The sequence below is a fragment of the Flavobacterium sp. Sd200 genome (genome assembly GCF_009826935.1).
In the GTDB taxonomy this organism is placed as follows: Bacteria; Bacteroidota; Bacteroidia; order Flavobacteriales; family Flavobacteriaceae; genus Flavobacterium.
Genome location: NZ_WUMN01000003.1, coordinates 346,029 through 403,699, shown reverse-complemented (window position 1 = coordinate 403,699; position 57,671 = coordinate 346,029). Strand labels below are relative to the sequence as shown.

The 57,671-nt window shown below is 43.6% G+C and carries 50 protein-coding genes and 3 tRNA genes (2 of these 53 cut by a window edge); 27 read left to right on the top strand and 26 right to left on the bottom strand.

Translation table 11 applies throughout. The features are described from left to right. The 6 genes from kdpA to GR160_RS10960 all read left to right on the top strand — a co-directional run. Positions 1-1,507: the 3' portion of a potassium-transporting ATPase subunit KdpA gene (gene kdpA / locus GR160_RS10985; protein ID WP_160749914.1), read on the top strand. 194 nt of this gene lie to the left of the window's left edge; the window shows 1,507 of its 1,701 coding nt (coding positions 195-1,701); the start codon falls outside the window, past its left edge; it ends in the stop codon at positions 1,505-1,507. Between the two features lie 12 nt (positions 1,508-1,519). Then, positions 1,520-3,559 carry a potassium-transporting ATPase subunit KdpB gene (gene kdpB, locus GR160_RS10980; RefSeq protein WP_160749913.1) on the top strand — a complete coding sequence of 680 codons (2,040 nt, stop codon included), beginning with the start codon at positions 1,520-1,522 and terminating at the stop codon, positions 3,557-3,559. Positions 3,560-3,780: 221 nt separating this feature from the next. Beyond that, complete coding sequence (locus GR160_RS10975) at positions 3,781-4,338, top strand: K(+)-transporting ATPase subunit C (RefSeq protein ID WP_160749912.1); 558 nt, start codon at positions 3,781-3,783, stop codon at positions 4,336-4,338. Positions 4,339-4,633: 295 nt separating this feature from the next. Continuing rightward, positions 4,634-5,956, top strand: a complete 1,323-nt coding sequence (locus GR160_RS10970; RefSeq protein WP_160749911.1) for an outer membrane beta-barrel protein — start codon at positions 4,634-4,636, stop codon at positions 5,954-5,956. After that, on the top strand, positions 5,956-7,083 hold the full coding sequence (locus GR160_RS10965; RefSeq protein ID WP_160749910.1) for a sensor protein KdpD: 1,128 nt from the start codon (positions 5,956-5,958) through the stop codon (positions 7,081-7,083). The genes GR160_RS10970 and GR160_RS10965 overlap by 1 nt, the downstream gene beginning before the upstream one ends. Before the next feature lie 2 nt (positions 7,084-7,085). Further along, complete coding sequence (locus GR160_RS10960) at positions 7,086-8,804, top strand: ATP-binding protein (RefSeq protein ID WP_160749909.1); 1,719 nt, start codon at positions 7,086-7,088, stop codon at positions 8,802-8,804. 181 nt (positions 8,805-8,985) lie between these two features. Here the strand turns inward: GR160_RS10960 and GR160_RS19320 are convergent, their stop codons facing one another. Beyond that, positions 8,986-9,936 (bottom strand): FKBP-type peptidyl-prolyl cis-trans isomerase, encoded by a 951-nt coding sequence (locus tag GR160_RS19320; protein WP_202390774.1) that lies wholly within the window; start codon positions 9,934-9,936, stop codon positions 8,986-8,988. 79 nt (positions 9,937-10,015) lie between these two features. On the opposite strand from GR160_RS19320, the gene GR160_RS10955 reads away from it, so the two are divergent. Both GR160_RS10955 and GR160_RS10950 read left to right on the top strand, forming a co-directional pair. Continuing rightward, on the top strand, positions 10,016-10,417 hold the full coding sequence (locus GR160_RS10955; RefSeq protein WP_160749908.1) for an RNA-binding S4 domain-containing protein: 402 nt from the start codon (positions 10,016-10,018) through the stop codon (positions 10,415-10,417). 31 nt (positions 10,418-10,448) lie between these two features. Continuing rightward, a complete protein-coding gene (locus tag GR160_RS10950) occupies positions 10,449-10,943 on the top strand; it encodes a phosphoribosyltransferase family protein (RefSeq protein ID WP_160749907.1) in 495 nt (164 codons plus the stop codon). Here the strand turns inward: GR160_RS10950 and GR160_RS10945 are convergent. Next, positions 10,940-11,455 (bottom strand): shikimate kinase, encoded by a 516-nt coding sequence (locus tag GR160_RS10945; RefSeq protein ID WP_160749906.1) that lies wholly within the window; start codon positions 11,453-11,455, stop codon positions 10,940-10,942. The two genes, GR160_RS10950 and GR160_RS10945, sit on opposite strands and share 4 nt — an antisense overlap. A gap of 130 nt (positions 11,456-11,585) precedes the next feature. Here GR160_RS10945 and GR160_RS10940 point away from each other — a divergent pair. From GR160_RS10940 to GR160_RS10920, 5 genes are all read left to right on the top strand, one after another. Then, positions 11,586-11,658 (top strand) — tRNA-Lys (locus GR160_RS10940). Positions 11,659-11,691: 33 nt separating this feature from the next. Further along, positions 11,692-11,764, top strand: a tRNA-Lys gene (locus tag GR160_RS10935). A gap of 54 nt (positions 11,765-11,818) precedes the next feature. Further along, positions 11,819-11,900 (top strand) — tRNA-Leu (locus tag GR160_RS10930). A 283-nt stretch (positions 11,901-12,183) separates the two neighbouring features. Then, complete coding sequence (locus tag GR160_RS10925; protein WP_160749905.1) at positions 12,184-13,494, top strand: site-specific integrase; 1,311 nt, start codon at positions 12,184-12,186, stop codon at positions 13,492-13,494. 1,042 nt (positions 13,495-14,536) lie between these two features. After that, the gene (locus GR160_RS10920; RefSeq protein ID WP_160749904.1) at positions 14,537-18,520 is read left to right on the top strand and encodes an Ig-like domain-containing protein; all 3,984 of its coding nucleotides are present in this window, start codon (positions 14,537-14,539) and stop codon (positions 18,518-18,520) included. A gap of 237 nt (positions 18,521-18,757) precedes the next feature. Here GR160_RS10920 and GR160_RS10915 read toward each other — a convergent pair whose 3' ends face one another. The 18 genes from GR160_RS10915 to GR160_RS10830 all read right to left on the bottom strand — a co-directional run bounded on the left by GR160_RS10915 (position 18,758) and on the right by GR160_RS10830 (position 33,565). Further along, positions 18,758-19,042, bottom strand: a complete 285-nt coding sequence (locus GR160_RS10915) for a hypothetical protein (RefSeq protein ID WP_160749903.1) — start codon at positions 19,040-19,042, stop codon at positions 18,758-18,760. Next, positions 19,029-19,319 (bottom strand): helix-turn-helix domain-containing protein, encoded by a 291-nt coding sequence (locus tag GR160_RS10910; protein WP_160749902.1) that lies wholly within the window; start codon positions 19,317-19,319, stop codon positions 19,029-19,031. Before GR160_RS10910 ends, GR160_RS10915 begins: the two co-directional genes overlap by 14 nt. 330 nt (positions 19,320-19,649) lie before the next feature. Further along, positions 19,650-20,789, bottom strand: a complete 1,140-nt coding sequence (locus GR160_RS10905) for a hypothetical protein (RefSeq protein WP_160749901.1) — start codon at positions 20,787-20,789, stop codon at positions 19,650-19,652. 22 nt (positions 20,790-20,811) lie between these two features. Further along, positions 20,812-21,627, bottom strand: a complete 816-nt coding sequence (gene traN / locus GR160_RS10900) for a conjugative transposon protein TraN (protein WP_160749900.1) — start codon at positions 21,625-21,627, stop codon at positions 20,812-20,814. A 10-nt stretch (positions 21,628-21,637) separates the two neighbouring features. Then, a complete protein-coding gene (gene traM / locus GR160_RS10895) occupies positions 21,638-22,915 on the bottom strand; it encodes a conjugative transposon protein TraM (RefSeq protein WP_160749899.1) in 1,278 nt (425 codons plus the stop codon). A 15-nt stretch (positions 22,916-22,930) separates the two neighbouring features. Further along, positions 22,931-23,386, bottom strand: a complete 456-nt coding sequence (locus GR160_RS10890; RefSeq protein ID WP_160749898.1) for a hypothetical protein — start codon at positions 23,384-23,386, stop codon at positions 22,931-22,933. A 5-nt stretch (positions 23,387-23,391) separates the two neighbouring features. Continuing rightward, positions 23,392-24,000, bottom strand: a complete 609-nt coding sequence (traK, locus tag GR160_RS10885; RefSeq protein WP_237421211.1) for a conjugative transposon protein TraK — start codon at positions 23,998-24,000, stop codon at positions 23,392-23,394. Positions 24,001-24,023: 23 nt separating this feature from the next. Next, positions 24,024-25,076 (bottom strand): conjugative transposon protein TraJ, encoded by a 1,053-nt coding sequence (traJ, locus tag GR160_RS10880; RefSeq protein WP_237421210.1) that lies wholly within the window; start codon positions 25,074-25,076, stop codon positions 24,024-24,026. A gap of 142 nt (positions 25,077-25,218) precedes the next feature. Further along, complete coding sequence (locus GR160_RS10875; protein WP_160749895.1) at positions 25,219-25,848, bottom strand: TerB family tellurite resistance protein; 630 nt, start codon at positions 25,846-25,848, stop codon at positions 25,219-25,221. 11 nt (positions 25,849-25,859) lie between these two features. Then, the gene (locus GR160_RS10870) at positions 25,860-26,474 is read right to left on the bottom strand and encodes a hypothetical protein (RefSeq protein WP_160749894.1); all 615 of its coding nucleotides are present in this window, start codon (positions 26,472-26,474) and stop codon (positions 25,860-25,862) included. A gap of 12 nt (positions 26,475-26,486) precedes the next feature. Next, positions 26,487-27,203: a conjugal transfer protein TraI gene (locus GR160_RS10865; RefSeq protein ID WP_160749893.1), complete on the bottom strand. Its 717-nt coding sequence runs from the start codon at positions 27,201-27,203 to the stop codon at positions 26,487-26,489. An 11-nt stretch (positions 27,204-27,214) separates the two neighbouring features. Beyond that, entirely contained in the window at positions 27,215-29,680 is a 2,466-nt protein-coding gene (locus GR160_RS10860; protein WP_160749892.1) for a TraG family conjugative transposon ATPase, read from the bottom strand. A 1-nt stretch (position 29,681) separates the two neighbouring features. Further along, positions 29,682-30,005: a DUF4133 domain-containing protein gene (locus GR160_RS10855; RefSeq protein ID WP_202390766.1), complete on the bottom strand. Its 324-nt coding sequence runs from the start codon at positions 30,003-30,005 to the stop codon at positions 29,682-29,684. Between the two features lie 75 nt (positions 30,006-30,080). Beyond that, on the bottom strand, positions 30,081-30,521 hold the full coding sequence (locus GR160_RS10850; protein ID WP_160749891.1) for a hypothetical protein: 441 nt from the start codon (positions 30,519-30,521) through the stop codon (positions 30,081-30,083). A gap of 9 nt (positions 30,522-30,530) precedes the next feature. Then, positions 30,531-30,821 (bottom strand): DUF4134 domain-containing protein, encoded by a 291-nt coding sequence (locus GR160_RS10845; RefSeq protein ID WP_370519215.1) that lies wholly within the window; start codon positions 30,819-30,821, stop codon positions 30,531-30,533. A 177-nt stretch (positions 30,822-30,998) separates the two neighbouring features. Continuing rightward, positions 30,999-31,472 (bottom strand): hypothetical protein, encoded by a 474-nt coding sequence (locus GR160_RS10840; RefSeq protein WP_160749889.1) that lies wholly within the window; start codon positions 31,470-31,472, stop codon positions 30,999-31,001. Positions 31,473-31,625: 153 nt separating this feature from the next. Continuing rightward, positions 31,626-32,801: a hypothetical protein gene (locus GR160_RS10835; protein WP_160749888.1), complete on the bottom strand. Its 1,176-nt coding sequence runs from the start codon at positions 32,799-32,801 to the stop codon at positions 31,626-31,628. A gap of 68 nt (positions 32,802-32,869) precedes the next feature. Further along, the gene (locus GR160_RS10830) at positions 32,870-33,565 is read right to left on the bottom strand and encodes a hypothetical protein (protein WP_160749887.1); all 696 of its coding nucleotides are present in this window, start codon (positions 33,563-33,565) and stop codon (positions 32,870-32,872) included. 277 nt (positions 33,566-33,842) lie between these two features. Here GR160_RS10830 and GR160_RS10825 point away from each other — a divergent pair, with 277 nt between their 5' ends. Then, positions 33,843-35,540 carry a hypothetical protein gene (locus GR160_RS10825; protein WP_160749886.1) on the top strand — a complete coding sequence of 566 codons (1,698 nt, stop codon included), beginning with the start codon at positions 33,843-33,845 and terminating at the stop codon, positions 35,538-35,540. A gap of 67 nt (positions 35,541-35,607) precedes the next feature. On the opposite strand, the gene GR160_RS10820 is transcribed toward GR160_RS10825, so the two are convergent. Both GR160_RS10820 and GR160_RS10815 read right to left on the bottom strand, forming a co-directional pair. After that, a complete protein-coding gene (locus GR160_RS10820; RefSeq protein ID WP_160749885.1) occupies positions 35,608-35,853 on the bottom strand; it encodes a hypothetical protein in 246 nt (81 codons plus the stop codon). A 15-nt stretch (positions 35,854-35,868) separates the two neighbouring features. Beyond that, positions 35,869-36,633 (bottom strand): LexA family transcriptional regulator, encoded by a 765-nt coding sequence (locus tag GR160_RS10815; protein ID WP_160749884.1) that lies wholly within the window; start codon positions 36,631-36,633, stop codon positions 35,869-35,871. 88 nt (positions 36,634-36,721) lie between these two features. Between GR160_RS10815 and dinB the strand changes: the two genes are divergently transcribed. The 6 genes from dinB (at position 36,722) to ligD (ending at position 46,511) form a co-directional block, all read left to right on the top strand. Then, complete coding sequence (dinB, locus tag GR160_RS10810; protein ID WP_202390765.1) at positions 36,722-37,876, top strand: DNA polymerase IV; 1,155 nt, start codon at positions 36,722-36,724, stop codon at positions 37,874-37,876. A gap of 2 nt (positions 37,877-37,878) precedes the next feature. After that, a complete protein-coding gene (locus tag GR160_RS10805; protein WP_160749882.1) occupies positions 37,879-40,956 on the top strand; it encodes a DNA polymerase III subunit alpha in 3,078 nt (1,025 codons plus the stop codon). Beyond that, positions 40,953-42,356: an exonuclease domain-containing protein gene (locus GR160_RS10800; protein ID WP_160749881.1), complete on the top strand. Its 1,404-nt coding sequence runs from the start codon at positions 40,953-40,955 to the stop codon at positions 42,354-42,356. The genes GR160_RS10805 and GR160_RS10800 overlap by 4 nt, the downstream gene beginning before the upstream one ends. Then, positions 42,343-42,972, top strand: a complete 630-nt coding sequence (locus GR160_RS10795) for an alpha-ketoglutarate-dependent dioxygenase AlkB (protein ID WP_160749880.1) — start codon at positions 42,343-42,345, stop codon at positions 42,970-42,972. The genes GR160_RS10800 and GR160_RS10795 overlap by 14 nt, the downstream gene beginning before the upstream one ends. A 211-nt stretch (positions 42,973-43,183) precedes the next feature. Continuing rightward, entirely contained in the window at positions 43,184-43,621 is a 438-nt protein-coding gene (locus GR160_RS10790) for a response regulator (RefSeq protein ID WP_160749879.1), read from the top strand. Between the two features lie 196 nt (positions 43,622-43,817). Next, on the top strand, positions 43,818-46,511 hold the full coding sequence (gene ligD / locus GR160_RS10785) for a DNA ligase D (RefSeq protein ID WP_160749878.1): 2,694 nt from the start codon (positions 43,818-43,820) through the stop codon (positions 46,509-46,511). Between the two features lie 85 nt (positions 46,512-46,596). On the opposite strand, the gene GR160_RS10780 is transcribed toward ligD, so the two are convergent. From GR160_RS10780 to GR160_RS10770, 3 genes are all read right to left on the bottom strand, one after another. Beyond that, the gene (locus GR160_RS10780; RefSeq protein WP_160749877.1) at positions 46,597-47,382 is read right to left on the bottom strand and encodes a Ku protein; all 786 of its coding nucleotides are present in this window, start codon (positions 47,380-47,382) and stop codon (positions 46,597-46,599) included. Between the two features lie 427 nt (positions 47,383-47,809). Next, positions 47,810-48,568, bottom strand: coding sequence for an NADPH-dependent F420 reductase (locus tag GR160_RS10775; RefSeq protein ID WP_160749876.1), 759 nt, complete (start codon positions 48,566-48,568; stop codon positions 47,810-47,812). A gap of 31 nt (positions 48,569-48,599) precedes the next feature. Further along, positions 48,600-49,346: a glucose 1-dehydrogenase gene (locus GR160_RS10770; protein ID WP_160749875.1), complete on the bottom strand. Its 747-nt coding sequence runs from the start codon at positions 49,344-49,346 to the stop codon at positions 48,600-48,602. Between the two features lie 261 nt (positions 49,347-49,607). Here GR160_RS10770 and GR160_RS10765 point away from each other — a divergent pair, with 261 nt between their 5' ends. The 6 genes from GR160_RS10765 (at position 49,608) to xseB (ending at position 54,050) form a co-directional block, all read left to right on the top strand. Next, a complete protein-coding gene (locus tag GR160_RS10765; RefSeq protein WP_160749874.1) occupies positions 49,608-49,955 on the top strand; it encodes a helix-turn-helix domain-containing protein in 348 nt (115 codons plus the stop codon). Positions 49,956-50,181: 226 nt separating this feature from the next. Next, entirely contained in the window at positions 50,182-51,507 is a 1,326-nt protein-coding gene (locus GR160_RS10760) for an NtaA/DmoA family FMN-dependent monooxygenase (RefSeq protein WP_160749873.1), read from the top strand. Positions 51,508-51,795: 288 nt separating this feature from the next. Next, positions 51,796-51,969 (top strand): histone H1, encoded by a 174-nt coding sequence (locus tag GR160_RS10755; RefSeq protein ID WP_160749872.1) that lies wholly within the window; start codon positions 51,796-51,798, stop codon positions 51,967-51,969. A gap of 71 nt (positions 51,970-52,040) precedes the next feature. Then, positions 52,041-52,286, top strand: coding sequence for a hypothetical protein (locus GR160_RS10750; RefSeq protein WP_160749871.1), 246 nt, complete (start codon positions 52,041-52,043; stop codon positions 52,284-52,286). A 134-nt stretch (positions 52,287-52,420) separates the two neighbouring features. After that, positions 52,421-53,857 carry an exodeoxyribonuclease VII large subunit gene (xseA, locus tag GR160_RS10745; protein WP_160749870.1) on the top strand — a complete coding sequence of 479 codons (1,437 nt, stop codon included), beginning with the start codon at positions 52,421-52,423 and terminating at the stop codon, positions 53,855-53,857. Next, positions 53,835-54,050 carry an exodeoxyribonuclease VII small subunit gene (gene xseB / locus GR160_RS10740; RefSeq protein WP_160749869.1) on the top strand — a complete coding sequence of 72 codons (216 nt, stop codon included), beginning with the start codon at positions 53,835-53,837 and terminating at the stop codon, positions 54,048-54,050. The genes xseA and xseB overlap by 23 nt, the downstream gene beginning before the upstream one ends. Before the next feature lie 54 nt (positions 54,051-54,104). Here the strand turns inward: xseB and GR160_RS10735 are convergent, their stop codons facing one another. Further along, positions 54,105-54,290, bottom strand: a complete 186-nt coding sequence (locus tag GR160_RS10735; protein WP_160749868.1) for a DUF3606 domain-containing protein — start codon at positions 54,288-54,290, stop codon at positions 54,105-54,107. A 524-nt stretch (positions 54,291-54,814) separates the two neighbouring features. On the opposite strand from GR160_RS10735, the gene GR160_RS10730 reads away from it, so the two are divergent. Then, positions 54,815-57,671, top strand: partial view of a protein NO VEIN domain-containing protein gene (locus GR160_RS10730; RefSeq protein WP_160749867.1) — the 5' portion only. It continues 314 nt past the right edge of the window; only the first 2,857 of its 3,171 coding nucleotides appear in the window; the start codon lies at positions 54,815-54,817; its stop codon lies beyond the right edge, outside the window.

Genomic DNA, 57,671 nt, shown 5'->3' with positions numbered 1-57,671 from the left:
TCTTGGAGCGCTGCTTACCATTAACCTTTTCTGGTTCATTATCTCTATGCTGGTGCTTACGAATATGGAGTGGCTACCGCTAAACCCTGACGGAAATCCGTCTATGAGCGGAGACCTTGCCTTTAACACAACTGTAAGCTTTATAACCAACACCAACCTGCAGCATTACAGTGGTGAGACTGGTCTTTCATACTTGGGTCAGCTCACCCTGATGTTGTGGCAATTTATAAGTGCAGGCTGTGGCATAGCCATTTGTGCCATGGTGTTTAATGCCATGAAAGAGAAAACGGCAACAAACTTTGGTAACTTTTACAGCTATTTTGTGCGCTCATGCACAAGGATTTTGCTTCCGCTGTCGGTTATAGTGGCTGTTATACTGGTATTTAACGGCACACCAATGACGTTTGAGGGCAAAGACACCATTACAACCCTTGAAGGTAAAGAGCAGCAGGTTAGCCGTGGCCCTGTAGCTGCTTTTGTTGCTATAAAACAGTTGGGTACAAATGGTGGTGGTTTTTATGGGCCAAACAGTGCCAACCCCATGGAAAACCCTAACTACCTTACTAATATTGTAGAAACAGTAAGCATAATACTGATACCTATTGCAATGGTGTTTGCCATGGGTTATGTATTGAGGAGAAAAAAACTGGCCTGGACCATTTATGGGGTAATGACAGCAGGTTTCCTTATACTGCTTATTCCCACCATAATTGCCGAAATGGGTGGTAACCCTGCTATAGATAAAATGGGCATTGCCCAAACCATGGGCAGCATGGAGGGTAAAGAGGTGCGTTTTGGATCGGCGGCATCAGCAAATTGGGGTATTTATACCACCTGTACCAGTAACGGATCGGTTAACGCCATGCACGACAGCTTTACACCCCTAAGTGGTATGACAACCCTGCTGGGCATGATGGTGAACTGCTTTTATGGCGGTGTGGGCGTTGGTTTCCTTAACTTTTACATCTTTATTATCCTGGCAGTATTCATTAGCGGGCTAATGGTGGGACGTACACCGGAGTTTTTAGGTAAAAAAATCGAGGCAAAAGAAATGAAGATAGCTATGGCAATAGCATTGCTTCACCCATTTTTAATATTAGCAGGAACGGCATTGGCATCACACCTGTATGCAGGCAACCCCGAAGCTTATGCCAGTTGGCTGGCCAACCCCGGCTACCATGGTTTTAGCGAAATGCTGTATGAATTTACCTCATCAAGCGCCAATAACGGTAGCGGTTTTGAGGGCTTAGGCGACAATACCCCTTTTTGGAATCTTGCCACAGGAGTTGTAATGCTCCTGGCACGCTACCTGCCTATTATTGGCCCTGTAGCCATTGCAGGAATACTTGCCGGTAAAAAATATGTACCGGAAAGCTCGGGTACACTAAAAACCGATACTTCGACATTTGGGTTTATGATTTTTGCGGTAATATTTATAGTTGCTGCACTGTCGTTCTTCCCAGCCCTGACGCTTGGGCCAATCGCCGAATATTTTTCATTACAATAACATCTTAAATAAATGAAAAGTCAAAATGCATCCCTGTTTCAGGCAGACCTTGTAAAACAGGCATTAAAACAATCTTTTGTAAAGCTTAACCCTTCATCGCTCATAAAAAATCCGGTAATGTTTACCGTAGAGATAGGCACCGCCATTATGGCCTGCGTATGCATCTGGATACTTATGGGCGAAACCAGCCAGGGCAGCTTTGCATATAACTTCACAATTTTTCTCATCCTGTTATTCACACTGCTGTTTGCCAATTTTGCAGAAGCTATTGCAGAAGCACGCGGCAAGGCGCAGGCCGACAGCCTGCGCAAAACCCGCGAAGAAACCCCGGCTAAAAAGATAGAGCTTGTTGGCGAAATTTATAAAGACGAGATACAGATAGTACCGTCATCAACCCTTAAAAAAGGCGACATCTTTATTTGTGAACCGGGCGACATTATCCCTACCGATGGTGAGATTATTGAAGGCCTTGCCACTATAGACGAAAGTGCCATTACCGGAGAGAGTGCCCCCGTAATTCGCGAAGCAGGTGGCGATAAAAGCTCGGTAACCGGTGGTACAAAAGTACTTTCAGATAAAATTAAAGTACAGGTAAGTACCAATGCAGGCGAAAGCTTCCTTGATAAAATGATTGCCCTTGTAGAAGGTGCAAGCCGCCAGAAAACGCCTAACGAAATTGCGCTTACCATATTGCTTGCAGGTTTTACACTGGTATTTATTATTGTATGTACGGCATTACAACCGTTTGCCGAATATGCTAACATCAGTATTACCATAGCATCGTTCATATCGCTGTTTGTGTGTTTAATACCTACAACCATTGGGGGTTTGCTATCGGCCATTGGTATAGCGGGAATGGACAGGGCCTTGCGTGCCAACGTAATAACCAAATCAGGTAAGGCAGTAGAAACTGCCGGAGATATAGATGTACTGCTGCTGGATAAAACAGGTACCATAACCATAGGTAACCGTAAGGCAACACATTTTCACCTTGCGCCGGGTATAGAGGGCAATGATTTTATTCAGGCCGCCGTGCTTAGCTCTATTGCCGATGAAACTCCCGAAGGTAAATCGATAATTGAATTGGCAGGTAAAGACCCTAAAAGCTTTGATATTCCAAGTCCGCGTTTTATTAAGTTCACTGCCGAAACACGCAGTTCAGGTATCGACTTTGCCGATGTGCGCATTCGAAAAGGGGCTTATGATGCCATTAAAAACCTTGTGGAAAAAGCAGGTAATGTATTTCCTGAAGCGGTTGCCGAAAAGGTGAAAGAAGTTTCGGGCAATGGAGGAACACCGCTTGTGGTTAGCAAAAACGAAAAAGTGCTTGGTGTTGTAGAGCTTCAGGATATTATTAAAACCGGAATAGCCGAGCGTTTTGAACGCCTGCGCAAAATGGGGGTTAAAACCGTAATGGTTACGGGCGACAACCCTCTGACCGCTAAGTTTATTGCAGAAAAAGCCGGGGTGGATGACTTTATTGCCGAAGCCAAACCTGAAGATAAAATGAATTACATAAAGGCCGAGCAGCAGCAGGGTAAACTCGTTGCAATGATGGGTGACGGTACCAATGATGCCCCCGCCCTTGCCCAGGCCGATGTGGGCGTGGCTATGAACAGTGGTACGCAGGCCGCAAAAGAAGCCGGTAATATGGTTGACCTTGACAACGACCCTACCAAACTTATTGAAATTGTAGAAATTGGCAAGCAGTTGCTAATGACACGCGGTACACTAACCACCTTTAGTATTGCTAACGACGTGGCTAAATATTTTGCCATTATCCCTGCGTTGTTTATAACGGCAATACCAGCCTTACAAGGGCTTAACATTATGCAACTGCACAGCCCTGAGAGCGCCATACTTTCGGCAGTAATATTTAACGCCATTGTTATACCATTCCTTATTCCGCTTGCACTAAAGGGTGTGGCCTATAAACCCATAGGCGCATCGGCACTGTTAAGGCGCAACCTTTTTATTTACGGGCTTGGCGGTGTAATAGTTCCGTTTATTGGCATTAAGGTAATTGATATGCTGGTAAGTGTATTCTTTTAAATAAGTCTTAAAGTCGAAAGTCATAATGTCTTAAAGTCAAAAAGAATCAGTAGTAATAAGAACAGTTTAAAATTTTTCCATTCCGACTGGAGCGCAGCGGAATGGAGGAATCTCTAATCTCTTTAGGCGATTTACATGCTGCTAAGAATATCAGATTTCTCGACTCCACTGCGTTTCGCCCGAAATGGAAAAACTGAATGAACTCATAAAAATAATTTAAAATGAAACAGAATATAATGCCCGCCATCAGGCTTACGCTATTTTGCGCGGTCTTCTTTTCAGGCATCTATACCATGGCTATTTTGGGTATAGCACAGCTTGCACCTAACCAAGGCAAAGGTGTGGTGGTAGAACAGGATGGTAAAAAATACCATATAAACGTTGCACAGGGCTTTACAAAGCCGGAATATTTTTGGCCCCGCCCCAGCGCTGTAGATTATAACGCAGCCGGATCAGGAGGCAGTAACAAAGGCCCTTCTAACCCTGAGTACCTTGAACTTGTACAACACAGGATAGACACATTCCTTTTACAAAACCCCGGCATTAAAGCCAGCGAAATCCCGAGCGACCTTGTTACCGCAAGTGGTAGCGGATTAGACCCTAATATTTCTATAGAAGGCGCAAAAGTTCAGGTAAAACGTGTGGCTGCTGCACGCAAGCTTAATGAACAACAACTTTTAAAGCTTATTGAAGAAAATACCGAAGAACCGCTTTTAGGAACTTTGGGAACTACAAAGATCAATGTCCTGAAGCTTAACCTTGCCCTTGATAAGCTATAAGTAAATCTGATTTACTGTTTTTTATTGTCTCGCAAAGGCGCAGAGACGCAAAGCAGGAAATGAATTGTATTTCCAAGCGACTGTAAGTCGCAAAGATTTGCGACTTACAGTCGCCTCCGAGAGGTGCTGATCAGCATACATCTTTGCGCCTCTGCGCCTTTGCGAGACAAACTAGATTAACTAATTGATATTCAAAAGCAAATAATACGGTGTGAAGTTTTAGAATATTCTCACCAAGACTGATTATTTCAATTCACTTAAAACTCACTAAACAATTAAATTAATATTTCTCACAATGAAAAAAACCGTAAGTACGCTTGCTCTATGTTTAAGTACCCTTGCAGGCGTGTATGCACAAAATGATTCTATAACTCAAAAAAAAGCACCATTTGAAGGAATGGACCTTAGCTGGATAAACGGGCAAAACCGCCAGACGGATTTTCCGCTTCAGTTAAAAGATAAAGAAGGGCAAACCATAATTACAGGCGTTGCCTATGTAGATGCCTACTACAACTATGATTTTAAAAGGCCTATAGACAATACAAACACCATATCATCTGCCATAGGGCGCAGTAATGAGTTTACCATAAATATGGCAAGCATTGGTATAGAGAGTAACTACAAGAATATTATAGGCAGGCTGTGGCTGCAATATGGCCAAATGGCCTCTATAGTTCAGGATCTTGACGGCACTTTAAACCACGGCAGGAACAGCAGCCTTAACAACCTTAAGTACATAAGAGAGGCTGCAGCAGGTTACCACTTTGATGTTATGCATGGCCTGAATGTAGAGATGGGTATTTTTATGAGCTACATTGGCCTTGAAAGCTACGTTTTAAACGAAAACTGGAACTATCAGCGCAGCCTTGTATGCGATTTTACACCGTTTTACTTTCAGGGAGCAAGGGCGCAGTTCTTCCCGTCGGCAAAATTCAAGCAGGAGCTATGGATTATGAACGGGTGGCAAACTTACAACGGCTGGAACCAGGGGCTTGGGCTCGGCTCTTCGAGCTATTACCGCCCAAACGAAAACTTACAGCTTGTAGCCAACTTTTATTTTAACGGACAGGATACCCGAAACAATAAAGATGCAAGACGCTATCATCATGACAACAGTATTGTGGGACGTTACTTTAAAAACAAAGAAAGTAAAGGCATATCTCAGGCAGCATTCAGCCTTAACACACACTACGGCTTTCAGTCGGGTGGCGGTTTAGAGGCGTCTGATAATTACATGTTTGGCTCATCGCTGGCTAACCGTATATGGTTTAACAAAAACAAGCTTGCCTTAACACTGCGTGGCGATTTTATAACCAATCCGGGGGCATACCTTGCTTTTTCGCCATCGCCTGTGGCAAATAATGCTTTCAATGATGCTTTAGCTGAAGGCAAAGACCTGAAAATGTTCCAGGCTACGGCTACATTTGACGTAATGCCAAACGACTTTATGACCTTTAGGTTAGAATATGGCTACAGACACAGCAACATACCCTATTTTGCCGGACGTGGCGGTACTACAAGCCCTGACGGATGGGTAGACACTCCTACTGACGGCTGGAGGCCAGATTTGATACAAACAGCGAACAGAGTTACACTTGCTGTAAACTTCAGACTTTAATGGACAGTGAAAAAGAAAATAATGTAAAGCACTTTCTCGACCTGATACAAAAGTCGCGGAAAGGCAAGTTTAAAGTCTACATCGGCATGAGTGCTGGTGTAGGCAAAACTTTTCGTATGCTGCAGGAAGCACACACGCTCTTGCGTAACGGCATTGATGTAAAAATTGGCTTTATAGAAACCCATAATCGAAAGGAAACCCATGATTTGCTCGACGGACTCCCGGTTATACCTAAGCGGTCTATTTTTTATAAGGGAAAATATCTTGAAGAAATGGATGTGCAGGCTATTATTACCCTGCGCCCGGAAGTAGTTATTGTAGATGAACTTGCCCACACCAACATTGAGGGAAGCAAGAATGAAAAACGCTGGCAGGATGTAATGGATATTATAGATGCCGGCATTAACGTTATCAGCGCAGTAAACATTCAGCATATAGAAAGCCTTAACGACGATATTAAAGAAATTACGCGGATTGAAGTTAAGGAACGCATACCCGATAGCGTTCTTAAAGCCGCCGATGAAGTAGTAAACATAGACCTTACTGCCGAAGAACTTATTACACGCCTTAGAGAAGGAAAGATTTACACGCCTGATAAGATTCCGAGTGCACTTGCCAATTTTTTTAAACCCGAACACATACTCCAGTTACGCGAACTTGCCCTGAAAGAAGTTGCCAGCCAGGTAGAGCGCAAGGTAGAGACCGAAATTACCGGAACGGGCAACATGAGGCACGAAAGGTTTTTGGCATGCATTAGCAGTAACCACAAGACAGCCAAAACTGTTATACGTAAAACGGCACGCCTCGCCAATTACTACCACAGCAAGTGGTATTTGCTGTATGTAGAGCTACCACACGAAAGCCCCGACAGGATAGCTCTCGACAAGCAGCGTCATTTAATAAACAACTTTAAACTGGCCACACAGCTTGGCGCAGAAATAATTAAAGTACAGCACAAAAGTGTCGCATCGGCAATAATACAGCAGGCCGAAGAACGCAGGGCAACAACAATTTGCATTGGGAAGCCGCACTTAACATTATTTAAAGTAATATTGTCTACCAATATTTTTAATTCGCTGCTCAACAAACTGTCATCCAGCGAAACCGACCTTATTATATTATCATAGCTATGAAAATTAAAGCTAAACTTACACTCTCGCTTGGCATTTTGTTTCTGCTCATTGTGGCATTGGCATCGCTAGCTATACGACAGGTAAGGGTGTTAGAACAGGATACGGCAAATATTTTAGCCGCTAATTACAAATCGCTCGATTATTCGCGCAATATGTACAAGATACTTGATGAAGACGGCATAAAAACCGATACCCTTAAGTTTAAAGAATATTTAAACCTTCAGCTTAGTAATATTACAGAGATTGGCGAACAGGAACTTACTACAGACCTGCGTGAAGATTTTACTGCCTTTGCAAAGCAACCTACTGAAAATACACTGATAAAAATTCGTGGTGACCTAAACAGTATCATGAAGCTTAACATGGATGCCATTAAAAGAAAGAGCGCCACTGCCGATGGTACTGCCAAACGCTCTATAATGTGGCTGTCTTTTACCAGTGCATTTTGTTTAATTATAGGTTTTACGCTTATTGTAAACCTACCCGGTTATATTGCCAACCCTATAAAAGCACTTACAGAGAGCATACGGCAGATTGCCGCTAAAAACTATTCGCAACGACTGCACTACAAAGGTCAGGATGAGTTTGCTACACTGGCAAAATCGTTTAACACCATGGCAGAAAAGCTACAGGAATACAGCAGCAGCAACCTGGCACAACTGATGATGGAAAAGCAGCGTATTGAAACCCTTATTAACAGCCTTAGCGACCCTGTTATAGGCCTTGACGAAAAGAACCGCATACTTTTTATTAACGATGAGGCTTTACAGATTACAGGATTGACCACCGAAACAATTATTGGTAAAAAAGCTGAAGAACTTGCCCTGCGCAACGACTTGCTGAGAACATTGCTTCAAAAAATGTTAGGTCATGGTAAGAGTAGCAACGAAACCTTAAAAATATATTTCAATAATAAAGAGAGTCATTTTGAGCAGCTCATGGTACCTATAAGTATTGTACCTACCGGAGAAAGTGATAAGAAACAAATTGGTACCTTTTTAATATTGCGCAACATAACTGCATATAAAGAACTTGACAATGCAAAGACCAGTTTTATAGCCACCGTGTCTCATGAGTTTAAAACTCCTATTGCTTCTATGAAAATGAGCCTCCAACTGTTACAAAATGCACAAACAGGAACACTTAATACAGAACAGCAGGAACTTGTGGAAAGCCTGAAGGATGACGCCGAAAGACTACTGAGAACCACAAGCGAGCTTTTAAACATAACTCAGGTAGAAACTGGAAAATCCCAGTTTAAAATTGAAAGTGCAGATGTTAATGAGCTAATTAAAAACGCTGTAGAAACCAATAATAAAGTGGCAAGGAAAAAAGAGATCCTCATAATAAACAACAGTACCAACGACCTGCCCGAAATTATTGCCGATGGGGAAAAAGCGCAATGGATAATTTCTAACCTTATTTCTAACGCCATACGTTATTCTTATGAAAATGCTACGGTCGAAATTAATGCCCACATAACTAAAACACATGTAAACATATCCGTATCGGACCATGGCATAGGAATAGCTCCTGAACATCAGGACAAGGTATTTGAAAAATACTTTCGTGTGCCGGGCACAGATAAAGAAGGTACCGGTCTTGGCCTGAGCATAAGTAAAGAATTTATAACAGCAATGGGCGGGTACATAAACTTAGAAAGCGAAATAGGTCGCGGAAGTGTGTTTACTGTTGGTTTTAAACGGGCTTCTTAAAAAATTTTATGCAAAATTATTGATAAAGGGTAGGCGGCCAATTCAAAGTTTTATAAACATTCCTGAACTTTAAATTTAGTATTTTTAGACACTTCACAATTTGCTCCTTAAAGAAAAACTGGGATTTTAAAACGCGCTAAAAACAAAAAATCCCAACTGTTTAAAGTTGGGATCTTGTTTATTATGGCCTGCTTGGATGACAGGTAGGATCTAAATAAGGTTTAAGTCCGCTCGAAGAACATGGCAACAATGCCGCATCGTCAAAACTATAGTATTGTGCAGGCACAAAAGGTACCGGAACACCCGGCGATGAAGGATCGTTAGGGTTTAGTTTTTCCAATTCATACTTAGTAGTGTACCCATCGCCATCGTCATCACTGTCAAGATAATTTGGTATATCGTCACCATCAGTATCATAGTCGGCAATATCAATACCCGGCTCCGTTTCATCTTTATTTAAAATACCGTCTTCATCAAGGTCGGTATAGGTAACACTATATAATTTAAAGCTGAAAACAAGCGGAGAATATGCCGGAATGTCTCCGGTTGCAGTGTTATAATATGCAAAATCTGAAGGAAGGAACATTACCCCTGCTCCATAATCCTGATACTGTGGAGGATTAGGGCTGTTTGGCTCATCTACATACACCCCGTCTTTAAATAGAGGTATTATTTCCTGCCACCCTTCTATAGTGCCATATAGCGAAGATGATGTTTGCGGAAAAGGCTGCAGCTCAAATTGTGTATCGTCAAGCAATGTACCTTTATAATTTACCAAAACATTGTCTCCCCTTGTAGGTGCTTTGCCCACACCCTCGCGAAAGCTCAGGTAATAAATAGTATATTCTACCTCATTAAGTGTAACTACTTTGTTTCTTAAAGGATATTCGGTTTGATCCCAAATAGAAACCTGAGGCCCTGTAGAACGTATAGAATCGAACGTTACATCAAAAGTAACCGGATCTACGTCCATGTAATGGTTTTTAAGGTATTTTTCTATACTGTCTTTCTCAGATGCATACTGCACAGCATAATCGCGTGGCGGTGTAATAGCAACATCATCGTCCTTTTTGCACGATGCAAAAAAAGTTATAAGGCCAATAAGGCAAAACGCCTTTAAAAATTGATTCATTTTAATTTTTTTAATGGGGTGCAAGATACAATTTTCCTGTATTTTTGTAGAGCTATAACAGCTATTTTTAAGATTTAGTATGAGGATTGACAAATATTTGTGGTGTGTTCGTTACTACAAAACCCGCAGCATTGCCACACAGGCCATACAAAAAGGGCATGTAACCGTAAATGGGCAAACCGCAAAACCCAGCAGGGAGGTTTTTGCCACAGATAAAATAACGGTGCGCCGCGACCAGATAAAATATGAACTCACAGTACTTGATGTACCGCAGAACCGCGTTGGGCCAAAGCTGGTAGACATGTACCGCAAAGATGAAACCCCGCAGGAAGCCTTTGCACACCTTGAACTTTTAAGACTAAGTAAAGATCATTACAGGGCTCAGGGCACAGGAAGGCCTACTAAAAAAGACCGTCGTGACCTTGACGAATATGGTCTTGATTTTGATGATGATTTAGATTCTAATGAAGACGAAGCATAACCACTAAACCGTACAGAACTACAGAAACAGAATGAAAAATATTATACTTACCAAACAGGCAATAGAATATAAAACAAGGCGTATTGCTTACCAGATATATGAAACTTTTCCTGATGAGGCCGAAGTGGTACTTGCAGGTATTGCCAGCAATGGTTATGTATTTACAAAAATGATAGCGGCCGAGCTGGAACACATCAGCGACCTGAAAGTTATACTTTGTGAAGTTATTATAAATAAAGAACAGCCTTTGGAGCCTGTAACCACATCGTTAACGCCCGATGAGTATGCTAACAAAGCTCTTGTATTGGTAGACGATGTACTGAACAGTGGCACCACTCTTATATATGGCGTAAAGCATTTTTTAAACGTACCTCTTAAAAAGTTTAAAACAGCAGTGCTGGTAGACCGCAACCACAAGCAATATCCTGTTAAAGCTGATTTTAAAGGCGTATCGCTCTCTACCTCAATGAAAGAGCATATTGAAGTGGTTTTAGACGGAGAAGATCCTCACGCAAGCCTTAATTAAAAAAGGCTCATAATTTCGTTAACCACCATTTCGGGAGTTTTGCCATCGGTGCTCACAATATGTTTTGCCTGATGATAAAACCAGCTACGGTCAAACAGGTGCTTGGCTACAAACTCGTGCAACTCTTCGGTGTTAAGATTTGCAACCAGTGGCCTGGCAGATGTTTGCCCCTGCAGGCGTGATACTATTTCATCTATGCTGGTTTTGAGGTAAACAGACACCACACCTTCATCCTGCATTAGTAAATGATTATTGGCATAGCAGGGCGTGCCACCGCCCAAAGCCAGGACAAAAGGCTCATCGACGGCTATCAAACCTTTAAGGGCATTGTGCTCGAGCTTTCGAAATTTTATTTCGCCATCCTGTGCAAAAATGTCGGCAACGGTTTTTTGGGTCTCTTTTTCAATAACTTCGTCAAGATCAAGGTATGGAATTTGGGCACTTTGAGACAACAAACGTGCTATTGTAGACTTTCCGGAGGCCATATAGCCGCAGAGGATTATTTTTTTCATATAATAAGACCCTATAAACTAAGGCGTTGAATGTAAAGATTAAAAAAAAGTCAAATTTAGGCTAAAATTGCTTTGAATTATAAAAAATACATGCGTATATTTGCACCCGCATTGAGGGAATGATTTTAATGACTCGGTAGCTCAGCCGGTAGAGCACATCACTTTTAATGATGGGGTCCTGGGTTCGAATCCCAGCCGGGTCACAAATACCTTACAAATCATTCTTTTAATGCTAAGACTCGGTAGCTCAGCCGGTAGAGCACATCACTTTTAATGATGGGGTCCTGGGTTCGAATCCCAGCCGGGTCACAATAAAAAAGTTAAGCAAATACAGCTTAACTTTTTTTGTATACATACCTAATTGGCCACGTGGAGAAACTGGTAGACTTGCCATCTTGAGGGGGTGGTGCCGCAAGGCGTATGGGTTCGAATCCCATCGTGGTCACTTTTAGCTATTTAGCACAATAGCGAACTTATTTCAAAAGCCTGTAAAACCTTTAAAATCAATGGTTTTACAGGCTTTTTAGGTTTTAGCTGTTTCGCAAAATTTTTAAAAAAGCTCATAATTATTGTGGCAGTAGTGTGGCACTGCAACTTTTAAAAAAAAAGTGCCACACTTTTACCGCTACAACGAAATTAACCTGTTGTTTATTAACCTGTTAAGCTGGTTAACGACTTGATTTTATGATACTATAATTCGAACTTTATATTAATTAAAATGTTGAATTATGTTAGAAAACAGTTTTAGGCTTACCTTTTTTCTAAAGTCACCTAAGAAGGTGACAAGCCAGAGATTAATTTATTTAAGAATTACCGTAGACGGAATTGCGAAGGAAACCTCAACCAAGCAGAAATGGGATGTGAGACGGTGGGATCAACAAGCCGGAAGAGCGACAGGGAATAAAGAAGATGCCAAAGCGATCAATTTTTATCTTGACTCTGTCACTAATAAAATCGTACAATTCAAAGCGGAACTTATATTAAATTCCTATACCATCACAGCCCAGCGTATAATTGATTTTATACTGGGCAAAGATGTTTCCAGAGCCAAGCTATTAGATGAGTTTCAACGTCATAATGATGAAATGAGGGCATTAGTAGATACAGGCCAGTATGCCATTGGAACTCATACCCGTTTCGTTATAGCTAAAGGCCACGTAAAGGATTTTATTGAATTTAAATATCATGCGTCTGATATAGAATTTAGGGATCTCAATTACGAGTTCATAAAGGACTATGAGTTTTACCTAAAGACTGTTAAGCATTGTAACAATAATACAACCTTGAAGCATATCACGTACGTGCGCAAGATGGTATTACGGGCTATAAACAAAGATATCCTTCAAAAAGATCCCTTCGGAAGCTTTAGGGGAAAAAGAACGAAGGTGGTTAAAAGCCCGCTCAATCTTGAGGAACTCAATGCACTGGAAAATTATAGTTTCTCTACAAGGAGATTAAGCGTTATACGTGATGTTTTCATCTTTCAGTGTTACACAGGCCTTGCATACGTAGATGTTTTTAATCTTAAGCGTTCTGATATAAAAAACGGTATTGACGGGAAGTTGTGGATTATTAAGACGCGACAGAAAACGGATAGCCCGTTTCATGTCCCATTGCTGCCCCAGGCAATAAAAATTATAGACCTTTATAAGGATGATCCAACATGCCAAATGCGAGGAACAATATTGCCAGTGGCTTCAAATCAAAAGATGAATGAGTATTTAAAAGAAATTGCAGCGTTGTGCGGTATAACCTGCAACCTCAATACGCACAAAGCTCGCCGGACTTTTGGTAGCACAGTGACCCTTGCAAACGGTGTCCCAATCCATGTTGTTAAAGAAATGCTGGGGCACAGCTCGGTGAAACAAACTGAAGAATACGCTATTACTGAACAGATGGCCATAGGTAGGGAAATGGACGTATTAGAAAAGAAATTTACAATAAGTGATAAAACAGCAAGATCGGACGAAAGTAGTATTGTTACCGAATTGCGAAGCGAAATCGAGTCCTTAAAGCTTCAGCTTGCAGCAAGGAGTTAAGCTAATGTGATAGATATACAAAAGTTTATTCTTAACTTTTTAAAGTGGATAACCTATAATGATTGTAAAATGTCATATTTTAGTGCTTACTAAAGAGTTTCGAACCCTCTTTTCTAATTGTAAATCCTCAATTTATTTGAGGATTTACTTTTTCAAAAAGTGCTGTAATCGCCTGTAAAACATATTATAGAACCAATTTTGTGGCACTTTTTTCTATATTAAAAAGTGCCACAAAATCTAACTTACAATTAAGGTGACAATTAAAATCCTTTAAACTGAGTAAGATAATTTCTTAGATGACTTTCCATACTATTTACAAAAACAATCTGTAATGATCTTAAAATGTCATATTTTGCACTCATTGAAGAGTTTCGAACCCTCTTCTCTAATTGTAAATCCTCAATTATTTGGGGATTTAATTTTAAAAGGTCCTTTACGTATCTATAAATATATATATATGCACCGATTTTGTGGCACTTTTTTTCATCTTGAAAAAGTGCCACAAAATCGGCCTTGAAACTAGGGCTGACAATTGAAATCCCTTAAAATGAATAAGATAATCTCAGAGATGATTTCCGTATCCCAATCTTTTCAAAATCAGTAACTGCTAAATTCTTATTCGTTAAAAGTCATCATAATTTTGGTATGCAAAGGCTTTAATTAAATCATATGCTTTACTTCCGCAATTTTGTTGGTTACATTTTTAAAGTTATCCCTCCGGCATTTCAATTATGTTACTTCTCGTAAAAAATCAATTGGTTGTCATGGCCTTCTAACTATAACGTTTTAGTTCTTGTTGTGATTTTTACGTCAATGTATCAATATTGAATTATTGTGATGTATGGTTTGGGTAGATTTATCAAACAATTAAGCTCTCATAAGTTTATCTACATAGGTTTTATCTAATTACTGGCCTGGTTTCGTATTGAATCCAAATGCCATAACGCCTGTCACGGATCAGGATTGCATGGTGCCAAAAGGATTAGATTAATACTGCATAATTACTAATTACATCCAATTACTAATATTAAATTTAAATGAAATGAAAAAAATTACTCTACTCTTAGCGTATTTGTTCCTAAGTCAGCTTTACGCGCAAAGTCCGGTTTTCTATCTAAAGTATAATGAAGCCAATGCTACGACTACCGTACATGAAGAGGTATCAAATACAAACCTTGCTGTTACAAATCAATTCGGTAAGCCAGAACGCGTGACAGGAGTCACGGGTAATGCTTTACGAACGGATGGTTTTTCCACGTGGATACAAACGACAAAAAATCTGGGGCTTACTAACGCTATGACATTTGAGACGTGGGTAGTACTTGAAAGCTTCCCTGCTGATGCCGAGGTACCGTATTCGAATTTGACCCCTTCGGCAATTGTGAGCCAGACCGATGGCAACAACGGAATGGCTTTATTTGTTAATGCATTTGGCGTATGGAATTTTACCATTACAATCAACGGCGCCAAATATGTATGCCAGGCTCCCGGCAAATTGCCGCTCTATGCCTGGACACACTTAGCCGTAACTGTGAACGGGCCAGCCGGTACTATTAAGTTGTATCAGAATGGCGCTGTAGTTGCAACTGCTACGATACAGGTTAATGGAACAATAAACGCTGCTAATACGCCCTTGATAATCGGCAAGAGCAATAATGACAAATTTGATAATATTTTTTTGCTTAATGCTATGAATGCAGCGTTTGATGAAACGAAAATATATACAACTGCCTTAACTGATGCTGCAATCACTAATGACTACAACTCCGGCAGTGCTACAATTACAACGACAGGAGAACAGGCCATAGCGGTCTCCCCAGTCCGATTCTCGGGTGATCTTCAGAGGCCGACATACCACGCTATGCCGCCGGCAAACTGGACTAACGAACCTCATGGAATGGTTGAAAAAAATGGCACCTACCACCTCTTTTATCAACGCACGCCGAATGGGCCTTTTAAGACGCTCATGCACTGGGGGCACATGACAAGTACCGACTTTATAAACTGGAACAATACAAAAGACGCCCTTTGGCCGGAACTGAACTTATCAGCCACCAACGGCTATGATATGAAAGGCATTTGGTCCGGCGATGTGGTGATGGACAACGGTACAGCACACGCTTTTTACACTGCTGTCAACCATACTGGCCCATACAATCCGGGCATTGGCCATGCAACGAGTACTGATGCTGATTTAAAGAACTGGGTGAAAACCACACCTGTAATAGACAAACAGTTTGTAGACGATTTTCGTGATCCGTACCTCTTCAAGGACGGTGCAACATGGGTTATGCTCATTGGTGCAGCCGTGTCGGGCAGTGGCGGATTGGATTGCTACACATCTACCAACCTTATTACGTGGACGCATAAGCCAAATTTTTGCACCGTTCCCTACAGCAGCATGGATATCGGTTCAGTAATTTGGGAAATGCCTGTTTTTGAATCCTTAGGCAATGGAAAGTATATATTGATCGTAAACCCGATTGGTGGTTCCGTTGCTAAGTACGGCCCAAAATATACAAGGGGCGTTTATTGGATTGGAACTTATACAGGCGGCCAGTTTACACCGGACTACAATCAACCCAAGATGCTTGACCTTATTCCCGGGCATTTATCACCTACTGTAGCAAGAAATGCGAGTTCCATTCTAACAGGTATTGGTATTGTCGATGAGCGCCGCAGTTCACAGGCACAAAAAGATGCGGGCTGGTGCCACGTGTTCAGCCTTCCAAGGGTGTACAGTTTATTAGCCGACAATCAGACCCTGGGCCAGGCCCCGGCTCCGCAAACCGTAAACTTAAGGGTTCCCGGTAGCCAACAGACATTAACAAATGTTAGTGTAAGTTCCACCACTGCTGTAACGGTAGCAGACGGTGCTAAAACGGAAATAATTGCAACGGTAAACGCTGCTACCACAGCCAGTTCCTATGGACTGAATATACGGCGATCCAATGATGGGGCTGAAGTTACGAGGCTTTACTATGATGCCGTTAACAAAAATATTATTCTGGATAAATCCTCTTCAAGCCTGTCCGGAAATGTTGAAGATAAAGTACTGATCTCACAACCTTATAGTGAAGCAGCTTTTGGGAAACCCCAGACATTTCATGTTTTTATCGATAACTCGATAATCGACGTTTTTATTAATGAGAAGGCAGCATTTTCGGCAAGAATATATCCGAGTAAAACAGATAGTAAAGGCATACAATTATATTCAAATGGCGGCACAACTACATTTACCTCAGTAGTTACCTACAGTACCGGCACCCAAAACGTTACGGTCCCTGTTACCTCAGTAGCTTTAAATAAAACGACCACGACAATACCTGCAGGAGCAACAGAACAGCTAACGGCGACCGTTAGTCCGATAAATGCCTCAAACCAGAATGTGGCTTGGACCTCAAGTAACGCGGCTATTGCCACGGTCAATACTAATGGTTTAGTCACAGCAATCAGCCCCGGAACGGCAATAATAACAGTTACGACACAGGATGGCTCGAAAACAGCAGGTTGTACAGTGACAGTTAATGCGCAATCTTATGTAACCTACGATTTTGAATCTGCTAACCTTAACGGCTGGACGGTAACATCAGGTACTGCATTTACCGCTGCGAACGTAGCACAGGATCTTAATTGGGGATGGGGCGGCCCATTTAACCAGCAGGGCACGTGGCATTTTTGGGGATATAAAAGTACAGGTGACACTGCCATAGGGGAAATGAGGACAACTGCTAATTTTACCTTGGGTGGAAATGGTATAATTACCTTTAAAATCGGGGGTGGAAATGATATTAACAACCTGTATATCGCCCTTTGTAATAGTTCAGGAACGGTGCTTGCTAAGGAAACCGGCAGCAACGATGAAGCTTACACTGTAAAAACCATTGATGCATCCGCATATATTGGTACAAACTGCTTCATAAAAGTAGTGGATAATAGTACAGGTGGATTTGGGCACATTAATCTTGACGATATAAAAATTCCTGTAGCCTCATCAGCACCAGTTTCAGTTACAGGAGTCACCTTAAATAAAACTTCAACGACACTAACTGTATCGAACACCGAAACACTTTTAGCCACCGTTGCTCCTGCAAATGCAACCAACCAGAATAAAACCTGGACTTCATCAAATACAGCGATAGCCACGATTAGCAGTACCGGAGTAATCACAGCCGTAGCAGCAGGTACAGCAACAATAACTGTTACAACTCAGGATGGCAGTAAGACAGCTTCCTGCGTAGTAACGGTTGCTGGCCCGCAATATCTGGTCCTGGATTTTGAAACGGGTGACCTGACCGGATGGACCACATTATCCGGGACAGAGTTTGTTGCTGGAAATGTATGCAATGATGTGAACTGGGGTTGGGGTGGCCCTTTTAACAAACAGGGCACGTACCATTTCTGGGGCTTTAAAACCACCGGTGATACTGCCATTGGCGCAATGAAAAGCCAAAATTTTACATTGGGCGGTGATGGGCAGATATCGTATATGATAGGTGGCGGTAATGATATAAACAATCTTTACATAGCACTTTGCCGTGTATCAGACGATGCTGTACTTCTAAAAGGTACTGCGACTACTGCAAACGAAGCATACGTGACGCAAACAATCAACGCAGCTTCCTATGTAGGTTCGTTATGTTACATTAAAGCAGTCGATAATGCCACTGGTGGCTTTGGACACATCAACCTTGATAACATTCGAATCCCTGTGCAAAGTGCACCGTCAGGAATGAGAATCATGCCAGGTGATCATTCCTTGGACACGGAAGCGGTAGGAGCGTCAATAAAAGTATATCCGGTACCGGTTACAGACGTGTTCACTGTAGACCTTACCCCTGTAAGCGAGAACGACATCAGGCTTTCAATAACCGATATAACGGGTAAAAACATCGTTACCGAAACGGTACAGGGAGGGAAACTTTACACCTACTCAACTGGTAAATTAAATATGGCGAAAGGTTTTTATATGGTGACCCTTGAAGCAGGCACTTTGCGAAGAAGCTTTAAGATCATCGTTAATTAGTGGTCCCTGCATTGAAATAACAACAGGCAAGCAAGCACCTAAGCACTGTAAAACCGGGAAATGAGATTTCATTCTCCCGGTTCTGTTTTTTTATTAATTGCTTACTGATACTTTGCCAAAGGTTCTCGGATTTACATGCCTTGGGATAAACTTTTAAATACCATATAATAGTAGTATATTGACGTAGAACGTAATATCGCAATTGATGTATGCAGTAAACACAAAAGGCAACCTTGGTTAGATTGCCTTTATATCGATTTCACTTTTTGACTTCGGGTGGTAGGATGGCCTGTAGGTCACATAACCCATTGCTTGTAATTCTTTGAAATATTTATGGTAGGTTGGTAGCGTTTTGATATGTGAGATAGCCATCAGTTTACTTCTGCTAACTTTGATGGCCTGCTTGGTACCTTGTCGCAATCCTATGGTTATTATTGCAGATAGCAGGGCAATATGCCATACATTAATTGAGGTGTCCGTTATTAGGGCTTCTAATATCCTTTTAAAATCATTTGTTTCCATGGGCTCCTTTATCATCGTTAAACAATTTTTCAATATCTGATTTATTGTAGTAATAGGAACCCAGTACTTTTTTAAAGCGGATCTTCCCGGTTATACGCAGGTTTTGAAGTGAAGCTGGGGATATATCCAATAATTTGCGTACAACTCTGCTTTTGAGCCATTCCGCCTGCGTGGTCTCATTACTTACCGTTTTTATATCCTGGATGGCTTCACGGAAATTATTCATTAACAATAAGCCAAACTGCCTCAAGTCTTCTTTTGTTATCATCTCATTCATAATTAATCACTTTAATCGTTAAACAGTCATGAACCTTCGAAGGGTAGAAAATAGATTTTGCTAGGTTGGTTCTTTTTAAATGAAGGCTCGTAACGAACATATCCATAATCATGGAGTTGCTTGATGTACTGGTGATAAGAGCATTGCGTAAGTAACTTTGCAGCTTCCATGACCTGATAGCTGTAGAGACATAACGGGTTGACAGCACCCATCTTTTTCCTTATGCATAACAGTGCGCCATACAAACCAATATGGCGCATTGTTATACGGGGATCTTTTGTGATAGCTTCCCAAAAGTCATAAAGCAAATCTGAAGGCTTCATGGCTCGGTCAAATGTGCTGTCCGCGTTTTGGTTTATCCTTCTGTGCCCCGGCACCCTCCTCAGCAGCCTGCCCTTTTGTCGTCTCCTGTTTTGAAGACTGCTCCTTTCCTTCAGACTGCTTTTCACCTTGGGACTGCCTGACACTCACGCGGCGCATATCTTCGTCATACACGCTTATGTTCTTATACTGAGGATTGGCTTCAAGATGCTGCTTGGTCTCAGCCCCATCCTTTATGAAGGTCACCTCCGGCGCATTACCTTTCTTAAGCGAATCCAAAAGCTCACTTCTATATTGCTCAATTTCAATACCTTTTATCGGATATTTCTTAAGCTCCGCTTCAAGGTCATAGCCGTATTTTTCGCCAAACTGCACCTGTTTGTGGTTGCCATTATCGTCGGTCTGCTTGAAGTCGAGCTTAATCCACGCATTGTAGCTTTCACCAAACTTAGTTTCAAGTTCCTTATTAATAGATCGGCCACTCATCAGGTTATAGGCCTCCGTAATATTAATAGTACCTTTATCGTTGATATAAAAGGTCTGCTGCATGGCATTTTCTGCTTTCTCCCTTTGGACCTTCACATCGTAAGAGTTAAAGAAATACATATCCCCTGATTGGGATTTTTTAAAGTTGAGGGTAGCCTCCACTTTATCTTTACCGTACTCATCCTTGAAAGTAAGGCTGAATTTGTCCGCCTGCTTTTGCATATTTTCTTTCAGATCGTTCTCTAAATTGTTACCGAAGCCGGTCGTTTTAACACGGTCATTCAGGTACTCAAAATTCTTCTCATTCATGACTTTATTATTTTGATTGTTAACTAATATTTTTTCATCCATTCTTTGGTACATGGCAGTAACCATTGTTGAGATATCGACCAGCCCGTCTTTCTCTACACGCAGGGATGGATCCTGTAAGGCTTCGCTCATACTGCGGTACACCGAACGTATACCCATGAAGCTGTATGTATCGTAGTCCGTAGACAGCTCATGGCAGAACTCAGCCGCTTGGTAATCGTCTCCAAAACACTGCATATCTTCTTTGCTTACTGCAACCGAATCATCTAAAAAAGCTACGAATTCATTTCCTTCCCATCGTTGCTTTAACAGATAATCCAAAATTTCCTTATAATCGCTTGCCCGAATTTTCATACTCAAATGTTATAAGATTATATCACGGTATTGACGTAGACTTGACTATCGTTTTATTTTTTACTGTGACTTCGAGGTGCCGCCCGCCATTTTTTTCCATAAGCTGTAAAATCATCTCTTTTTTATCCGGAATCGTGAACTTTGGTACGGTAATCACAATAGTCTGTTCCTCCAAACCCTTAATCATGGTTACAGGGTTATGTATATACAATTGCTTAATTTCATTTTCCTGCGATGCCGTTCGTTTTGCTTTTTTCTGGTCTCTAATAAACAACCGCAACTGGCTGATATCGTAATTAATATTGGTCTTATTTTTAATCCTAACCTTAAAGAAAAAAAGGTTTCCATGTACATACAGCCCCTCTACAAATAACTTTATACCTCCCTTATTATCCTTTATCCTGTAGATGTTCCGTTCCAATGATGCTACAGTTGCGCTCAGCTCTTTTGACAGTGCCTCATTATATTCTTCTGTTGCACTTACCCTGCCTCCGGTATAATCAAGGTTAAGTTGATTGGTTGCCTCATTATATCCAACGTTATACGAATACAATTTCCCGTCAGTGGTAATTACGGTAAGGTTTGTGGCTTCAAAACATTCCCTCCCTGCTTTTACCTGAAGGATGTTTTCCAGGCCTTTCGCTTTTTGCACCAATATATCCCTGCTGCCACGGTCAACACTTTTGATGGCAAAAGGGTAAATAAGGTTTGTTGTTTTACCTACCGCAATAGTCAACGGCTCAGGGCTAATTTGCACATAATCTGAAGCGGCACTGTCCTGTGCCTGAATGGTCAATGCAGACAGCATTACCAAAACGATTACAATAAACTTTTTCATACTAGGGGAGTTATTTCTTATTAGCTTTTTCATCATATAACAACACCTGGTAACCGGCCTTAACTACAACCTTTACAAGCTTAACTTTCTTGCTGAAGAGTGTTTTACCAGCCTCAATACCGGCTCCCATAGCCTGAGAGGACCACGAATCATCTATCGTCGTTACGCCAAGGGATTGCACCGAGCGGTCCGCTGAACTTTTGGCAACATCACGGGCTATGGCTCCGGGAACATAAATCCCCTCCATACCATCCATATCGTAGACCGCCAGGTCAACCTGAAAAATTGAGGTGTCGTATTGGAGGCTTTCAATGGTTACGGTAAGGCGCTCTCCTTTCAGCGAGACTGTACCGAAAACAAAATGGTCTTTTGGAATGGTAACACCATTAACCATAATATCTGATGTCAGCCTTAATTTGATTACCGCACCATTTACTAAGGTTTGTGTTTCATGGATGACCGCAGTAATGGCATTGCCTGCATAGTTGTCCGCAATTTCATCATCAAGGGAATAAAATCCATGCCCTTGGTAATTGCTTACACTACCAAAATTGCGAACGCCGTTTTCCAGTACCGATACATTTTCCGGGTTACCGTAGGGCGTTACCGGAAACACCTGCCCGCGCATTTTCTCGGATTGCTCCTTAAGGCGCTGCTGCACACGCTCAGGATGCTGAATATCCACGATCCTTTCCAGCATGGAGCCAAGTTGCTGTAATTCCGGGTCAGCTTCCGTCGGGTCATTCATAGAAGCCATCATGGATTCAAGGCGGTTAATTTCAGGATTGGTGTTTTTCTCCTGCACCTTGACAGAGGGCTTCGATTTTACAGGTTCTTGCATTGTCGGATTATCTATAGCCTTTTGCAGGGCTTCAAGGCGCTTATATACTTTTTCCTCAGCCGGATTTCTATACGCAGTGCTGTTTAACCCTCGCGACGAAGGCTTTACCTGCGTCGGTTCCTGCGCAACATTTTCTTCTCCCTCAAAGGCTTTATTCGACCTTAAATAGGCGGCACCGCGGTCATTTTTAGCCTTTCCCTCTAACGAATCTTCAGTCGCCCTGTCATAATAACTCAGCTTATCCAATGCTTTATCATCCTTAAAGTTTGGGTTGGGCAGGTTGGCATTGATACCTTTTTCTATCGGCGACGTAGCAGCGATAGCTTTGGTTGAGCCTCCACCCATAGCCCAGAAGAACAGGGTAAGGAATGGCAGCGCCATAATGGGCAGCATCAAAAACAGTTTACGCTGCCTTAAATTTTTTTGAGTTAATGCTTTCTGTTCCATAATCTGTGATTTTATTCAGTTTTTGTAATATTCTTCTAACTTTTTCAACGTGTCGAGTAAACCCGGCCGATATGCTGCAATACTGTCGTACTGCCTTCTACCGTGTGGGTCATGCTTTAGACTGTCCATGACGTAAAACAGGTGTTTAATACGCCTGATTTCCTGCTCGCCATGTTCATCTCCACTTGTAACAGCTTTTGGCGATTCAGGCCTTGAAATTGAATTGACCGGAATTGTTTTTTGGCCGCTTTTTACAGTAGTAAACCCCTGTACAATTAAGAAGGTGCAATAAAAGCAACATAAGAGACCAAGAATCGCAAATCCCATCTTTTGCTGGCTTAATGAGAGTTTAGCTGTCAGTTTTACCATTAGCTTTACCCACCATTCCTTTAGATCCGTGATTTTGCAAGCAAGCCAACGGGCTACCGGGCTAGGTGCGGTTTCTTCCTCCTTTTTTTTCCAAAATCCCATACTCCTTATTTTCTGTTTTCGGTAGCAATGTCCCGGTTCTCAATGGTAGCCCAGTGTTCTATCAAAAAGCCGTGGGGATTGTTGTCGCTGCGTGATACATTCCTAAGCACCCCTTCCGTTATCAGGCTGCGTGTGACGGTCGTAGTAGCCCTTGTGATCTGTTGGGTAGCATAGCACCTGAAATGATATGGATAGGCTTTTATATCTACCTGTACACTGTCTACCTCAATGCCCTGACTGATATTACCGGAAATAATCCCGGCATAGTAGCCCTTCTCTTTAAGGTCATCGTACACCCTTTTGGCTGTACCATCAGCGAGGTTCAAGGCCTTGTTGATATTGGTGCGGATTACATTTTCATCAGGGTCAAGTGTAAAGAAGAACTTATGAAAAGCCCTTACATGGTCGCGGGCTTCCACCGGTATGTTGTCTTTGCGGTCAGCAGCGAAAGCCTCTATAGCCTTACCATTAGCCAGTATGTAAATCTTTCCCTGCATCTGCGACACCAAGCTAAAACTCTTAAACAGGCTGAGAGCAGCAACAGCAAGGCTACAGATAATTACTACCAGGCTAAATAGCCGCACATAGCGGAATGCGCTGTCGATGTTTTTCATTTTTGTGAACATAACTGTCGTTTTTATTTTCCTTTTAATTTATCGGCCATATATCCGCCTGCTACTGCCGCTCCCTGTCCTGTCGCTTTAGCCCCGTCTACCACAAGCTTCGCCCCATCAGCCGCCGCTCCTGTGGTATACTGGCCGGCACTCTTTGAAGTACTGGCGGCAGTACTGTAGCTGGCACTTAAAATACTTGTTGTTTTTTGGGTAAGGGCACCGCCTCCCGCAGCGTGTACGATGTAATTGGCAACTGAGGGTACAGTAAAGTAACCGATGATGCCGATTATCATAAATACCATATAAGCCATGTCCGTCCTGCTGAAAAAGGTATCCCCATAGTTCCCAATCTGGTCAATATCAATTTCCAACATCTTCTCCTGTATCTTCCCGATAATACCCCCGAAGATATTGGCTACCGGCAGCCATAGGAATATGTTCAGGTAGCGTGCAAGCCAGGCGCTAAGGGTATTGTGCAGCCCATCAAAAACAGCTAAGCCAAATACTAGTGGGCCTAATATTGACAAGACAATAAGCTGGAAGGTGCGAAGGGTATTTATACACAGCGCAGCTGCTTCAAACAGTATGCGTAGCACCTCGCTCATCCATTCCTTTACTGAATTCCGGAAATTATAGGACATCTTAGCCGCGGCGAACTTTATATCATTACCAATGCCCTCAAAAAAGCCTTCATCATCCGGGTCGGCATCGTCATGGGTATATTTATACCAGCGGTCGCGGTCACCGCTACCATCTTCCCCTACGTACATCTGCCACACATCGCTATTCATAATAGCTTCTTCTTTCTTTTGTAACAGCACTTCAATGGCCTGGTTGGAGTTCTCGACCATTGCGGCGGTGGCAGTGACAGTAGGTTTCATTACCCCGTTAATCATCGCCAGTACCGATGGGAATATCGTAATACAAAAGCCTAACACGAATGGGCGGAACAGTGGATAAAAATCAATCGGCTCTGCCGCCGCCAGGTGCTTCCATACACGCGAAGCGATATACCAGAGTGCAGCAAATCCGGCTATGCCCTGGGCAACCCCCATGAGGTTACTGCAAAGAGGCATCATCTCATCATAAAGTTCTTCGAGTACACCATGCAGGCTCTGCATCTCATCGGCCATGCCCTGCGCAAAGGCTCCTATTGGGGATAAGAATATCAGGGCTGCCGCGAAAGCAACCGTTCTAAATCGTTTCATAAGCCGGTAATTATGGGTTTACTTCGTGCAGGTTTTCCATCTTTTGTACATCGTGACGCTCTTTGGCGCGCTGGATGGAAAGCACTGTTGTATTGTTATTAAAGTCCCTCAGGAACAAAAGTTTATCTTGCATATCTTCATAGATGCGGTCTATGGCTTCTAACCGTTCGTTATCACTCATGCGTGCCTGCCCGGCAGTGATTACCACCAAAAGTTCATCGAGGTTACGAAGGCTTTGTTCCACAAGGTTATCATACACCCTTCCGATATAGGAGAGTTCATCACCGTTAAAGTTACCGCTGCCCTGATACCGGCCAAACGCATTTCCTTGTTCGTCTATCAGTTTGATTTGCATTTCTATAATCTCTGCCACACGCTTGTAATTGCTAACAGTTGGGCTTACTTCAAGAAGCGCATCCAGAAAGGCCTCATGCAGGCTAAAGTTGCCTTGGGTTAAGTCCTTTACGGTGTTATAGCCTTTGGTCAGTATCTCATAGCCTTTTTTCATGTCTTTCAGAATTTGTCTGAACTGTGCAAGCTTCTCAATATTAAGTGCCAGCTGCTGTAATTCCTGCGCCTGTGCACTTACCTTACTAAAAGGTAAAAGCAGCACAAATAGTAGTATCACTAACTTTTTCATATGCTTGTTTTTTAAAGCCCCTGTAACCTTCGGGCCATTTCCGTATCAACATTTTCTCTTTTGCGGGACTGCACCAGCAGTTTAGCTTCACCGGTAAACTGTTCGCAAAAGTTGTAGGCATCCAGCATCCTTTCATATAGGGCATCAATGCGTTTCAGGCGTTCGCTGTCTTTCATGGTCAGCTGGTTGTCAGTGGCAACGGCTTCCAGCTCGTCGAGTATCGTTTCGCAATCGTCAAGCAGCCGTGCAAAAACACGCTCCAAATAGTCCAGTTCATCGCTGCGCATGTAGGGGTTCCCTTGCAGGAAATCCCTTGTATCATCGCAACGCTCCAATATCCTTCCCTGTAAGAGCAGCGTCTTACCGACATTTACATAGCCCTGCACTTCCGGGTTGACATGCGCCAGTGAATTGAAATAATCGGTATGCAGGTTGAATTCCCCCCTTTTAAAATCCCTGATTACATCCAACCCTTTTTTTACAACGGAATAGCCTTTTTGGGCATATCCGATATAGACCTGTAGTGCAACAATCTGTTCCATCATCGTTTTCACCGTTTTGTTCTGCGCTTGTACCGGGCTTGCAATACATCCAAAAAGCAGTATAGTCAGCATCATCTTTTTCATAACATTTTGATTTTAAGGTAAGCCGTACATTCTTTTTATCATATCCACATCCGCCTTGCTGCGGGCCCTTTGCAGGCTGAGCAGCATGTTCTGCTTGTTAAACAGTTTCAGGTCGTCGTAATTTGCTTCGATACGGTCTGCCGTTTCATTGATCATTTCAAGGCGTTCCGCATCACTCATCGAGGTAGTAAAGGATTCCACCACCATAAAAATCACGTCAATATTCTCAATGCTTTCTCCCAGTATACCGTTGTAAACTTTCTCCATATAAGTTATTTCATTGGGAGTAAAATGGTCGTCCTGCTGCAAAAGTCCCCACGCATTTTGGTATTCACTGACCAACCGCTCCTGCTTATCCACAATATCCCGGATGCGTTGGTAATACGAAACCATTGCCTTTACTTTCATAAGCTCTTCATAGTAGCCTTTGTAGAGTTCCTTTTGTTTCTCGGTCCACTCGGATATTTCATCCAGCTTCAGCTTTGATAAGGCATTTTCAATCTGTTTTTGTGCATTTTGTAGCCATATCGTTTTATTCTGAAGGCGCTGGATGCGCAGGTCGATCGCCTTGATGATTTTCTTTAGGGCTTCCTTTATGATGGTCAGTAACGGTAACGCAGCTTCGCTTTTGGCTTCTGCCACCACAACCGGGGCAGCTGCTACCGGCATCACCGGTGTAAACAACAAGGTAAGGCTGAGCATTGCTATTGTAATTTTTTTTAGTACCATAGCTGTTTTATTTATGTATCCCTCATTTCATTAGCCAGGGCAGCAATGCCCTTTTTAATGTCCCCTCCAAATTTTTGGGCGTAGGCCTGTACCTGTACCTTTTCGGTTTCTTCTGTGGTATAGGCTAGATATTCCTCGAGCGACACTTCCGTACGATATACTTTGGACAGCACACCTCCAAGGGAGATAAACACTTCCTTGTACTTGCGGGCCGGGTCGTTTGATTTGTTGACCGACAACACCAGTGCTTTTTCTTTTTCAGTAAGCCCAAGCAGTTCCTGTATCTGGTCAAATTTGTTTTGGTACTTGCTTTGATCGAGCAGTATCTTACAGTCGCTGTTATTGATGATGGCTTGCTTTACTATCGGAGAAGAAATAATGTCTTCCACTTCCTGGGTTACCACGATGGCTTCCCCAAAGAATTTACGCACCGTTTTGAACAGGTATTTGATGTATTCTGCAAAACCTTCCTTCATCAATGCTTTCCATGCCTCCTCAATCAATATCATCTTACGGATGCCTTTCATCTTGCGCATCTTGTTGATGAACACCTCCATGATGATGATAGTTACCACCGGAAACAGTATGGGGTGGTCTTTGATGTTGTCGAGTTCAAAAACGATGAAGCGCTCCTGAAGCAGGTTCAGGTTTTCGGTGGCGTTCAGCAGGTAATCGAATTCACCGCCTTTGTAGTATGGGCGTAATACATACAGGAAATTATCCACATCAAAATCTTTTTCCTTAACCTTGTCATTCTCCAACACCCCAACGTAATGATCCCTCAAAAACTCATAGAAGGAATTGAAGCTTGTGAAGATGCCCTGATTCTTATCCAGGTAACTGTAATAGCCACCAATAGCATTGGACAGGGCTACGTATTCACTGCGTTTAAACGCCTCATCATCTTTTTTCCAAAGTGCCAGTAGTAACGTCTTAATGCTTTCCTTCTTTTCGGTATCCAACGTATCGCCTTCGCCAATATAGAAAGGGTTGAATCGTATCGGGTTGTCTTCGGTATAGGTAAAGTAATAGCCGTTAACCATATCGCACAGCCCTTTGTAGCTGTGCCCGACATCCACCAGCACGATATGCGTACCCTGCTCGTAATAGCTACGGACCATATGGTTGGTAAAAAAGGACTTACCACTACCGGATGGCCCCAAAATGAACTTGTTACGGTTGGTACAGATACCCATTTTTACAGGCTCATCACTTATATCTACATGTACCGGTTTTCCATTCAGGCGCTCTCCAAGGCGTATGCCCATAGGGCTGAGCGACGAGCGGTACCCGGTTTCCAGATTAAAGAAACAGGTAGCCTGCTCAGCAAAGGTGTCAAACGTGTCGTTCATCGGGAAGTCCGCCGCATTGCCGGGCATGCCTGCCCACCATATTTGCGGGGCACCCACGGTTTCCTGACGTGCCACCGCATCCATCTGTGCTAAGGCCGAAGACACCATATTCTTAATGTCTTTCAGCTTATCCTTCGTATCAGTCCAGGCCAGCACATTGAAATGGGCTTTGACCGGAAGGCGCTGCTGGCTGATGGCCTCATTTAAAAAATCGTTTGTGGCATCCCTTGCGATGCTGTTTTCCCTGCTATAACCTGAAAGCGACTGTAACCGCAGCCTTTTGGCCTCCATTTTCTGGATGGTCTTTTGCGGGTCATCCAGAAAAAGGTACTGGCTGTAAATGTGGTTGCAGGATAAAAGTTGCCCCAGTGTTGAAGCGAAACCGATACTGAACTTGGTACGGTCAGTTGAATACTTATCGTAATTAATGCGGGAACCACAAAGCCCCGGCAGGTCTGCCGCATCGGCAAGGGCATACAACTGGCAGTGCTTATCGTTTACCCTCAGGCCGTCTTCAAGTGCTATATCTCCGAATACAAACGGATGAGGGCGCTCAGCCAAAAGGCAGTATTGCTCAATAAACCCCATATTGCTCTCGCTGCTGGAAAGCTCCTTTCCGGTAAGCCTTTGCAGGGAAATAAAACCGCTGTCTTCCAATATCCTTTTAAACTGTCCGGCAGTATCTAAAAAATCCTGTAACAGCTGAGGGCTGAGTGTTTCTTCCGGTACGATGCTGCGCTTCAGCAGGCTGGAAAACACCGAACTTACACTCTTACGCCCCTCGGGCTTTTTGGTCAGCATGATGTAACAGCTGTGATCCAAAAACGGCCGCTCATTAAAGAAGCGTTCACTGCTTTGGGATAGAAAGCTGTTGTCCTCGCTTGAAAAATCCGCTTTATAACGGCTTTCAAGAAACCAGTCCTGCTTGTGGAACACGGTATGCTTAGGCAGTACCTTTAGCGCTTTCAGCCATATCTGATGAAATGCTTCATATTCCTGATCTGACAACGTAAAAAGTTCCGGTAACTCTGCTTTAAAAACAATCGTTACATCACCCTGTTTTGACAGGATACAGTCATGCTCTACAGCCATAATGGGCAGTATCCTTTCGATTTCCTTTTCCATATTACTTCCTTTTTTGGTTTAAGAAAAACACCGTGCGGCCTTTCAGTCTGAGCACTTTCGGAAGTTGCTTTTTGGCCAATGCCTTCATCAGGCCATACTCCCCGTATTTATGGCTAAGGCGGTAGATGTGCATAACCGATAACGTACCTGCCACGCCAATTACACCGACACACACCAGCGATGGGAGCCCAATGATATACATGATAGCAAACACCACCATCAGCACTACGACCGCACCGCCCAGGTACCAGATGTACTGTGCCTTCAGCCCTTTGAATTCAATGCTTTGGTTGATTCCTTTATTTACCTGATATACACTTGCCATAATTCTATGATTTGATGAACGTTATGTAGTACTCCCATTCCGATAACCTGTATTCCGTTGTATATCAATATACTGCTACTCACTCACAGTATAAAGAAAACCATATAAATGTCCGATAATCGCATTCCTTATCCCGGATTCACCTTCATTATCAACTGAAAAGCCCATTTCATCGAGTATGGGTTTACAGTATTCCAGCATACTTATGACCTCACAGACCAATATTCCTGAATCGGTATAAAGTGCTGCTTCATCAGGAAATTCTTCTTCAAAAATACACTTCAGGTATAAATAGCGGGAAGGCTTAAGCTCCCGGGTAAGTTCCCGAAGGCATAATTCTTCGATAAGTGCTTTAGGATGCTGCTCTGAGAGCAACCTTATCGCCAATCCCTGTACGCCCTGTACCTTTTCATCGAGGTAGCTACCGACAGTATAATTTTCCTGGAGGTCGTACATGAGTTCCGGGTTGTGGCCGATAATATACGCCCACAACGCCTCCTTAAGCAGCGTTTCCATGACATTTGATTATATGCCGAAGAACGACTGGATTATTGTAGCTACCACCACAAGGAAAATACAGCTGCCAAACCATGCAGCCGCAACCTTGCTGGTATCTTGATCCCCGGCATTCCATTTCTGGTATACTTTCACGGCACCGATCAGCCCCAATATTGCCCCAATAGCATACATCAGGTTACATCCCGCGTCGAAATAACTACGCACCTGGTCATTAGCCTCGTTAATGCCTGCAAGCCCATCCTGTGCATTCATGGTTTGTATGGTCATTAAAAGCATTGTTAGCGTAACGGCATACATCATGCGGCTACTTCCTAAAAGTTTCCATTTCCTTTTCATACTGCATTCTTTTAGATTAATAATAAGATAGCAGAGGGGTTACGGCCGTCGCGCTCCCACAATCTTCCGTCACGTATTTGCTCCTCCGCATCGGGATGGGCGGGCGGAATCCCTCCACTGTATTTTTAAGTAAGATGGTTACCAAAGCCGGTCGGCCTCTTCTTCTGTGATAATAAATACCTGCCCCTGGGCGCATTCCTGGGCAATCAGTTCGTTGATCTGGCTGCGGAATACTGACTTTTTGATTGCGGGGTAATCTGATAAATACGACCGTAATTGATTGGTGATCTCCTGTTGCCCGGTATTGTTTTGAATGCTCTGTGTTAGAAGTTGCTTAATGCGGCTTATGAGATAGTCCACATCACGGAATAAGGTATCCGCCAGGTCCGTTACAGTCCCTTCAAAAGTTGGCTCTTGGGGCTCTTCAATAAAAAAATTAGCTGAGGAACCGGTAAGTAAATCTTCGGTTCTCTTTTTTGAAAAAGTTTTCTTGCCTTTGAAAAAAGCCATCAGTTCCTGGTGGTAATATTTAATCCCAACATAAATGTACCAGGATAAGCATAAAAGGGCAACTGTTAGTAGGTAGCTGGCCCAGGAAACATTTGTAAACATACCTCATCATTTTATCGTTCAACATCAGTTAGCTATAGTAAGGTGATCGATAGCCCGGATGTTCCGGTAGTATTACACGACAAAGTAAAGCAGAAAATCAGGGCGCATCAAGTACAATAAAGGGTACAACTGCGAAGTTGTACCCTGTTATCCTTAGAGATGCCTTATTTTTTCAATTAAACGCTCCAGCATAATTATAGTATCTTCCCTGTCTTTCTCATCAAAGAGATAGGACTTGCTACGTACCGAATCCGGTGATAAATCCTGGGCATTTGGCGTAGAAACGAACGGTATGATCGCCTTGAAAACAGCCGACAGTGAAGGTGCCCGGATCAGTCCTGCCTGGTCAGCCCCACGCAGTAAGATTCCCAAGTGGTTTCCTGAGAAGGTACAAAGTATTTTTGGAAAAGCCCTTGGCGGTGAAGGTAGTGTAATCCCCTTGTGGGCTTTACCATACGGCATCACTATGTCGGTTTTCTTATTCAAAATTTGCTCTAATTGCCCCTGTAGCCATCCGCGCATCATGGACTTGATATTTTCCTTATCCGGATGAAGGCCGATGGAGGTATTGCAATAAAGCCTTTCCAGCTTTCTATAACGTCTTTCCAAAAAAGCAGCCCTGTCTTCAAGCCGACTCATTTCGTTGGCACCCGTAGCAACCTCCCGGGAATAAAACTCAAGGTACCCATTGCTGTTGTAATTCATATATACCAAAACCTCGTGAAGCGCATTGCGGTGGTGGGTTATTTTTTCGGAAGTGCGCAAAAGCTCTATCTCCGATAGTAGCTCTTTCCGGTACAATAAGGCGCGCAGTGGCAAGTGCCGGTGGCGTTTAGCATTGATAAATCGTAACAGGCTTTCACTTACGAATTCAAAAAGCACCCTGGCAGGAGAATGTTCAAAGTATTCTTTTAAGGGCTGCAGGCGTTCATACCAGTCTTTTTGAGACAGGCTAATGTAGCGCGGTGCGAGCTCAGTGTCCTGGTTAAGATAGGCTGAAAAACGGTTTTCAATAAAAAGCAGCAAGCCATTTAAAATAACATAGGTTGCCGTGTAACCTTCTACATCTGTCACTTTTGCCCGGCTTTCCAAAAAGTCATCCAGGAGCAATACCAAAGCGTGATGGTACTTTTCAATAAGCAGGCTGACCTGCTTTTCCTTGCGCAGTCGAAACACTGCATCAGCGAACCTGGCCTTAAAGATATCCGACTGCTCCCTTATGCCTGTAATAAGGATTTCGGGAGGAGGTACCTCATGTTCCTGTGGAAAATCTTTATAGTATATACCCGCCAGACGCTCTATTTCAGATAATAAATAGCCCTGTCCCATAATGTAAGGATTACATAAAACGTACAGCCTGCCCTATGGGCAGGCTGCTGATTTAAATTTAAAGTATATTATAAATTCTTGTGTAATGCCGCTTCTACACTAACAGAATACAGAACAGCGGTTGCCGTATCATGGGCAGCACCTTCTGCACCGGCCACAATATTGCCAATGAGCAGGTCCCAATCCTTGTCTTTAGGCTTTTTCCGATAGTAAGTACTGTAACGTTCCAGGGCGGTTACCGTCAGGATTATCTTTTTTTCATTATCTGAATACGATTTTGAACTGACGATTTCCGATTCAAATGCTACAATATAATCCCTAATGGCTTCATAATCCTGGTACTGCAGGGATAGAAGGCCTTCTATAAACAGGCTGAAATTTGCTTTTGCATTTTGAGATAAGGGTAATGCCTCAATAACTGTTGCTGCGGCCAGGTTGCTTTCCATATATCCTTGGAGGGAGGTGGTCGAAAGTGTGCTGTAGCCGTGAGTCTTCAGCGACTGGAAATCACTATCTCCATTGGCAATTTCCTGCACGATCGCTAAAACCTGCATGTCGGAAACCTGTGCAGGTAGTTGCTTAAGGGAAGCGTCCAGTATCCTGTTGCGGATCGCCCCATACCCATCGTAGGGATTTATAAGGTTAGAAGGTCCTGCCGGGGCTACTTTCAAATAGGATTGGGGGGCTGCTACGGTAGTTGGTAGATCCGGGGTACAGGCAACCAGCAATGGTAGTACCATTGCGATACATTTAATTTTTTTCATGATGCACTTGCATTGGATTAGTAAAATCATTCTGGCACACCCGGGTTGAACCAAAATGAAATGGATGTTTGAATTCGGGGCAAAACTACACGCCTTAAAAGAGGTTTTGCAAACGTTTACATGGCATATTCCAGCGAAATGCGGTGTTAAATTCCGGAATTTTCTACAGTGTTTCCCTACTTTTCCGTAACATTATAAAAACTGGAAAAATTCCTTATACGGCATTTTGACTGGGGTTTACACATTACAACCAACTTGAAATTTAAAAATGTTACCTATGCTACGTACTACGAAGCAAATGCTTTGCATACTGTTAGTAATAACGTGGGGATACGGCCAGGAAAAACACTTGAAGTATTCCGATTCGCTTATTAAAAAAAATTATAGCTACCTCCAGGAGCGTATCGACAACGCCCCTGATACACCATCAGGATTGCTTTATACAAAAGGCATGATGGCCAAAGCAGCAAACGAGCAAAACCACGGGCAGTTGTTCCAGGGCTACAAGAACAGCCTCCATTTTGAACAGGCATACGTAACCCGCCTGAAATATGCCGACAGCATGCTTTATGAAAGCCAGTACCTTGGAGAAAAAATAAAAGCATCGGCACTGCTGACCAAGGGAGCCGTTCACTATAATGAAAAGAAATACAAATTTGCCCTTGATTGCTACCTTGAAGCAGAGGGATTACTTTCGGCTGACCCGGAAAATATCTTGTATTATAAAGCACAATACTGTATTGCACAGGTAAAGTACTACTTGGGGTATTATCCACAGGCTATAAAGCTTTTAATACCGTGCCTGCATAATTTTAAGGAAGAGGAACCCAGGGGCTATATCAATACCCTGCATCTTTTAGGCCTTTGCTATAACAGGAACGGGGACTATACGCTTTGCAGCACAACAAATAAATTCGGTATAGCAGAAGCATCCCGCCTTGAGGAAAGTGATATGCTCCCTTATTTTTTACATTCCGAAGGGGTGAACCAATATTTCATCGGGAATTATGCACTGGCATTAAAGCACCTTAAAAGCACCCTTCCTTTTCTTAGCGGGCGAGGTGATTATGCCAATATATCAGTGGCATGGTGCTACATTGGAAAGGTAAATGATAAGTTAGGGCACCCTTATGAATCCCTGCTTGCGTATCGAAACGTATATAATATCTTTAGCGAACATCATTATATACGGCCTGATGGTGTACAAGCGCTTTATGCATTGGCGCAACAAAGTAAAGCCGATGGTGATATTGAAAACCAGTTGCAATACACTGCGGCCCTACTATCTGCTGATAGCCTCATGCATACAGATTTCAGGTACCTCTCAGACCGCCTCCATACTGAATATGACACCGCCCAATTGCAGAAAGAAAAAAACACTTTACAGCAAAGGCTGAAAAGTGGGGCTAAAGATGGGAACTGGCGGTATGCACTATGGACCCTACTGGTTGCGGTTGGTGTGTGCATAATTATAAAATGCCTAAAGCGTTATAGGTGGACGCGCCAAAGAGTAAAACCTGAACAGGTAAATGATACGCCTACAGGATTTCTAAATAGTAGAAACCAAACCGTTACGCTGCGTAAAGATCTTGCCATCGGGCTGCTTGAAAAACTTGAAAAATTTGAAAGGCAAAAAAAGTATCTGGGTAAGGATATGAACCTGGCCATGATGGCAAAATACCTGGATACCAATACCAAATATGTATCCATGCTTATTCACGAATACAGGGGGAAGAAAACCCCGGAATACATTAATGATTTAAAAATTGACCATTTGGTAGGGCTTTTTGGAAAAGATAAAAAATTTCAGAATTACACCCACAGTGCCCTTGCTGCAGAAATAGGGCTCAGCAGCACCAAAAGCCTTCATAAGGCATTTTTAAACCGTATCGAAATTACCCTGCCTCAATACCTTGAAAACTTACAGGCAACAAAGGGACAACAGGAATTCACAGATTCAAAGGATGGTAATTAAAAAAGCTTGGGGCAGCATTTCGAAGCCCTAAGTCACTAAAAAGAAGTATAGCCACAATTTGTTTAGGCTATAGGAGTGTAACTAAATCTCTCAAGGCTTTTTCTTCTAAGAATGCCGCCATATATTCATAAAGTGCCGCACTTTGACCGGATAGTGTAGTAAACGAGTTGATGTGGAATTCTTCCCCTTCATCACTGATGTGAATAATATCGGTAAAGCCTTTTGCAATAATGTTGCCCTTTAGTTCAAGCAGGGCCTTATGCTGTTTGTTATCAATATCTTTTTTTACCTTAAGGCGTACAATTGTGTCCATTGTAATGCTTTATTATTACTTATTACTATTTCGTAAGGCAGCTATCTCTTTGCGCATGCCTTGTAAAACATCCCTTATCGTCTCGGGGCTATCGTCGGGTTCAAATTCCTTGGTAGCTATGCTGCAGGCGTACTCCCATATTTCCAATATATCAGATACCATTACCGCATAGGGTTCATAAAAGGAATTGTCCGAGATTAGCATCAGGCTGTTTTTGCCGTTGCGGTTCAGGCGCTTGTAAACAATGCCCTCGCTTTTGGTCAAAAGGATATATGTTCGCCCGTCGCGGACCTCTCCAAGGCCTTCGACGTATTTACCAATAATAAAGGAACCATCGCGATGGGGTGGCATAGAGTCCCCCGATACCGGAAAGGCTCTGAACTTCCCGTTTTTTAGAAAGGGCAGCGATATTTGCTGCAGGCCTTCGATGAACTCGGGATCGCTGTAGCCGTTCAGGTAACCGGCTTTGGCTTTCTGCGGAATAATCTCAATAGTATTTTCCCCGCCCATGTCGATGGTAATCGGCAATAGTATGCGGTTATCCTCCAGCTTCAGCATACCGTCCATATCAATCTTTCGCAGGTCAACATTCAGGAGTAGGTCAATGCTGACATGATAGTACTTCGAGATGCGCTTCAGTATATCATAGGGGGCTTCTGAAGTCCCGGACTCATATTTTACATAGCGCGCACGCGCTATTAGAAGCGATGTGGCGAGTTTTTCCTGCGAAATATTCTTTTGAATCCTTAGGAACCTGATGTTGTCGGAAAATAAAGACATAAGTGTTTTGTTGCTATTTGGAACAGCAAATATAAACTATTTTGCTCCAATCTGGTCTAATTTTGTTCAGTACAAAAATGAATATTTTATGGAGCGTGCGATTGTACATATGGATCTCGATACTTTTTTTGTGTCCTGCGTGAGGCTGCAAAACAGTGCGTTAGAGGGAATTCCGTTGATTGTGGGCGGTGGCGACCGTGGCGTGGTAGCGTCCTGTTCTTACGAGGCACGCAGGTTTGGGGTGCATTCCGCCATGCCCATCAAAATGGCGCTGCGCCTCTGCCCGGAGGCAAAGGTTGTAAAGGGTGATATGGAACTTTTTTCACGTTATTCCAATACCGTTTCACAGATCATTGAGGAAAAAGCGCCCGTTATGGAAAAGGCATCCATTGATGAATTTTACCTTGACATCACCGGCATGGACAAATTCCACGGCTCATACAAATGGACCAGCGAGCTCTCCACAAGTATTACCCGGGAGACAGGGCTTCCCATCAGCTTTGCGCTGTCGGTAAACAAAACAGTATCCAAGATTGCTACTGGTGAGGGAAAACCCAAAGGCAACCTGGAAATCCCGCAACCGATGGTACAGCAGTTCCTGAACCCGTTATCCATCCGGAAAATTCCAATGGTCGGTGATGCGACCTTTAAGCTGCTATCCCGTATCGCTATCCGTAACATACAGACCCTTGCCGAAATGCCGGTGAATGTCCTGCAGGAAATGATCGGGAAAAATGGAGTGGAATTATGGAAAAAAGCCAATGGCATTGATAATAATCCCGTGGAACCCTACCGTGAACGCAAATCGTTATCTACGGAAGACACTTTTCATCAGGATACTACCGACCTGGTATTCCTGCGCTCGGTATTGTGCGCTATGGTGGAACGTTTGGCCTACCAACTGCGTAGCGAAGAATGGCTTACCGCCAATGTTACCGTAAAGATCCGTTATTCCAATTTTGATACCGAGACACGCCAGGTAAGTTTGGCGTACACCTCTTCGGACCATACGCTAACCAAGGCCGTATTAGAATCTTTCGAAAAGCTGTACCAGCGTCGCATGAGCCTGCGCCTTGTCGGGATACGCTTCAGCAAGCTGGTGCGCGGCTCGTACCAGATCAACCTCTTTGAGGATACGCAGGAAATGATGTCGTTGTACCAGGCGATGGATAAAATCAAGAACCGCTTCGGTGCCCGTGCCGTAATGCGCGGCAGCGGTATATATAATGCAAATGCCCTGTAATCATGTACCTAAATTGCCACTCCTTCCACAGCCTGCGGTATGGGACAATCCCCGTGCAGGAGCTTGTAACCCTCGGGAAATCCTGCGGGGCTACGGCAATGGCACTCACGGATATTAATACAGTGACAGGGGTATACGAATTCTATAAAGCCTGTAATGAAGCCGGAATCAAACCGATCGTAGGCATGGAATTCCGTGAAAACAATAAACTGCTCTTCATTGCACTGGCAAAAAGCCGCTTTGGCCTGGGAGAAATCAACCGCCACCGTACCAAATATAACCTTGAAGGATTGCCTGTGCCGGCAGCTGCACCGGACTTTAGTGATGTCTTTGTGATCTATCCCATAGATAACCTGCCCGAAAAGCTCCGCGATTTTGAATATATCGGTATACGCCCCGAAAACGTGTCGCTTTTGATACGGCTGGAGTGGAAAGCAAGACTGGATAAAATGGTGCTCTTGCAACCGGTAACCTTCAGGAATAAGACAGAATACAACCTGCACCGTATCCTGCGTGCTATTGACCTCAATACCCTGGGTAGCAAGCTTATACTTGAGGATTATTGCAGGGAGGATGAGATGATGGCGGCACCCGAAGAAATTATGGTGCGTTACAGCCAGTATACCAAAATATTGGAGAACACGTTCTTCTTGGTTAACAATTGCCAATTTGACTATGAGTTTGGGGTGCCACGCAACAAAAAAAATTATACGGCAAACAGGGATACCGATTTAGAACTGCTGACCAGCCTTGCCCACCAGGGGCTTATAAAAAAGTATGGGGATAACAATGCTTTGGCGAGGGAACGTGTAGAAAAAGAACTGGCCGTAATACACCAACTGGAGTTCAGCGGCTACTTCCTGATTACATGGGATATTATCCGTTACAGCAATGCAATGGGGTTTTTGCATATCGGCCGTGGCAGCGGTGCCAATAGCATCATTGCCTATTGCCTGGGGATTACCGACATATGCCCCTTAGAGCTGGACCTGTATTTTGAGCGATTCCTGAACCTTAACCGAAAAAGCCCACCGGATTTTGATATCGACTGGTCCTGGAAAGAGCGCGATATCATACTGGATTATATTTTCACCCGATATGGCGCAGACCATGTAGCGTTCTGCGGTACCAACGTAGAATTTAAATACAAGTCCATTTTTCGGGAGGTCGGCAAAGTATTTGGCCTGCCCAAAGAGGAACTGGATGCCTTGTCGGGGACTGCGATGGACCAGCATGATAAAAATGAAGTGGTCAAGCTGGTACACCGCTATGGCATGATGATGGAAAAATACCCGAACCAGCGCTCCATGCACTCCTGCGGTATCCTTATTTCCGAAGATCCGATAACCGATTTTACGGCATTGGAAATGCCGCCCAAGGGATTCCCTATCGTACAGTTCGACATGCATGTAGCCGAAGAGATCGGTTTTGATAAGTTTGATATCTTATCGCAACGGGGCATTGGGCATATCGATGATTCGGTTAAACTGATCAAAAAGAACCGGGGAATTAACGTGGATATCCGCGATACCTCTATTTCCAAGGACGAAGCCACCTGCAACGAGTATTTGGGGCGTGGCAAAACCATTGGCTGCTTCTACATTGAAAGCCCTGCCATGCGTGGGCTGCTCAGGCGCTTAAAATGTAACAATTACAAAGTGCTTGTCGCCGCATCATCAATCATACGCCCGGGGGTTGCCCAAAGCGGGATGATGAAGGAATACATTTTCCGCCATAATTACCCTGATAAGTTCGAGTACTTCCATCCGGTTTTTGAAGAGCAACTTGGCGAAACCTACGGTATCATGGTATACCAGGAGGATGTGATCAAGATCGCCCTGCACTACGGAGGACTGGCGGCAGCGGACGGGGACATTTTACGAAGGGCTATGAGCGGTAAAGGCCGCTCCAAATCCGCTTTGCAACGGGTAAAGGACAACTTTTTTGCCTCCTGTGCGGCTAAAGGGCACCCAGAACAATTAAGTGCGGAAATCTACAGGCAGATTGAATCCTTTGCGGGTTACTCGTTCTGCAAGGCCCACTCGGCTTCCTATGCGGTGGAAAGCTACCAGAGCCTGTACCTGAAAGTACATTATCCTGTTGAATTCATGGTCGCGGTCATTAACAACCAAGGCGGTTTTTACCGTACTGAAGTCTACGTGCACGAGGCGCGCATGTCAGGGGCTTCCATTCACAATCCCTGTGTCAACAAAAGCGAGGTGGAAACGACGCTTTATGGCAAAGATATTTACTTAGGCTTTATGCACCTCCAGGGGCTACAGGCAGAAATTGCCCGCACAATTGTGGAAGAACGTATTGCTCATGGCGATTACAGGTCATTGGAAGATTTTATCAACCGTGTACCAATAGGCATTGAAGGCTTACAGCTGCTGATTTATATAGGGGCATTCCGCACAACAGGTAAGGGCAAAAATGAGTTACTGGTAACGGCGCGCCGTATCATGATGAATTTCAGGCCCGAGCAACGCCAGCCGCAGCTATTGCCGGAACCGGTACGGGAATACAAGCTGCCGGAACTGAAAAGGTCTCCCTTTGAGGACGCGTTTGATGAAATCGAGCTGTTAGGGTTCCCGGTTTCCGTAACCCCTTTCAACCTTTTGAAAACCAATTATCGTGGGGATGTAATGGCATGCGATTTGGTACACCACCATAAGAAGCAGGTTAAAATGCTGGCCTATCTCGTATCCCGTAAACACGTGCCTACAAAGATGGGTGCCATGTATTTTGGGACCTGGATCGATGCCAATGGCGAGTTTTTCGATACAGCCCATTTTACCGGCAGCCTGAAACAATATCCTTTTAAAGGCGGGGGGTGTTACCTGTTATTAGGTACTGTTGAGGTGGATTACCATTTCCCGACAATCACTATATCCAAAATGGAAAAGATGCCCTTTATCGCCGACCCACGGTATAGGGAAACCGACGCCGAGAGTTCACGCACTGAGCAGCGATTGCGCGAGGACGTTTCAATGACGCACAGGGAACCCTACCCACAGGAGCAGGAGATTAACCTGCCCAGACATAAGATGAACACTACACCGCGAAAGAAAGCCGTATGAAAAAAACAGAATATGCAGTAGTCGATATAGAAACTACCGGCGGCAATGCCTCCGGGAGCCGCATTACCGAAATCGCCATTATAATCCATGATGGTGTTCAGGTCCTGGAACGCTATGAAACGTTGGTCAACCCACAAAAGGAAATCCCGCTTCCCATATTTGCACTCACCGGTATCAGTAACGACATGGTACGCGATGCGCCCCTTTTTGATGATATAGCGGATAAGGTTCTGGAGCTGCTGACCGGCCGTGTATTTGTCGCGCATAATGTCAACTTCGACCATTCTTTCGTGCGCCATGAACTAAGTCTTGCCGGATTGAAGTGGACGGCTAAGCATAAGCTCTGCACAGTCCGCGCCGCAAGAAAGATAAGACCGGGTTTGCGTTCTTACAGCCTTGGCAACCTTTGCCAGTCGCTGGACATAATCCTGGAAAACAGGCACCGTGCCGGGGGTGACGCTGATGCGACCGCCATACTGTTATCATTGCTATTGCAATGGGACGATGAGGGTATCATTGAAGCGATGGTAAAAAAGACCTCCCAGGACCAGCGACTGCCACCGAACCTCCCGCCGGAAGATTTTGATGCCTTGCCGGAAAAGCCGGGCGTGTATTACTTCTACAGCCAGGAGAACAAGGTAGTATATGTCGGGAAAGCCAAGAACCTGAAAAAACGCGTAGCCCAACATTTCTCAGGGCACAAGATTACACCACAGCGCCAAAACTTCCTGCGGGACATCTATGGGGTTTCTTTTGAAATATGCGCCTCTGAATTCATGGCATTACTGCTGGAGTGCTGTGAAATCAAAAAGCTATGGCCAATACACAACAGGGCACTGAAAAAGTTTGACCCTAAATTCGGCCTGTATGAATATGAAGCCCGTAACGGTTATAAATATTTGGCCGTGGGAAAACTCTTAAAACAACAGTCCTATGTTGAAATGTTTCACTCCCTGCACGATGGCGTGAACCTTCTTCTAAAGCTTGCTGGTCAGTTTACTATTGATTACCGTTTTATCCATTATGGTACATCGTCAGCAGAAGTGGTGGTTAAGGACACTGCAGCTTTGCCCGATGCGGATCATCATAACGATGCGGTAAACAGGGCGCTGGACTTTCTTGAAGCTTCCCGTCCCACTTATGCTATTGTAGATAAAGGCCGCAGCCGTGACGAGCGGAGCTGCGTATGGGTAGAAAAAGGACATTTTTATGGTATGGGCTATATTGGTTCAGATATGGCACTTACCGAAATTTCAGAAATAAAAGAGTATGTAACACCCTACAGCAGTAATGGCTATATCATGCAGCTCATCAATGCCTATGCAATAAAGTATCCCGGTAAGGTTGTAAAACCGGAACAAAATATAATAAGTGAAAATTACAGCTATGACACTATTTAACGATACCGACCTTTTTACAACGGGTACCAATGAAAAGAAATACTTTGACCTGCCGGACCTGGAACTCATGCAATACGACGGGTTCATACCAAAACAAGAGGCTAATAGCTATTATATACGATTACTTCAGGATACACCATGGCGGCAGTACCAGATGCCCATGTATGATAAAATGGTTACGGCACCTCGCATGATCGCCTGGTATGGCGAGCAGGAAGAAGCAGGGGAAAATGCGCTACCGTGGACACCCGAACTTTTAGCGTTGCGTAGGAAAGTTGAACAGGAAACAGGGCTTCAATTCAATGCCGTGCTTTTAAACCTTTATCGTGACGGCAATGACAGTGTTGCCTGGCATTCTGATAAAGAACACAAGATTGGGCGCAATCCCAATATAGCGTCTGTTACTTTTGGGCAAACACGTCCTTTTAAGTTTCGGCACAAAACCAATAAAGAAATTGGGCAGGTTGAAATACCGCTGCATCATGGTACCCTTCTTTTAATGTCAGGGACAACCAATACGTTTTGGGAACATCATATACCGAAATCCGCTAAATCATTGCTACCGAGAATAAACCTTACTTTCAGGCAGGTTCGAAACCAGGCAGATTCGAAATAATGACCATTATCCGTTATGCAAACACAAACAAGCCAATGAGTTACCATACATCGATTTTATTAGCAAACTTCCTGTAAAAGAATATTTTGAAACATATTTATATTATATTTGATGTACTAACTCGATTTTCGGGGAGCTACTTTTATCAGCAAGGTCTAACCAGCTTATCTTTTAAAACTAACTTTTTGTCAGTCATTTTAAAAGTAAGCTTATGCTGACACACCTAAAAAATATTTACCTCGCCGATGACGATATAGACGATGTCCTTTTTTTCAGGGAAGCTTTACAAACTATCGCACCCCACTGCAACCTCACTATAGCTTCCAATGGCCAGGAACTTGTCGGAAAGCTCGAAAATGCCACAGACAACCCCGATATAATATTTATAGATGTAAATATGCCGGTAATGAACGGGCTTGAAGCTTTAAAAACCATTAAAGAGAATAAATTGGATAAGGCTGCCCCCCTTATTACATATTCAACCAGTAATAATTTGGAAATGGCCTCCTTGGCAAAAGCGTATGGTGCAAATTTTTATGTAGTAAAGCCTGCTGATTTTAACCTTCTGAAAGAAAAAATCAACAAATTATTGTCATATAATTGGAAGGAATGGAAGATGCCCGATGAGCTGAAAAGATATATACTTTAATAAGCATCTATCATAATTTTTGAATATCGTTTGCCTAATTTATAGCATGTTGCCATCCGCTACAAGGTTAAGTAAGGGGTTATGTATCATAATTGGCCATAGCCAAACTTATGGTAAAACCTTACCTATTCTGCGGCCATTAGCCTAACTTTAAGTATTATGGCGTACAGGCTTGCCTGCCTTAAAACCTCATCCCATGGCTTTAGAAAAATATATACAGAAACGTGACGCTGCGAAAACACCCGAACCTTTTGGCGGGAAGAGCAATGATAGTAACCTGCGTTTTGTGGTGCAAAAGCATGCAGCCTCACACCTGCATTACGACTTCAGGCTGGAAATGGAAGGCGTACTCAAAAGCTGGGCGGTACCGAAAGGCCCTTCCATGGACACTGACGTAAAACGCCTGGCCATGATGGTGGAAGACCATCCCTACGACTACCGCAACTTTGAAGGTATTATACCCCAGGGTGAATACGGTGGCGGCACTGTTATCGTATGGGATGAGGGCACATACGAACCGTTAGAATCTAATACCAAAGATAAAAAAGCACAGGAAACCGAATTACTGCACGGCTTGCACAGCGGAAAGATCAAGGTCACCCTGAAAGGCAAAAAGCTCAAAGGGGAATTTGCGCTGATAAAAGCCCATGGGCGTGGTGAGAACGGCTGGCTGCTGATGAAGCTGGACGATAAGTATGCGACAACCGATGACATTACCAAAAAAGATAAGTCCGTATTCTCCGGGAAAACCCTCGACCAGGTAGCAAAAACCAGCACGACGGTATACAGTGCAAAGCCCGTGGAACCGGAGCAGGAAAAACTGAAGAAGAAGATTACCACAAAAGCAGCAAAACATGTTGATGTGGCAATGGATGCCGATACGCTATTGAAAAACGCCAAGCGCGGCAAGATGCCTGAGAAGGTAAAGCCCATGCTGGCCACGCTGGTCAATGAGCCTTTTGATGATCCGGACTGGACCTACGAAGTGAAATGGGACGGCTACCGCTCGATTGCGTACATCAATAAGGGAACGGTGGAACTGTCTTCGCGCAACAATAAATCGTTTACCGAGAAATACTACCCTTTGGTAAACGCAATGAGGGAATGGGCCATCAATGCAGTGCTGGATGGCGAGATCCTTGTTATCGGCAAAGACGGAAAGGCCAATTTCGGTGCCTTGCAGAACTGGCGCAGCGAAGTTGATGGTGACCTGGTCTATTATGCCTTTGACCTGCTATGGTACGAAGGGAAAGATATTACGGGGCTGCCGCTTTCCCAGCGGCAGGCTATCCTGAAAGAAATACTGCCGACGAATGATGACCACGTGCGCCTCAGCCAGGTGTTCACAGCAAGTGGCTTAGAATTCTTCGAAGCGGCAAAGAAAATGCAACTTGAAGGAATAATGGCTAAGAAATCCAGCAGTATCTATCATCCCGATGCGCGCTCTAAAGACTGGCTAAAGGTAAAGGTAAACCAACGGCAGGAAGTGGTTATAGGGGGCTTTACGAAAAATGAAGGCTCTTCAAAAACATTCAGTTCGCTATTGCTGGGTGTTTACCAAAACGGTAAGCTGGAATATGTTGGAAAAGTAGGTACAGGATTTAACGCGAAGAAGCAAAAGGAAATGATGGAGCAGTTCAGGCCCCTGGTTACGGATAAAATTCCTTTTACATCGGAACCGGATGTAAATAAGCCCTCACGCTTTAGGCCAAATCCGCCTAAAGCCGAGGCAACCTGGTTACAGCCGGAACTGGTATGCGAGGTCAGTTTCGCCGAAGTTACTTCCGATGGCGTGTTCAGGCACCCATCGTTTGAGGGCATGCGAGATGACAAAAAGGCTAAAGAAGTTATTAGGGAAACCGCAACCGATACTGATACCGTGACGCAAGGCGAATCCGATACCGCGGTTGAACCTTCATCTAAGTTAGTAGCGGCGCCAAAACGTGGTGGTAAGCAGACCCTCTTAAACCCAATGGAGGAAACCCAGGTTAAGAAGGTGAATGGGCACAATCTGAAGTTTACCAACCTGAGCAAAGTGTACTGGCCGGAAGAAGGCTATACCAAGCGGGATATGTTCAACTATTATTACCAAATTGCGGAGTATATCCTGCCCCACCTGAAAGACCGCCCGTTATCCCTAAACCGCTTCCCGAGTGGTATATACGGCAAAAGCTTTTATCAAAAAGACGTAAAGGGCAAGGCGCCCGATTGGGCTACAACCTATCCGTATACCACCAGCGAGGGTGAAGAAAAGGAATTTTTGGTAGGCAACGATGAAGTGACGTTGCTTTGGATGGCCTCCTTAGGCTGCATCGAAATGAACCCCTGGTTCAGCCGTACGGCGCACCCCGATAACCCTGACTACTGCGTCATTGACCTTGACCCTTCAGATAATACTACTTTTGAGCAGGTGATACAAGCAGCGCAGGAAGTCAAAAAAGTGTTGGACGCTATTGATGTAATCAGTTATGTAAAAACTTCCGGATCGACCGGCATCCATATTTATATTCCTTTAGGCGCAAAATATACCTATGACCAGTCACAAATGTTTGCCAGGTTGCTGGTATCTATAGTCCACGACACGCTACCGGATTTTACGTCGCTCGAACGGAAGATAAAGGACCGTGAAGGTAAAATGTATCTGGACTTTTTACAGAATAGGCCCGGTGCGACCATAGCCTGTGCCTATTCGCTGCGCCCCAAGCCTGGCGCTACGGTTTCCATGCCATTGCACTGGGAGGAAGTGAAAAAAGGCTTAAAAATGAAGGATTTTACAATCGAGAATGCCCTGGCACGTATCAAAAGCGAAGGTGATTTGTTTAAGGAAACCCTTGGGAAAGGCATTGATATGGAAAAGGCTTTGGATAAGGCCAAAAGCGTATTTTACTAAATTACTTATAGTTGAAAAACCACATCTGCAACGCATCACTGTAAGTGCGCCTTTACAGATGTGGTCCTTTGATAAATCAAACAGCTTAATTCTTAATAGCAGCGAGGCTGGCCTTCAACTGTTCCAGTAAGTCGTCTTTGGCTTCAGTTGTTTTCTTTCTTCGTCTTGGCGCAGGTTCCTTTGTTCCGGCTTTTTCAGAAGCTTTCTTCTTGATCATCTTGATCAGCTCCGCTTTATAGGTGTCTTTATATTTTCCCGGGTCAAACGTATCGGTCAGCTGGTCAATGATGCTCATGGCCATATCCAGCTCTTTCTTGGCTATGTTGATGTCGTGGGGGATAAGCCCGGCTTCTTCGGGATCGCGAAGCTCGTCCTCAAAACGGATCTGTATCAAAAGGATGACGTCTTCTTCCACCTTAAGGATACCCAGATGCTCCGTAGTCCTCATCACAAACTTACAAAGGCCTACCTTTTCAGATTTTCGCAGTGCTTCCCGTAAAAGCGCATACACTTTCTTAGCTTCCTTGGCCGGTTCAACGATATAGGGTTTTTCAAGATATTTGGAGGGGATTTCGGCTTCTTTGATAAACTCGAAAATATCAAGTGATTGCGTTTTTTCGGGAGCAGCCTTTTCAAAATCGCTTTTATCCAGTATAACGTAATCACCATTTTCCTTACGATACCCTTTCGCAATATCTTCCCACGGCACTTCCTTACCGTCTTTCTTGCATACACGCACGTATTGGATTGCGCATTTGTCTTTTTTACGTACCATATCCAAGGCAATGCGATGCGTTTGCGTGCCGCTATATAACTTTATCGGGATGTGTACCAATCCGAAACTGATGCTGCCTTTCCATAGTGCTTTCATAATTGCGCCTTTAAATTCCGTAATGAATTTATAAAGAAACAAAGACTATTCATAGCTATTTAGTATTCCTTTACCGTTTAGCCTTATAGCATCGAAAGGCCTTGCATATAAGAAGCAGTGAAGTTTAAAAAAGCAGTGGCGAAATATGTACAATATGATTACGGGGGGCATTGTGCTCTATAAGGACATGTAGACATGTCTGGAAAGCCCGATAGGCTGGTAGTATCCCAAATAAGTAGGGTTTTGTCTTGGAGGTGCTAAAGCATTGACGCCATTATCAAAGACAAGGAAGGCATTAAATTACCACCATTTCGTCCCTATGGTTACATAGTTATAGATAATCCGGTGGAAACCTATACCTGCCTCATCAATGAACAAAAATCTGCCCCCATGCAGAAAAACTAAAATTTTATAGTATACGGCTGCTTTAATTATCCGCTTTAGGATTTTTAGGGAATAGGCCGCGGTTGAACGCTACAACCTCCTCATGCGATGGTGGGGTAGTACGTTCCATGAATACTTTAATCACGGAATCCCTGATCTGGGGTGCCATATCCCTTACTCCGTCATTGAGTGCCTGTTCCAGCTCCCTTATATTTAATTCTGTACAATAGGCAGGATTCCCCGGCTGGTGCCTCCACGAATGCTGCAGCCCACCGGCATCCACCACGTCATAGCCCGCTTGGTCAATGAGTTCCGATATGACCGCTTTTGCCTGAGCATCATCTCCCGAGAGCGCCATAGCGATACGCCCCGGTGCACCCTCGGGCTTTCCTCCGGAGATAAGGGTTTCTGCCAGCAGGTTATTAAACGCTTTAATAACCGGTCGGCCTAGTTGCTCAGCAACCCAGACACTTTCCACCTTACCCTTTTTTATTTCCTCAATGTCGGCATCACGGAAGGGATAATAATTAGAGGTATCAACCACAATTACATCACCCGGGATTTCAGTAAACAAATCCTGCGGAAGGCTTGAAACCGCGATGGTTGGTACAGACAGGATTATCACATCAACATCCGTAACAACATCGCTAAGGGTTGCAGGGGCAGCACCTAATTCTTCCGCGCGTTGTGCCAGTTTATCAAAATCGTCTGTATTGTTCACTTTGACCTGGTGGCCTGCAGCAACCATTTTTTTTGCTATTGTACCGCCTATGGCACCGGTACCGATAATTCCTATTTTCATTTTATATTTATACTTTTTAATTGTAAAAAACTTATTTAGCGGTTAAACCACCATCCACTTTATATTCAGAAGCGGTTACGTATGACGATTCATCGGAAGCTAAAAACAGTACTACATAAGAGATTTCCTTTGGATCTGGAAAGCGCTTCATAGGTGTCGGGTCGAGCATTTTTGGGTCATCAAAAACACTAATGTCTGCCACAATATTTGTTTTGACACCACCAGGATGTACCGAATTGACCCTTATATTTCTGGTAGCATATTCAAGGGCCGCCATTTTTGTAAGGCCTGTAACCGCAAACTTACTGCCTACATAGCCAGCATTAGGAGAACCTGGAGCCACCTGGAGCCCCGATACTGATGATATGTTAACTATAGAACCTATACCAGCCTTTAGCATTGACGGTATCACGGCCTTCATTCCAAGGAACGTTCCGTCTGCATTGATTGCCATAACTTTTTTGTATTCGTTGTAATCAAGTTCTGCAACATTAGCAAAGGCACCTGTGATTCCTGCATTATTGACCAGGATCGTAACGGGGCCAAATTTTTCTTCTGCTACTTTGAGCACTTCAGCCCAGCCCTCTTCACTGGTTACGTCATGTCTTATAAAAATAACATCGTCACCCAGTTCTTCAGCCACCTGGTATCCCTCTTTTTCAAGTACATCTGTCAATACAAGTTTTGCTCCTTCCTGGACAAACAAACGGGCATGTGCTTCACCCATACCCTTGGCTGCTCCGGTAATAATGGCAACCTTTCCTTCGAGTCTTTTCATATTTTTTTATTTTATGTAAAAAATAGTTAATTCATATGTCCCGTCATAAGTAGAGCACCCCTGCCGGGTTAGCCAGCAGGTAATAACCTTCACCTTGCATATCGGTTACGCTGCAACAAAACAACAGCATACAATTGGATAGAACGTCTGGCAAACTATCTCTTGGCCAGTATTTTACAAATACTATTACAAATTTAGACTATTATGCTTTCCTTTGTATAGTACTTTCCCAAAGGAAAGTGTAATTTATAAAAGCATTCAATGGCGCAGAAAAAAAAACATTGCGACTGCCTTAATACTATTAAGCCGGTAAGGGACGCACTCGATGTGATAAGTGGCAAATGGAAACTCCCGATTATCATTTCCGTGGGGGTCGGAAATGAACGCTTTACCGACATACAGGAGAGCATACCCGGGATTACCCCAAAGGTACTGGCAAAAGAACTGAAAGACCTGGAGCAGCACAAGCTTTTAAAGCGCGTAGTGTTAGACGAATACCCGGTAAAGATTTCCTACACCCTGGAACCGCACGCCGACAGCCTGACACCCATAATTTACTCGCTCAAGGATTGGGGTCTTACCCATCGAAAAGTGGTGACCGAAAGGTAACGGACTCCTTAACTGTCGCTATCATCGTCCGATACCCTTTAACGGTGCTGTGGCAATATGCCCTGCAGATCATAATCTGCAACCTTCATCGCCTTTACCCGGCAGCCCCCTAAGCGCATTTACGGCTCAGCCCCAATGTTAAAACCGCTTTCCTTTAGGAAACCACTATATAAAGTAAAGTGGTTTCGGCTAATTTTGGGAGAAGAATACAGTAAATAAGTATCATATGACAGTTGATAAAAAAATGCTAATCGGCCTGCATTTGGGTAATGGTTATGGCTCGCAGCCCGGGGCATGGCGGATGCCGGGTGTTGACCCGAAAAGTTATACGAGCTATGATGCCAGGGTACAGCAGGCACAGGCTGCCGAGCGGGGAAAATTCCAGTTTATATTTTTACCGGACGGCCCAGGGGCGGTCATGTCTGATATAGGCACCGAATCGCCAAGTTTCAACCTTGACGTAATGATGACCCTGGCAGCCGTTGCCCGGGAGACCGCATATATAGGCCTTGTGGCCACAGGGTCCACCACTTTTAACGAACCTTTCAACCTGGCCAGGCAATTTAAGGCGCTGGATATCATGAGCCATGGCAGGGCCGGCTGGAATGCCATCACATCAAGCGGCGATGATGTCGCCGCAAATTATGGAAAAAGGATACCCTCAAGCGAAGATCGTTACGGCCGCGCCCACGAGGTCGTTCAGATAGTAAAGGCGCTCTGGGGCAGCTGGGGGAAGGATGCCTGGATGCACGACAAAGAGAGCGGCCAGTTCACACGCAAAGAACAGATTGCGCCCGTTAACCTGCAGGGGAAATATGTGGGCTCAAGGGGCCCGCTGTATATACCGCCATCGGAGCAGGGACAGCCCATCATCTTTCATGCCGGCGGCAGCCCCAATGCCTACGAACTGGCCGGGCGTTTTGCAAATGCAGTGATTGGCGCCGCATTTACTATTGAAGATGCGCGCATACAACGCACAGCCTTCCGGGAGGCAGCACAACGTTACGGGCGTAATCCCGATGAGATCAAATATATCCCCGGACTGATGACCACCCTGGCAAAAGACAGGCGCACAGCGCTTGACCGCCGTATCCAATTGACCCAGCATATCTTCCCCCAAAGGATCGCTTATCTTCAGCAGCTGCTGGGAATAACACTCGATAATGCAAACTGGGATGCACCAATCCCAAAGGCCCAACTAAGCAGTGCCCTCCCATACCGGTACGATCCACGTGCAGCGCATGCCCTTAAAATTGCAAACGAAGGCTGGAGCCTGCGGGATATCCTTGCCCATGGCGTTATCGATTATCACCCTGTGATTGTGGGACCGGGCGTTGAAGCTGCAGACCACATGCAGGCATGGTTTGAGGCCGGCGCGGCAGATGGATTTTGGATCTCACCCGATGTTAATGCAGACGGTATCGATGCTTTTGTCGATGAAGTGGTGCCTATCCTGCAGCAGCGCGGGCTCTTTCATCAGGACTATGAAGGAACGACACTTCGCGAGCACCTCGGAGCCCCGGAACAGTATGGAATCGATCCCCGTGCCTGAAAACCTGTTCGCCCTCTAAAGACCAGGGGGTCCCGTACCGGCGGTTTTCGCGAATGAAGAACTCCTGTTGAATGCCTATTTACGGTTTGGTACATTTAAAGGAAGCAGGAGGATATTCTTTAAATCTCCAACGTCCGTAAACGCATAACGCTTTTATCCTGTAGGCAATAGTCTGTATAATTTACGGCCGTGCCTGTTAAACAGGCAACCGCCAGCCAGCTTTAACGCTGGCCTGTGCCTGGATGTTATTAAAATTGTTACTTTTGCTATCCTTAAAATAAAACGACCATGAACGAACTAAACGAAAAAATCAGCGCAGGTATCGCAACCTATCAAAAAGAATCAGAAGCTTTCGCGCAAGGTAACAAAGCGGCCGGGGCGCGTGCGCGTAAAGCGACACTCGAGCTGGAAAAACTATTCAAAGAGTACAGAAAAGTTAGTATTGAAGAAGCTAAAAAGTAAGTAACACAAACAAAGCCCTTGGATAAAGGGCTTTGTTACTTTTAACCCGACCTCAAACGTATTTCCGGTGTATGAAAATATATGAGTTTCTGTCCCTTGACGATCCATTGCAGTACCAGGCGGTATGGGACCTTGGAAAACATATCGATGATATTATCGTGGACAAGGTACATTACCAGTTATATGCTGTGGGCGACTTTTATGTGGAAATCCATTACAGTGCCGCTGACAACAAAATAATCGGTAAACTTGCTTTCAGAACCGGGGAACCCTTGGAAAAATACCTCAGGCAATGGCCTTCTTTTGACAGTATGTAATGCGTCCTGACATTATATACTATCAAATCGTTAAATGTAAAATGGCCCTCAATGCCACTGCCGTATCCGATCATAAGGTTGCCTAGGAATATATAGAATAGTATCTTTGTAGTAGCACCCCATAGCCTCAAGAGATGCAAAATAGCGCCCCAATAAAACTCTCCGACCTTACCAAAGGTATTACCACGGCTTTACGCCAGGCATTCGGGCAAGGCCGTTTTTGGGTAATTGCCGATGTATCCAACCACTCCTTTAAGGCTGAAAAAGGGTACCATAATTTTGAACTGGTCGAAAAAGACACGGCCTCCTCGGACGTGATAGCCCGGGTGGCTGCCAAGGCCTGGGGAAACGGGACGCGAAGCATCACCGCCTTCGAAGAAAAGACAGGCCAAAAATTTAAATCCAACATCCACGTGCTTGTCCTGGTAACAGTAGAATACCATCCTGTATTCGGCATCAGCGCTAACCTCCTGGATATAGATACCAACTTTACCCTCGGTGTCCTGGAACAGCAGCGCCACGCCACATTACAGCGCCTGGTAACAGAGAATGAATTTATCCGCGAAATCAACGGCCAATACAGTACCACAAATAAGCAACTCCCATTGGGGCGCGTGATACAAAACGTTGCATTGCTTACTTCATCCATCTCTGCCGGTGCAGAAGACTTCCGGCATACCCTTATGCATAATACCTTTGGGTTTGGTTTCCGCATCGACGATTATTTTGTGCCGGTGCAGGGTGATAAAAACGCAGCGGTGTTCCTGGAGAAGCTCATTGACATCTATAAGTCCGGCATCCCGTACGATGCCGTGGTCATTACGCGCGGCGGCGGGGCACAAAGCGACTTCCTGATTTTCGACAATTACCGCATTGCACGGGCTGCCGCAAAATTCCCAATACCCATCATAACCGGGCTCGGCCACCAGAAAAACCAAAGCCTTACCGACATGATGGTGCATTCACAAACCAAGACACCTACTAAAGCAGCGGAACTCATAATCGCCCACAACCGAGAATTCCAACAAGAGGTCAACGCCTTCCAAAAAGACATCATTATCGGTGCCCAGTTGGTATTGGCATCCCATAAAAATACAATTGCAACGGCGAAACAGCAGGTGCTGCATGGGGCACGGGACATTACCCTCTCACAAAATGCCGCGCTTTCTTCACTATCCGGAGCACTGGCGCGCCATACCCAGGCACTGCTCAATTCCCGAAGCCGGAAACTGGCCCGGCTGACAGCAAACCTCTCCGCGGAACTGCGCTTAAACTTGCAAAAGAATAGCAATGCGCTTGCGCTCACTAAGGATAAAATACACCGCAGCCCGAAAGCACTTATTAAAAATAGGCAGGCAAAACTTGACGCTTTTAAGGCTACTGTAAAGCTCATGTCTCCGGAAAATATACTGAAAAAAGGCTATGCCATGGTAAAGGTTTCAGGGGAAGTTGTGAGCAGTGCAGCCGGTATCGAAAAAGGGATGCCAATCGAGGTTATATTTGCAAAAGCAACATTACATACCACAGTACACGAAAAAATCACACACGATGGAACAGGCACTAACCTATGACCAGGCCTACACGGAACTGGAACGTATCGCAAAAGATATTGAAAATGAAACGATCTCGGTAGATGAGCTTGCCGTCAAGGTAAAGCGCGCCGCAGAACTGATCGCCTACTGCGAGGCAAAGCTCAAAGATGTAGAGGCGGAAGTAACGAACATTATCAACCAGATGGACAGCGATAAGGGCAAGAACGAATAGAGCTGTTTTCCTGTGGTACAAAAAGAAAGACAGCCTGCTAAGCTGTCTTTGTATCTAACGTTGTTGCCTGAGGTAAGCTTCAACTTTTTCCGGGCTGTTGCTCCCCGAGGCTTTTACGGCCTCGATCAGCGCTTCTTTACTAACACCGAACTTCTCCGACCAGTAGCGTACCTCGTAATCTTCCGAGGTGCTGATGCGGTCGCGATCCGGGCTTCCTGTATTGTTTGTATTGTCGCTCATGACTTTTGGTTTTTAAGTGTTTAACTAAGTTACCATATACCGCATTGGCAGCAAACTTGTTTAACGTTGTTTTGGCTGTGGATAGTTTCTCGTAGTATATTGTGGGCGCCTTGGCGCGCACTCCGCTGTATCTTTTCTATCGAAAAGGATGCCGCTGCGATCGCGGGCGCAAGGTAACAAACTCAAATTAAGCCCCAACCCGATAAAACTTTACGAATTGTTGATGTTATACCACTCACCACAGTAGCAAGCGGAGTAGGGAAAGTATATGTATTTTGCTAATTACTATTAGACGAATTAAACTCTTTACGGTACAGCATTGACAAATAGGCATTCAGGATGTACCGCCAACGTACTGCCTGATCAAACTTCTTTTTTAATTAGTTTCTATAAATAATGTATTTTACCATATTATAATCACAAGTGTTTAATATGCTGTAAGATAAAGTAATTTAATAGTTGTAATCTGATTAAAATACTTTAAATTCGTTTATAACTGATTCAGTTCCCTAAAATTATCTTGTATGGAAGAAAACAATTTTAATGTCTCAAATAATACGGAAATTGAGACGGCCGAGGATTATCAGATGCAATCAGAGCTCAATGACATGAGGCAGCATGCTAACAAAATCATACAAGGTATAAAGAAATTAGATAGTAATGATGCCCACCGTGCTATTTGGGAATTATTTCAAAATGCTGTTGATTCTAGTGTAGAATGCCATATAAACATCAAGATTACAGAAGATACCTTTGAGTTCAGCCACAATGGCGAACCTTTCACCCCAATGACACTTGATTGCCTTTTTAAGCAAGTGAGTTCCAAAACCCTTGAAGAAAAAAAACAGGTTTATAATGAAAGTGACCCTGTGGGACAATATGGCACTGGATTTATGACTTCGCATGTTTTTGGTAAAGAGTTCAGAATTGATGGCTTTCTTGCAAAACGTGATGGCTATGTTCCCGTAAATAATTTTCTGATTGATCGAACCACAGACAACTGGAAGGTTTTGGCAGGAAATATTAGTGCATTGAAAAAAAAGGTAGCCGCCCTGCTTAATGAGACCCCATCTCCACAGACAGCTCTTACCACAAACTTTACCTATACAATTGCAAATGAGTATAACCGAAAGGCAGCTGCTAATGCAGTGAATTCCCTTAAGTTGATACTTCCCTATGTAATGACCTTGAATAAGAAATTGTCTTCGGTAACAGTGATAGATAAAGATTTAAAAAAAACAGTATTTGAAAAGCAAGAGAGTTATGCTGCGGGGAAAGTTCACATTAGGCCGATAAGCACTAATGGTAGCATTCAGGAGGTCTGTTACCTTGAAGATTTAGAGAAAAAGATCATCATTATACTTCCCCTTAATTCCAATCTACATGCATTTAGTTTTGACGAGCAGCTGCCAAGATTATTTTTATATTATCCACTTGTGGGAACCCAAAAATTTGGCAACAATTTTATTATCAACTCCCGGCAATTCCAGCCGACAGAGCCAAGAGATGGCATTCATTTAAAATCCGACAACGATTCCAATTTTAAAGATGAGGAAGCAAACAGGACTATAATCAAAAATGCTTCAAAAATTATATTTGATTTTCTTCGCGAAAATGCAAGTCTGATAAAATCACCAGTGAAACTGGCTAAAATAAACTTCGTAGTTGATAGTGATGATTTGCTATTAAACGAATATTTTAAAGCAATAAAAGCGGAATGGATAAGCGAGTTTAAGGATTTACCATTAGTCGAAACTAACTCCGGCAATCTTCGTCCTTCTGACGCCATGTTCATTCATCAGGAATTACTAATGGATGAAAATAAATTCGATGCTATTTATTCCCTTACAGAGCAATTTTGGGGTAACATACCCAAAATAGATATTATAAAAGAATGGACGCAAAAAATTGATGAGTGGAATATCGATGACATCCAGTATATAAAAATTAATGACATCACATCTAAAATACAAGAAGCTGGAAATTTAACAGCTTTTCCAAATCCCGATGATTTAAAGCAATTTTACGCTTATTTAGTTGATCAGAAGCATGAAACTTTCTTCAACACGTTTAAACTACTTCCAAATATAAAAGGCGAATTTAGAGTACTCTCGGGTAATGACGGCCTAAATAACGGGCTTAATCTGCCTGAAAAACTTATCGAGATAGCGGATATACTTTTACCGGAAATCCCTAAAAGACATGTCCACCCTGAGTTCAAATTCACTTTGGAGTTTACGGACTACACTCGAAAGAATTATACCTCTGAGATAAATGAACATGTTGCTAAAATCGTAAATGAAAAAGCATTGAGTGAGGCAATCGATCAAGGTGTTTTGCTTAAACTCTTGGAATATTGTAAAATTACAACCACTACTGAGTCCGGCAGTGTACCTAGTAAAACGATAAAATTAATATGCAGGCATTTTGAGCAGAGTGAAGAAATGATCGTTATTCCTATAATTAAAGACGATGAATTTGACATAAGGCCTTCTCAAAAAAGGGTACTAAAATTACTTCTCAATGACATCAGTGTCATGCCATCGGCATGGGTAACAGATAATATAGATTTTTTAAAAGAAATTATCTCCACCTGTGCAGAATATGAGGCCTACGAAGATATGTTTGAAACACTGGCAGTTTTTCCAAATCAGTTAAATGAATTGATGCAGCAAAATTATTTGAGAATAGATGCTTCTATACCCGATAAGATTAAGGATTTATTTGACATCGTAATAAAACCATCAATACCCATAAGATCGACTTTAATACACCCAGATTTCGAAAACTTCCTTAAAAACAAACAACAAAAGACAATCAGGGATCTTACCGAAAAAATTGAAAGTGCCTTCTTTGATGAGCAAACCTATGCCACAATTAATGAGCATGTGTACAAAAAAGAAATACTTGAAATCATAGAAGAAATTAAAAACTCAAAAGAATATGAAAAGCATTATCCCCTTATTTTCAGTAAGCGTTCAGGAATACTCGTCGATCTTGCAGATGGTGAAGATACCTTCTCAATTTTAAGCCTAAATTCCACCCGCATAAAGGAGTTAGCTGTATTAGGGAATGATCCTGATTTCGCTATAATAGTTAAACTCGGTCAGGAAGCTTTAATCAAACAGCAACAGCAGAATGCTGATTTTCAACATAAGCGTGCCATCGGCACCCATATAGAGGGCATCCTAAGGAAAAACCTTTCTGCCAAAATATCCGGAAATATTAAAGTGGACGTAGAAGACATTCAAGATGGACAAGACATAATTATTTCAATCAATAAACAACCGCTCTATTACATCGAAGTTAAGTCCCGATGGGATGTCAACAGTTCGATCCGAATGTCAAAAAATCAAACTTTAAGAGCTGACGAACAAAAGG

Coding starts and splice junctions, on each gene's coding strand:
- kdpB (WP_160749913.1), top strand. CDS start 1,520: ATGAAAAGTCAAAATGCATCCCTGTTTCAGGCAGACCTTGTAAAACAG.
- GR160_RS10975 (WP_160749912.1), top strand. CDS start 3,781: ATGAAACAGAATATAATGCCCGCCATCAGGCTTACGCTATTTTGCGCG.
- GR160_RS10970 (WP_160749911.1), top strand. CDS start 4,634: ATGAAAAAAACCGTAAGTACGCTTGCTCTATGTTTAAGTACCCTTGCA.
- GR160_RS10965 (WP_160749910.1), top strand. CDS start 5,956: ATGGACAGTGAAAAAGAAAATAATGTAAAGCACTTTCTCGACCTGATA.
- GR160_RS10960 (WP_160749909.1), top strand. CDS start 7,086: ATGAAAATTAAAGCTAAACTTACACTCTCGCTTGGCATTTTGTTTCTG.
- GR160_RS19320 (WP_202390774.1), bottom strand. CDS start 9,936: ATGAATCAATTTTTAAAGGCGTTTTGCCTTATTGGCCTTATAACTTTT.
- GR160_RS10955 (WP_160749908.1), top strand. CDS start 10,016: ATGAGGATTGACAAATATTTGTGGTGTGTTCGTTACTACAAAACCCGC.
- GR160_RS10950 (WP_160749907.1), top strand. CDS start 10,449: ATGAAAAATATTATACTTACCAAACAGGCAATAGAATATAAAACAAGG.
- GR160_RS10945 (WP_160749906.1), bottom strand. CDS start 11,455: ATGAAAAAAATAATCCTCTGCGGCTATATGGCCTCCGGAAAGTCTACA.
- GR160_RS10925 (WP_160749905.1), top strand. CDS start 12,184: ATGTTAGAAAACAGTTTTAGGCTTACCTTTTTTCTAAAGTCACCTAAG.
- GR160_RS10920 (WP_160749904.1), top strand. CDS start 14,537: ATGAAAAAAATTACTCTACTCTTAGCGTATTTGTTCCTAAGTCAGCTT.
- GR160_RS10915 (WP_160749903.1), bottom strand. CDS start 19,042: ATGGAAACAAATGATTTTAAAAGGATATTAGAAGCCCTAATAACGGAC.
- GR160_RS10910 (WP_160749902.1), bottom strand. CDS start 19,319: ATGAATGAGATGATAACAAAAGAAGACTTGAGGCAGTTTGGCTTATTG.
- GR160_RS10905 (WP_160749901.1), bottom strand. CDS start 20,789: ATGAAAATTCGGGCAAGCGATTATAAGGAAATTTTGGATTATCTGTTA.
- traN (WP_160749900.1), bottom strand. CDS start 21,627: ATGAAAAAGTTTATTGTAATCGTTTTGGTAATGCTGTCTGCATTGACC.
- traM (WP_160749899.1), bottom strand. CDS start 22,915: ATGGAACAGAAAGCATTAACTCAAAAAAATTTAAGGCAGCGTAAACTG.
- GR160_RS10890 (WP_160749898.1), bottom strand. CDS start 23,386: ATGGGATTTTGGAAAAAAAAGGAGGAAGAAACCGCACCTAGCCCGGTA.
- traK (WP_237421211.1), bottom strand. CDS start 24,000: ATGAAAAACATCGACAGCGCATTCCGCTATGTGCGGCTATTTAGCCTG.
- traJ (WP_237421210.1), bottom strand. CDS start 25,076: ATGCCTCTTTGCAGTAACCTCATGGGGGTTGCCCAGGGCATAGCCGGA.
- GR160_RS10875 (WP_160749895.1), bottom strand. CDS start 25,848: ATGAAAAAGTTAGTGATACTACTATTTGTGCTGCTTTTACCTTTTAGT.
- GR160_RS10870 (WP_160749894.1), bottom strand. CDS start 26,474: ATGAAAAAGATGATGCTGACTATACTGCTTTTTGGATGTATTGCAAGC.
- GR160_RS10865 (WP_160749893.1), bottom strand. CDS start 27,203: ATGGTACTAAAAAAAATTACAATAGCAATGCTCAGCCTTACCTTGTTG.
- GR160_RS10860 (WP_160749892.1), bottom strand. CDS start 29,680: ATGGAAAAGGAAATCGAAAGGATACTGCCCATTATGGCTGTAGAGCAT.
- GR160_RS10855 (WP_202390766.1), bottom strand. CDS start 30,005: ATGGCAAGTGTATATCAGGTAAATAAAGGAATCAACCAAAGCATTGAA.
- GR160_RS10850 (WP_160749891.1), bottom strand. CDS start 30,521: ATGGAAACGCTGCTTAAGGAGGCGTTGTGGGCGTATATTATCGGCCAC.
- GR160_RS10845 (WP_370519215.1), bottom strand. CDS start 30,821: ATGTATGCCGTTACGCTAACAATGCTTTTAATGACCATACAAACCATG.
- GR160_RS10840 (WP_160749889.1), bottom strand. CDS start 31,472: ATGTTTACAAATGTTTCCTGGGCCAGCTACCTACTAACAGTTGCCCTT.
- GR160_RS10835 (WP_160749888.1), bottom strand. CDS start 32,801: ATGGGACAGGGCTATTTATTATCTGAAATAGAGCGTCTGGCGGGTATA.
- GR160_RS10830 (WP_160749887.1), bottom strand. CDS start 33,565: ATGAAAAAAATTAAATGTATCGCAATGGTACTACCATTGCTGGTTGCC.
- GR160_RS10825 (WP_160749886.1), top strand. CDS start 33,843: ATGCTACGTACTACGAAGCAAATGCTTTGCATACTGTTAGTAATAACG.
- GR160_RS10820 (WP_160749885.1), bottom strand. CDS start 35,853: ATGGACACAATTGTACGCCTTAAGGTAAAAAAAGATATTGATAACAAA.
- GR160_RS10815 (WP_160749884.1), bottom strand. CDS start 36,633: ATGTCTTTATTTTCCGACAACATCAGGTTCCTAAGGATTCAAAAGAAT.
- dinB (WP_202390765.1), top strand. CDS start 36,722: ATGGAGCGTGCGATTGTACATATGGATCTCGATACTTTTTTTGTGTCC.
- GR160_RS10805 (WP_160749882.1), top strand. CDS start 37,879: ATGTACCTAAATTGCCACTCCTTCCACAGCCTGCGGTATGGGACAATC.
- GR160_RS10800 (WP_160749881.1), top strand. CDS start 40,953: ATGAAAAAAACAGAATATGCAGTAGTCGATATAGAAACTACCGGCGGC.
- GR160_RS10795 (WP_160749880.1), top strand. CDS start 42,343: ATGACACTATTTAACGATACCGACCTTTTTACAACGGGTACCAATGAA.
- GR160_RS10790 (WP_160749879.1), top strand. CDS start 43,184: ATGCTGACACACCTAAAAAATATTTACCTCGCCGATGACGATATAGAC.
- ligD (WP_160749878.1), top strand. CDS start 43,818: ATGGCTTTAGAAAAATATATACAGAAACGTGACGCTGCGAAAACACCC.
- GR160_RS10780 (WP_160749877.1), bottom strand. CDS start 47,382: ATGAAAGCACTATGGAAAGGCAGCATCAGTTTCGGATTGGTACACATC.
- GR160_RS10775 (WP_160749876.1), bottom strand. CDS start 48,568: ATGAAAATAGGAATTATCGGTACCGGTGCCATAGGCGGTACAATAGCA.
- GR160_RS10770 (WP_160749875.1), bottom strand. CDS start 49,346: ATGAAAAGACTCGAAGGAAAGGTTGCCATTATTACCGGAGCAGCCAAG.
- GR160_RS10765 (WP_160749874.1), top strand. CDS start 49,608: ATGGCGCAGAAAAAAAAACATTGCGACTGCCTTAATACTATTAAGCCG.
- GR160_RS10760 (WP_160749873.1), top strand. CDS start 50,182: ATGACAGTTGATAAAAAAATGCTAATCGGCCTGCATTTGGGTAATGGT.
- GR160_RS10755 (WP_160749872.1), top strand. CDS start 51,796: ATGAACGAACTAAACGAAAAAATCAGCGCAGGTATCGCAACCTATCAA.
- GR160_RS10750 (WP_160749871.1), top strand. CDS start 52,041: ATGAAAATATATGAGTTTCTGTCCCTTGACGATCCATTGCAGTACCAG.
- xseA (WP_160749870.1), top strand. CDS start 52,421: ATGCAAAATAGCGCCCCAATAAAACTCTCCGACCTTACCAAAGGTATT.
- xseB (WP_160749869.1), top strand. CDS start 53,835: ATGGAACAGGCACTAACCTATGACCAGGCCTACACGGAACTGGAACGT.
- GR160_RS10735 (WP_160749868.1), bottom strand. CDS start 54,290: ATGAGCGACAATACAAACAATACAGGAAGCCCGGATCGCGACCGCATC.